58 protein-coding genes and 1 tRNA gene (1 of these 59 only partly in view) are annotated in these 57,671 nt (G+C 34.1%); 6 read left to right on the plus strand and 53 right to left on the minus strand.

The genetic code is table 11. From position 1 onward, the window contains the following. Together COC46_RS10705 and COC46_RS10710 are read right to left on the minus strand one after the other, a co-directional pair. Nucleotides 1-589: the 5' portion of an alpha/beta fold hydrolase gene (locus COC46_RS10705; protein WP_098809702.1), read on the minus strand. 341 nt of this gene lie to the left of the window's left edge; 589 of the gene's 930 nt are visible here — the first part of the coding sequence; its start codon is at nucleotides 587-589; the stop codon falls past the left edge of the window. Next, on the minus strand, nucleotides 582-803 hold the full coding sequence (locus COC46_RS10710; protein ID WP_098809703.1) for a hypothetical protein: 222 nt from the start codon (nucleotides 801-803) through the stop codon (nucleotides 582-584). The genes COC46_RS10705 and COC46_RS10710 overlap by 8 nt, the downstream gene beginning before the upstream one ends. A gap of 183 nt (nucleotides 804-986) precedes the next feature. Between COC46_RS10710 and COC46_RS10715 the strand changes: the two genes are divergently transcribed. Beyond that, nucleotides 987-1,553, plus strand: a complete 567-nt coding sequence (locus COC46_RS10715) for a DUF2238 domain-containing protein (RefSeq protein ID WP_255294872.1) — start codon at nucleotides 987-989, stop codon at nucleotides 1,551-1,553. A 131-nt stretch (nucleotides 1,554-1,684) separates the two neighbouring features. Here the strand turns inward: COC46_RS10715 and COC46_RS10720 are convergent, their stop codons facing one another. The 3 genes from COC46_RS10720 to COC46_RS10730 all read right to left on the minus strand — a co-directional run bounded on the left by COC46_RS10720 (nucleotide 1,685) and on the right by COC46_RS10730 (nucleotide 3,563). Next, nucleotides 1,685-2,299 carry a TasA family protein gene (locus tag COC46_RS10720; protein ID WP_098809705.1) on the minus strand — a complete coding sequence of 205 codons (615 nt, stop codon included), beginning with the start codon at nucleotides 2,297-2,299 and terminating at the stop codon, nucleotides 1,685-1,687. 84 nt (nucleotides 2,300-2,383) lie between these two features. Continuing rightward, on the minus strand, nucleotides 2,384-2,926 hold the full coding sequence (sipW, locus tag COC46_RS10725) for a signal peptidase I SipW (RefSeq protein WP_176545127.1): 543 nt from the start codon (nucleotides 2,924-2,926) through the stop codon (nucleotides 2,384-2,386). Beyond that, the gene (locus COC46_RS10730) at nucleotides 2,898-3,563 is read right to left on the minus strand and encodes a DUF4047 domain-containing protein (protein ID WP_176545124.1); all 666 of its coding nucleotides are present in this window, start codon (nucleotides 3,561-3,563) and stop codon (nucleotides 2,898-2,900) included. The genes sipW and COC46_RS10730 overlap by 29 nt, the downstream gene beginning before the upstream one ends. 305 nt (nucleotides 3,564-3,868) lie before the next feature. On the opposite strand from COC46_RS10730, the gene COC46_RS10735 reads away from it, so the two are divergent. Together COC46_RS10735 and COC46_RS10740 are read left to right on the plus strand one after the other, a co-directional pair. Continuing rightward, a complete protein-coding gene (locus tag COC46_RS10735; RefSeq protein ID WP_098809755.1) occupies nucleotides 3,869-5,533 on the plus strand; it encodes a M4 family metallopeptidase in 1,665 nt (554 codons plus the stop codon). Nucleotides 5,534-5,970: 437 nt separating this feature from the next. Beyond that, nucleotides 5,971-7,212: a helix-turn-helix domain-containing protein gene (locus COC46_RS10740; RefSeq protein WP_098809708.1), complete on the plus strand. Its 1,242-nt coding sequence runs from the start codon at nucleotides 5,971-5,973 to the stop codon at nucleotides 7,210-7,212. Between the two features lie 80 nt (nucleotides 7,213-7,292). Here COC46_RS10740 and COC46_RS10745 read toward each other — a convergent pair whose 3' ends face one another. From COC46_RS10745 to rpoN, 9 genes are all read right to left on the minus strand, one after another. Continuing rightward, the gene (locus COC46_RS10745) at nucleotides 7,293-8,543 is read right to left on the minus strand and encodes an MFS transporter (protein ID WP_098809709.1); all 1,251 of its coding nucleotides are present in this window, start codon (nucleotides 8,541-8,543) and stop codon (nucleotides 7,293-7,295) included. 297 nt (nucleotides 8,544-8,840) lie between these two features. Beyond that, nucleotides 8,841-10,136 (minus strand): phosphopyruvate hydratase, encoded by a 1,296-nt coding sequence (gene eno, locus COC46_RS10750; RefSeq protein ID WP_098809710.1) that lies wholly within the window; start codon nucleotides 10,134-10,136, stop codon nucleotides 8,841-8,843. A gap of 65 nt (nucleotides 10,137-10,201) precedes the next feature. Beyond that, nucleotides 10,202-11,734: a 2,3-bisphosphoglycerate-independent phosphoglycerate mutase gene (gene gpmI, locus COC46_RS10755; protein WP_098809711.1), complete on the minus strand. Its 1,533-nt coding sequence runs from the start codon at nucleotides 11,732-11,734 to the stop codon at nucleotides 10,202-10,204. After that, nucleotides 11,734-12,489, minus strand: coding sequence for a triose-phosphate isomerase (gene tpiA / locus COC46_RS10760; protein ID WP_098809712.1), 756 nt, complete (start codon nucleotides 12,487-12,489; stop codon nucleotides 11,734-11,736). The genes gpmI and tpiA overlap by 1 nt, the downstream gene beginning before the upstream one ends. 79 nt (nucleotides 12,490-12,568) lie before the next feature. After that, nucleotides 12,569-13,750 (minus strand): phosphoglycerate kinase, encoded by a 1,182-nt coding sequence (locus COC46_RS10765; RefSeq protein WP_098809713.1) that lies wholly within the window; start codon nucleotides 13,748-13,750, stop codon nucleotides 12,569-12,571. Between the two features lie 244 nt (nucleotides 13,751-13,994). Beyond that, entirely contained in the window at nucleotides 13,995-15,002 is a 1,008-nt protein-coding gene (gene gap / locus COC46_RS10770; RefSeq protein ID WP_098809714.1) for a type I glyceraldehyde-3-phosphate dehydrogenase, read from the minus strand. 41 nt (nucleotides 15,003-15,043) lie between these two features. Further along, nucleotides 15,044-16,072, minus strand: a complete 1,029-nt coding sequence (locus COC46_RS10775) for a sugar-binding transcriptional regulator (protein ID WP_098809715.1) — start codon at nucleotides 16,070-16,072, stop codon at nucleotides 15,044-15,046. Nucleotides 16,073-16,264: 192 nt separating this feature from the next. Then, nucleotides 16,265-16,498, minus strand: a complete 234-nt coding sequence (locus tag COC46_RS10780; protein WP_098809756.1) for a glutaredoxin family protein — start codon at nucleotides 16,496-16,498, stop codon at nucleotides 16,265-16,267. A gap of 18 nt (nucleotides 16,499-16,516) precedes the next feature. Then, entirely contained in the window at nucleotides 16,517-17,818 is a 1,302-nt protein-coding gene (rpoN, locus tag COC46_RS10785; protein WP_098809716.1) for an RNA polymerase factor sigma-54, read from the minus strand. A gap of 148 nt (nucleotides 17,819-17,966) precedes the next feature. Here rpoN and COC46_RS10790 point away from each other — a divergent pair, with 148 nt between their 5' ends. After that, nucleotides 17,967-20,690: a sigma-54-dependent transcriptional regulator gene (locus COC46_RS10790; protein WP_098809717.1), complete on the plus strand. Its 2,724-nt coding sequence runs from the start codon at nucleotides 17,967-17,969 to the stop codon at nucleotides 20,688-20,690. Between the two features lie 58 nt (nucleotides 20,691-20,748). Here COC46_RS10790 and chbG read toward each other — a convergent pair whose 3' ends face one another. The 12 genes from chbG to COC46_RS10845 all read right to left on the minus strand — a co-directional run bounded on the left by chbG (nucleotide 20,749) and on the right by COC46_RS10845 (nucleotide 31,255). Next, nucleotides 20,749-21,465, minus strand: coding sequence for a chitin disaccharide deacetylase (gene chbG / locus COC46_RS10795; RefSeq protein WP_098809757.1), 717 nt, complete (start codon nucleotides 21,463-21,465; stop codon nucleotides 20,749-20,751). Nucleotides 21,466-21,553: 88 nt separating this feature from the next. Next, nucleotides 21,554-22,891 (minus strand): 6-phospho-beta-glucosidase, encoded by a 1,338-nt coding sequence (locus COC46_RS10800; RefSeq protein ID WP_098809718.1) that lies wholly within the window; start codon nucleotides 22,889-22,891, stop codon nucleotides 21,554-21,556. Between the two features lie 71 nt (nucleotides 22,892-22,962). Beyond that, nucleotides 22,963-23,271, minus strand: a complete 309-nt coding sequence (locus COC46_RS10805) for a PTS lactose/cellobiose transporter subunit IIA (protein ID WP_098809758.1) — start codon at nucleotides 23,269-23,271, stop codon at nucleotides 22,963-22,965. A 34-nt stretch (nucleotides 23,272-23,305) separates the two neighbouring features. Then, on the minus strand, nucleotides 23,306-24,661 hold the full coding sequence (locus COC46_RS10810) for a PTS sugar transporter subunit IIC (RefSeq protein WP_098809719.1): 1,356 nt from the start codon (nucleotides 24,659-24,661) through the stop codon (nucleotides 23,306-23,308). A 39-nt stretch (nucleotides 24,662-24,700) separates the two neighbouring features. Further along, nucleotides 24,701-25,003 carry a PTS sugar transporter subunit IIB gene (locus COC46_RS10815; protein WP_098809720.1) on the minus strand — a complete coding sequence of 101 codons (303 nt, stop codon included), beginning with the start codon at nucleotides 25,001-25,003 and terminating at the stop codon, nucleotides 24,701-24,703. A 713-nt stretch (nucleotides 25,004-25,716) separates the two neighbouring features. After that, nucleotides 25,717-26,037 carry a PTS lactose/cellobiose transporter subunit IIA gene (locus COC46_RS10820; protein WP_098809721.1) on the minus strand — a complete coding sequence of 107 codons (321 nt, stop codon included), beginning with the start codon at nucleotides 26,035-26,037 and terminating at the stop codon, nucleotides 25,717-25,719. A gap of 25 nt (nucleotides 26,038-26,062) precedes the next feature. After that, complete coding sequence (locus COC46_RS10825) at nucleotides 26,063-27,418, minus strand: PTS sugar transporter subunit IIC (protein WP_098809722.1); 1,356 nt, start codon at nucleotides 27,416-27,418, stop codon at nucleotides 26,063-26,065. 43 nt (nucleotides 27,419-27,461) lie between these two features. After that, the gene (locus COC46_RS10830; RefSeq protein ID WP_098809723.1) at nucleotides 27,462-27,764 is read right to left on the minus strand and encodes a PTS sugar transporter subunit IIB; all 303 of its coding nucleotides are present in this window, start codon (nucleotides 27,762-27,764) and stop codon (nucleotides 27,462-27,464) included. 336 nt (nucleotides 27,765-28,100) lie between these two features. Beyond that, complete coding sequence (locus tag COC46_RS10835; protein WP_098809724.1) at nucleotides 28,101-28,397, minus strand: DUF6509 family protein; 297 nt, start codon at nucleotides 28,395-28,397, stop codon at nucleotides 28,101-28,103. Nucleotides 28,398-28,718: 321 nt separating this feature from the next. Then, on the minus strand, nucleotides 28,719-28,874 hold the full coding sequence (locus tag COC46_RS22170) for a hypothetical protein (protein WP_176545126.1): 156 nt from the start codon (nucleotides 28,872-28,874) through the stop codon (nucleotides 28,719-28,721). Nucleotides 28,875-29,060: 186 nt separating this feature from the next. Further along, nucleotides 29,061-29,133 (minus strand) — tRNA-Arg (locus tag COC46_RS10840). Nucleotides 29,134-29,815: 682 nt separating this feature from the next. Continuing rightward, on the minus strand, nucleotides 29,816-31,255 hold the full coding sequence (locus COC46_RS10845; RefSeq protein WP_098809725.1) for a 6-phospho-beta-glucosidase: 1,440 nt from the start codon (nucleotides 31,253-31,255) through the stop codon (nucleotides 29,816-29,818). Between the two features lie 409 nt (nucleotides 31,256-31,664). On the opposite strand from COC46_RS10845, the gene clpP reads away from it, so the two are divergent. Further along, nucleotides 31,665-32,258 carry an ATP-dependent Clp endopeptidase proteolytic subunit ClpP gene (gene clpP / locus COC46_RS10850; protein ID WP_098809726.1) on the plus strand — a complete coding sequence of 198 codons (594 nt, stop codon included), beginning with the start codon at nucleotides 31,665-31,667 and terminating at the stop codon, nucleotides 32,256-32,258. Between the two features lie 81 nt (nucleotides 32,259-32,339). Here clpP and COC46_RS10855 read toward each other — a convergent pair whose 3' ends face one another. The 27 genes from COC46_RS10855 to COC46_RS10990 form a co-directional block, all read right to left on the minus strand. Then, on the minus strand, nucleotides 32,340-32,597 hold the full coding sequence (locus COC46_RS10855; protein ID WP_098809727.1) for an HPr family phosphocarrier protein: 258 nt from the start codon (nucleotides 32,595-32,597) through the stop codon (nucleotides 32,340-32,342). A gap of 21 nt (nucleotides 32,598-32,618) precedes the next feature. Further along, complete coding sequence (whiA, locus tag COC46_RS10860; protein ID WP_098809728.1) at nucleotides 32,619-33,569, minus strand: DNA-binding protein WhiA; 951 nt, start codon at nucleotides 33,567-33,569, stop codon at nucleotides 32,619-32,621. Nucleotides 33,570-33,608: 39 nt separating this feature from the next. Beyond that, nucleotides 33,609-34,577 (minus strand): gluconeogenesis factor YvcK family protein, encoded by a 969-nt coding sequence (locus tag COC46_RS10865; RefSeq protein WP_098809729.1) that lies wholly within the window; start codon nucleotides 34,575-34,577, stop codon nucleotides 33,609-33,611. After that, nucleotides 34,577-35,461, minus strand: coding sequence for an RNase adapter RapZ (gene rapZ / locus COC46_RS10870; RefSeq protein WP_098809730.1), 885 nt, complete (start codon nucleotides 35,459-35,461; stop codon nucleotides 34,577-34,579). Before rapZ ends, COC46_RS10865 begins: the two co-directional genes overlap by 1 nt. Nucleotides 35,462-35,489: 28 nt before the next feature. Continuing rightward, on the minus strand, nucleotides 35,490-35,948 hold the full coding sequence (locus tag COC46_RS10875) for an NUDIX hydrolase (protein ID WP_098809731.1): 459 nt from the start codon (nucleotides 35,946-35,948) through the stop codon (nucleotides 35,490-35,492). A gap of 386 nt (nucleotides 35,949-36,334) precedes the next feature. Continuing rightward, on the minus strand, nucleotides 36,335-37,282 hold the full coding sequence (gene trxB / locus COC46_RS10885) for a thioredoxin-disulfide reductase (protein ID WP_098809733.1): 948 nt from the start codon (nucleotides 37,280-37,282) through the stop codon (nucleotides 36,335-36,337). A gap of 228 nt (nucleotides 37,283-37,510) precedes the next feature. Then, on the minus strand, nucleotides 37,511-39,010 hold the full coding sequence (locus tag COC46_RS10890) for a tetratricopeptide repeat protein (protein ID WP_098809734.1): 1,500 nt from the start codon (nucleotides 39,008-39,010) through the stop codon (nucleotides 37,511-37,513). 173 nt (nucleotides 39,011-39,183) lie between these two features. Further along, entirely contained in the window at nucleotides 39,184-39,684 is a 501-nt protein-coding gene (locus tag COC46_RS10895) for an acyltransferase (protein ID WP_098809735.1), read from the minus strand. Further along, nucleotides 39,681-40,328, minus strand: coding sequence for a pyrophosphatase PpaX (gene ppaX, locus COC46_RS10900; RefSeq protein WP_098809736.1), 648 nt, complete (start codon nucleotides 40,326-40,328; stop codon nucleotides 39,681-39,683). The genes COC46_RS10895 and ppaX overlap by 4 nt, the downstream gene beginning before the upstream one ends. 12 nt (nucleotides 40,329-40,340) lie before the next feature. Then, complete coding sequence (locus tag COC46_RS10905) at nucleotides 40,341-41,282, minus strand: nucleoside recognition domain-containing protein (RefSeq protein WP_098809737.1); 942 nt, start codon at nucleotides 41,280-41,282, stop codon at nucleotides 40,341-40,343. Between the two features lie 27 nt (nucleotides 41,283-41,309). After that, nucleotides 41,310-42,122 (minus strand): prolipoprotein diacylglyceryl transferase, encoded by an 813-nt coding sequence (lgt, locus tag COC46_RS10910; RefSeq protein WP_098809738.1) that lies wholly within the window; start codon nucleotides 42,120-42,122, stop codon nucleotides 41,310-41,312. Nucleotides 42,123-42,143: 21 nt separating this feature from the next. Then, nucleotides 42,144-43,085, minus strand: a complete 942-nt coding sequence (gene hprK / locus COC46_RS10915) for an HPr(Ser) kinase/phosphatase (RefSeq protein WP_098809739.1) — start codon at nucleotides 43,083-43,085, stop codon at nucleotides 42,144-42,146. A 313-nt stretch (nucleotides 43,086-43,398) separates the two neighbouring features. Then, nucleotides 43,399-43,773: a phage holin family protein gene (locus COC46_RS10920; RefSeq protein WP_098809740.1), complete on the minus strand. Its 375-nt coding sequence runs from the start codon at nucleotides 43,771-43,773 to the stop codon at nucleotides 43,399-43,401. Further along, entirely contained in the window at nucleotides 43,774-43,968 is a 195-nt protein-coding gene (locus tag COC46_RS22175; protein WP_098809741.1) for a PspC domain-containing protein, read from the minus strand. It lies immediately after the preceding gene. A 213-nt stretch (nucleotides 43,969-44,181) separates the two neighbouring features. Then, nucleotides 44,182-47,040 (minus strand): excinuclease ABC subunit UvrA, encoded by a 2,859-nt coding sequence (uvrA, locus tag COC46_RS10930; protein WP_098809759.1) that lies wholly within the window; start codon nucleotides 47,038-47,040, stop codon nucleotides 44,182-44,184. Nucleotides 47,041-47,054: 14 nt separating this feature from the next. Continuing rightward, nucleotides 47,055-49,040 (minus strand): excinuclease ABC subunit UvrB, encoded by a 1,986-nt coding sequence (gene uvrB, locus COC46_RS10935; RefSeq protein WP_098809742.1) that lies wholly within the window; start codon nucleotides 49,038-49,040, stop codon nucleotides 47,055-47,057. Between the two features lie 233 nt (nucleotides 49,041-49,273). Next, nucleotides 49,274-50,545 carry a hypothetical protein gene (locus tag COC46_RS10940; protein ID WP_098809743.1) on the minus strand — a complete coding sequence of 424 codons (1,272 nt, stop codon included), beginning with the start codon at nucleotides 50,543-50,545 and terminating at the stop codon, nucleotides 49,274-49,276. Nucleotides 50,546-50,557: 12 nt separating this feature from the next. Then, nucleotides 50,558-51,400 (minus strand): hypothetical protein, encoded by an 843-nt coding sequence (locus COC46_RS10945; RefSeq protein ID WP_098809744.1) that lies wholly within the window; start codon nucleotides 51,398-51,400, stop codon nucleotides 50,558-50,560. Then, complete coding sequence (locus COC46_RS10950; protein WP_098118728.1) at nucleotides 51,397-52,086, minus strand: ABC transporter ATP-binding protein; 690 nt, start codon at nucleotides 52,084-52,086, stop codon at nucleotides 51,397-51,399. The genes COC46_RS10945 and COC46_RS10950 overlap by 4 nt, the downstream gene beginning before the upstream one ends. Continuing rightward, complete coding sequence (locus tag COC46_RS10955) at nucleotides 52,087-52,479, minus strand: GntR family transcriptional regulator (RefSeq protein WP_098809745.1); 393 nt, start codon at nucleotides 52,477-52,479, stop codon at nucleotides 52,087-52,089. It abuts the gene before it with no gap. Nucleotides 52,480-52,823: 344 nt separating this feature from the next. Then, nucleotides 52,824-53,027, minus strand: coding sequence for a transcriptional regulator (locus COC46_RS10960; protein WP_098809746.1), 204 nt, complete (start codon nucleotides 53,025-53,027; stop codon nucleotides 52,824-52,826). Between the two features lies 1 nt (nucleotide 53,028). Next, on the minus strand, nucleotides 53,029-53,325 hold the full coding sequence (locus COC46_RS10965; RefSeq protein WP_098809747.1) for a DUF5345 family protein: 297 nt from the start codon (nucleotides 53,323-53,325) through the stop codon (nucleotides 53,029-53,031). Then, the gene (gene sigY, locus COC46_RS10970; RefSeq protein WP_098809748.1) at nucleotides 53,318-53,857 is read right to left on the minus strand and encodes an RNA polymerase sigma factor SigY; all 540 of its coding nucleotides are present in this window, start codon (nucleotides 53,855-53,857) and stop codon (nucleotides 53,318-53,320) included. Before sigY ends, COC46_RS10965 begins: the two co-directional genes overlap by 8 nt. Before the next feature lie 192 nt (nucleotides 53,858-54,049). Then, the gene (locus tag COC46_RS10975) at nucleotides 54,050-54,655 is read right to left on the minus strand and encodes a flavin reductase family protein (protein ID WP_098809760.1); all 606 of its coding nucleotides are present in this window, start codon (nucleotides 54,653-54,655) and stop codon (nucleotides 54,050-54,052) included. 16 nt (nucleotides 54,656-54,671) lie between these two features. Further along, entirely contained in the window at nucleotides 54,672-55,277 is a 606-nt protein-coding gene (locus tag COC46_RS10980; protein WP_098809749.1) for an alpha/beta hydrolase, read from the minus strand. Nucleotides 55,278-55,279: 2 nt separating this feature from the next. Then, nucleotides 55,280-56,221, minus strand: a complete 942-nt coding sequence (locus COC46_RS10985) for a ring-cleaving dioxygenase (protein ID WP_098809750.1) — start codon at nucleotides 56,219-56,221, stop codon at nucleotides 55,280-55,282. Nucleotides 56,222-56,241: 20 nt separating this feature from the next. After that, nucleotides 56,242-56,682: a MarR family winged helix-turn-helix transcriptional regulator gene (locus tag COC46_RS10990; RefSeq protein ID WP_098809751.1), complete on the minus strand. Its 441-nt coding sequence runs from the start codon at nucleotides 56,680-56,682 to the stop codon at nucleotides 56,242-56,244. Between the two features lie 255 nt (nucleotides 56,683-56,937). Between COC46_RS10990 and COC46_RS10995 the strand changes: the two genes are divergently transcribed. Further along, nucleotides 56,938-57,645: a polysaccharide deacetylase family protein gene (locus COC46_RS10995; protein ID WP_098809752.1), complete on the plus strand. Its 708-nt coding sequence runs from the start codon at nucleotides 56,938-56,940 to the stop codon at nucleotides 57,643-57,645. Nucleotides 57,646-57,671: the final 26 nt, after the last annotated feature.

Genomic DNA, 57,671 nt, shown 5'->3' on the forward strand with positions numbered 1-57,671 from the left:
CAGCTTCATCTCTTGTTAACCAATCATATTTTGTTTTAGGAAACTTAAAATGATTATTGAAGTTCCCAAAAGTTAAAAAGTCTAAAATTTTACTTCTCTTATTGGCACCAATCAAGAATGCCTCTGCACTTGAAATAAAGACCCCTAATTTTCTTAGTATTCCTGGATCATATCCGGTTCCAGAAATTATTAGCCCATCGTATAGTACCCCATTTAATTGAACTACTCGTCTACTCAAATAAGACCCCATACTATGTCCAAATAAAATTAACGGGATATCATTTAGTTCATTTCGTATCATCTTACTAATAAAGATGATATCTTTAGCAACTTCATCCCAACCGACTTCTTCCCCAAAAAAACCAAGATCATCTTCGATCGCTGCTGTTTTACCATGACCTCTTTGATCATGAATATAGACTGCAAACTGATTATGAACTAAATATTCAATAAATTTCTCGTAAGCCCCACCATGCTCTGCCATTCCATGTACAATTTGAATCACAGCAATTGGTTTTGCAGGAATATATTTTCGCAAATAGATTTTTGTTCGATCCTTCGCCGAAATTAATCCTTCCCAATTATTCATTTTTATGCCCCTTCATCTCATATGTTGTAAAAGATACTACTAAGAAAAAACAAGTGAAATAGATTATTTCTAATCGTATGTTTCGTATTGAAAATTCATCACCTAATAGTCCCCAAAATACAATTGCTATTGAAAGAATAACAATAATTAATGGAAGTAAATATGTTTTAATAGTATACCAAATATAATCTTTTAAGTATGCGAAAAAGTTCATAATTATCCTCCCAACTATTTGCGACTCATACCCATAATTTAATACTAATTCAAATCTTCTTACTTCTTACGGCTACTTTCTAACAATTTATCATCAATATGATGAACTTTTTATGTCATTTAATTGAAATTTTGCTTTGATAATTTGAATTGAGACAAAAAAAGAATGAATGGGGGATTCGAAATGAAAAGGGGCATACAAACATTTTTATCTATAGTCTTTGCAATTGTAATGCTTGTCTTATTCGTCATTTTCTTCACGAAAGACGATTCTTATCGATATCCAATCGCACTAGGTGGCTTCGTTTGTGCACTCGTTCCACTCATATTAGATAAGTTTTTCAAAATTCGATTTACATTAGGGTTTATTACCTCTTATTTTACTTTTTTAATTGGGTCCTTGTGTCTTGGTTCTATGCTTAGATTTTATAATTTAGGCTGGTGGGATACGCTCTTACATTTTCTAAGTGGCACGCTAGTCGCTTTTTTAGCAATTGATTTAATGGGAAAATTGACAACGAGACAGTCTCGGAGTGAAATGTCCGCTGGTTTCATTTTTCTATTTGTACTTTCTTTTGGCGTATTTTGTGGAGCCATATGGGAAATTTGGGAATTTAATATGGACCAATTCTTTGGAACCAGGACTCAAGGTGGTGGGAATTTTGATACAATGACAGATCTAATTGCAGACTCAATTGGAGCGCTCATTATCGCGTTTGGGTTTGCAAGAAGGACGAGAAGGAATAAATAAGCTAGGTCAGTTTATAATGAACTCAAACTTCAGAAATAATTGATTAAATATAAAAATAAAGAGCTTTAAAGAACCCACAAGAATCTCCTTGTGGGCCTTTTCAAAACTTCCTATTCCCTTAAAATTGAATCTTAATTGTTATCTGGGTCTGTATCATCATGGTAAGTTGAACCTTCTGTCTGTGCATTAAATTTCCAGTTAACTAGTAACTTATCACCTTGGAATTCGTTTTGGTCATCTCCATTATCAACAAACTCAAATAATACGAAGATTTTTTCTTTATCACCAGGAACAATGCCATCTGCCTTGTAACCAACTGATGTACCAGTATCTATAGCAGTAATATCTGGTTGTTGGTTTTGAAGGTCATACAATGTTGTTTCAACAACTGTGTTCGTCGCACTACTTGTGTTGTACATAATTGTAACTTTAATATTTTTCGCCAAGTCCTCATTATTGTCTGATTTGACATCTTCTACAGTGTATTTTGTATCAAGTAAGACCTTACTAATTTGCAATGTACCATTGTTTTCCAGTGTAAATTCACGGTAGATTTGGTCACCTGGTTTAATATTGCTAATGTTAACTACTGCATTTGGATTCATCCCTAAATCTAATGTACCCGCTGCAAATGTATTTTGTGTATCAACTACGTCACTAAAATATGCAAATGTTCCTCCACCGATTAATGACATCCCTAGCGCTGCAGTCATAACACCTTTCGTAATCTTTTGTGTAAATCCCATTATAAAATCCTCCTCTATTATGTAAAAAATATATTAAACTCGTGCGCATCTCGTAAGGTTACACACGAGATTTAACCAGTATTATTACGCTTCTTTTATCTCCAACTCTTTTTTTGCACTAATGATTGAACGCATTGCAGATATGACCATTATTATGCCAGGTACAATCAATAAAAGAGCACCCGCCTCTTTGGATTTAGTAAAATCCAATGCATAGCCTATATATGGCATTGTAAAGCCCGTATACTGACCAACTATATCCTCAGTGGAAACCTCCCATAAATCAGGAGCATTATTATGATCCCCTTTTGTTTTATATAGGACTTTTCCACTCTCTTTTTGTATGTCAATAATTCTATGAGTAATTAACTCCTTATCTTTGCGAAATGTAATAACGTCTCCTTTTTGATAAGTAGAATGGTTATTTCGTAACTTAATAGAAATGATAGATCCTGTTTGGAATGTTGGTTCCATCGATCCGGATAACACTACTTTGACTTGGTATCCTAAAATCGTCGGTTCTCCTCCAGCAATTCTAGAAGAAAGGACAACAAATGCTAATATACATACAATAACTAGGAAAATACTTCCTACTAGACTACTTACTATTCGCAATGGTTTCTTTATCAATTTCTTTCACCTGCTTTTTCATATTTGAGTCCATTTTAGCTACTTGATTGCTTGCTGGATTCGCAGCTTCATCAGTGTCATGTAGATGATTCCCAAAGCCTTTTTCCTTTTCTTCTAGCTCCTTTATATGCAACGTAACAGAAGAACGAATATCGGATATTTTTTGAAAGTCAATCTCATCTTGCACCTCTTTTATAATGCGTTCTACTTTTTGAAACCCTTCAAGCACGTAACTGAACGTTTGATTTCCTGTTGTTTTTTGGTCCTGCAACCTATTGTGATAAGAAGACATTTCATCATACACAAGCTGTAAACTATTCGATTGTTGGTGTAACTTTCGTTCAATCACAGTTATTTCAGTAAGTCTGTCATGCAATTTTTGTAATGATTGTTCTGGTGCATTTGCAACAATCAATTCATAATTACCAAGCATCTGATTTTCAAGATCCACAGCTCGCTTATTCAGCATTTCGATGGTTGCTGGAAAAACAAACGCTGCGGCTACTGTTATAGGTTTTGGAGAAATTTGACTTGAAAATGACGCTTTTGTTTCTCCTACTAATTGAGACCCTACATAAAAGGACATGCAGCATAAACTAGGAAACAGGATGACTTTATGAAATGCTCTCCTCATTTTTATTCCTCTCTTCGAAACAAATCTATTTGCATTCATTATTACCGAATAATCAGAAAATTGATATCGAGATATTTCCCTTAAAAAATGGTGTAAAATTTTGACGATTTTGCTCGAAACCTTAAAAAAAGCTTAAATAACTGGCCAAAATTATCTCAAATTGAAGTTTCTTAAAAACGATTGATTTTATTTGGAATTTTCCCAATAATTTAAATTGTTTCAACAATACTTTCACATAAGGAGTGAGTTTTTTGAAAAAGAAACAACAGAAAAGACTAAGTAAAAAAGCGGCTATTCCAGCTGTAATGGCTTTAACGGTGGCTTTTGGAGGGCTGTCAACTTTACCTTCATTTGTAAATGTAAAAGCAAGTGCAGCAACAGTTAATCAAGCTTTAAGTAAGGAAGAGGCTGTAAAAGCATATCTAAATTCAAAAGTTGTTGATCTTATGAAATCGGGATCTGCATGGGAACAATTTAAGATTGTAAGTGAACAAGCTGACAACGAAACGAATACTTACCATGTAAGAACAATTGAACAGTACAAAGGAATTCCAATCTATGGATCAGGACAAACTGTTGCTCTAGATGCAAATAACAATGTATATGCTTCATTTGGTAATGTCACACAAAAGTTAGCTCGAACAGTTATTCCAACAGAAGCGACTATTTCCGAGGAAGATGCTATTGCAACAGCTAAAGAGGGTATTGAAAAAGAAATTGGCACAGTAAATAATTATGATAAAATCGATACGCAATTAATGGTCTACCCATTTAAAGGGAAGCATTACTTGGCATATGTAGTTAAGGCTTCAACATCTAATCCAGCACCAGGATACTTCCATTACTTTGTAGATGCTACAAATGGCGAAATTATTAATAACTTTAATGCGATTGATAATTTAGTAGATCCAGCGACACTATCACCAGTAATGGGTAAAGGGCTGGATGCACATGGAAAAATGCAAACATTCCCTATTGGAAAGGATCTTAATACAGGTACAAGCTATTTATATGGTGCTTCTGTAACTGGAACTAGCGCTGCTCCTACGATTGTTCCAATTGCTACTTTTGACGCACATCGTACGGATGAAACACTATTTAACCTCTTCTCAGCTCTTTTCGGATTTACAGGTTGGGAAGTGACAACAACCAGAACAGACAACATGTTCCTTAATCCTGCAGCTGTCTCAGCTCACGTAAACTCTGATAAAGTAAGCAAATACTATCAAAACATACACAAACGTCATAGCTTAGATGATAAAGGGATGCCATTAATTAGTTCAGTTCACGTTGGCTCAAAATGGAATAACGCTGGTTGGAACGGTGTAGAAATGCTATACGGAGATGGTGATGGAATTAGATACGGATCAATGTCTGGTGGATTAGATGTAACTGGTCATGAGATGACACATGGTGTTGTCGAACATACGGCAGACTTAACTTATGAAAATGAATCTGGGGCCATAAATGAGTCATTAGCTGATATTTTCGGTGAATTTACTCAACAATACACTACAGGTGTGACAGAATGGGAACTAGGAGAAGATATAACAACTCCTAACACTCCTAATGACGGAGGACTTCGTTCGATGAGTGATCCTGCTTCTAAAAAAGTTAGTACAAGCTATATGCCATCAGGTCATTATCCTGATACATACCAAGACCGTTACATAGGTGAATTAGATAATGGTGGCGTTCATATAAATAGCGGTATTAACAATAAAGCAGCTTACTTAATAACAAATGGTGGCACAAATAACGGATATACAATTACGAAATTAGGTAGAGGTACTGCTGAAAAAATCTATTACCGTGCATTAACAAATTACTTAACTGCATCTTCTGGATTTAAAGAAATGCGCGAAGCTGCTATTCAAGCTTCACGTGACTTGTATCCCGATAAAAATGGCGTACCATCAAACCAAACAAAGGCTGTAATGGACGCATACTCTTCTGTAGGAGTCTACTAATCTTCTATACTATTTAAACCATGAGTGCATTCTATTCATTCATGGTTTTTCCATTTTCCAAAAGGATAACCATTAGAAAATAAGGGTTATCAACAATACAACCTTTTTGCGTATTTTTAAGAATATTTTTTATCCTACTTTTGATTCATCAAACACCTATTCCCTCACTCATTTTAGCTTCCGACTAGTAATATAGTTACAGGAATTATCATTTTCAAAAAAAATAATTGGGACATTTCTTTTAAAAAAATCAATAAAATTTTATCTAAAAAAGAAAAATCCTTAATTAAGTGCTATCGATTAACCCAATTGTAATATATTTCAAAATTCGTAATAATCAAACTATAGAGTAAGAAATTTCTACTCAACTTCTTACTTCATTGTTACAATTTTAAACTTATATCATCGGTTTTATAAAGGAACAAGGAGCGAGTTAAATGCTAGAGGGAGAAATCATTAAATTTTATCGCCAAAAAGCCGGCCTTACGCAGGAACAATTAGGTAAAGGTATTTGCACCCTCTCTTACGTAAGTAAAATTGAACGAGGTCAAACGGCCTGCTCTTCGGAAATTATCGAATTATTATCAGAACGCTTACACATAAATATAAAAGAAGAAATCGGCCGTCTTGAAAACATGGAAAATCACCTTCATCGTTGGCATAAGGCGATTATTATGAAAAAGATAAAAGAAATAGAGGAAACTTATAACGATCTAGAAAATATCCCGATGATTGTTTTTTCTAAATACGCTGTCTTATATAAGCTGCTTCAGGCAAGATACTTTATTATAAAGGAATATTTTGAAAAAACATTTACCATTTTACAGCATGTCCAAAAAGATTATCCGACTCTTAGTCCTTTCGAAAAAAACTTACTGTATCATGTATGGGGCATTTATTATTTATGCAATTGCATTACCTCAAAGAACGAAAATCATCAAAAAGCTATAAAAATCTTGCGTAAAATCAATAAGGATGAGTATGGCAATCTCGAATATCAGTATGACTTGGCATTAGCATATTATTGTATCGATTCTAAAGTAATGGCCTATGCGTATGCAGAAAAAGCACTTCGGCATTTTAGGGAAACAAATAACTCGTTAATGGCAATCGCAACTGAAGCACTATTGCTTTTACAAATTGGAAACGATTTGCACTTAGATCTAGAAGAGTTGACGGAGTCCTACCAAAATCTAATTTATCAAAGCGAATTACTTCATGCTCCTGAAAAAAAAGGAATGCTTTTAAACAACTTAGGCTTTGAACATTTTAAAAGAAAGAATTACACAAGTGCGTATAAATACTATAAAGAAGCACTTCGAATGTCAGAAAAGGCTTCACTTTCCTATCTTAATCGCCTATTTAATTGCGTGGAAAGTAGCTTCGAAGGAAAGCTACAGCCAAAAAAAGGATTGCTGAAAAAGGCACAAGAAGGTGCTTTATTAGCAAAGCAATTGAAAAATCACTTTTATCAACTAGTTTTCAAACTTCTGATCCTCCGTATAGAGAATAAATCCGAACAGTATTATAGCTTCCTAGAAAAGGACGTTCTACCATACTTTCAATTAACTGAACATACGCGTTATATAAACAAATACGCTAAAGAATTATATGATTACTATTCAAGGTTAGAACATCATGAGAAAGTCGCACAAATTTCTAAACTCCTTATAAAATAGAAAACTAACACAAAATTGAATGGACTTTTACATAAAAAAACCTGATTGTATAAATAATCAGGTTTTTAAAATTTAAAACATTATGACTTAGCTTCAGCTACGACATTTTTCATAATTTTAAACATTGGAACCATAACAAGTATTCCTATGATAAACAATAAGGCTGAAACTTGATAGATAGAGAATAAAGAAAATTGCTCCTTTAAAACCCCTGCCAAACTCATTGTGATCACCATAGCACCCATAAATAATGGTGTTAATATTCCATTTACTCTTCCTACAAACTTTTCTTCAGTATTTTTCAAAATAATTGTATTAATACCAATGTGGAGTGCAGGCATAAATAATCCGATAAAGAATTCAGTTACTAGTGTTAGCCAAAACATTTCAGACCAACCTATTATGAAAATACCAATAGCATTTACAGCCATACCAATTAGTAATAAAACATGTGGCGCCATCTTATTAGAAATTACCATAATAAGACCACCACCTATAATCATTGCTGCTCCATTAGCAGCAAATATCCACTGTAAATATTCTTTATCCAGTCCCAGTCGCTCAGTTACTAAAAAAATCGTTAGTGGGTGGATAAGACCAATACCTAGTCCTGCAGCTGCAAATACTCCACCTAAATAAACAAGAATTTTTCGCGACCAAACGTATTGAAATCCTACCTTCATCTCTTCCCATAATGATGTTGTATGTTCCACTTTTTCTTCGTCTGGATCTTTTGGTAACTTTGTTAAAATTAGTGCTGACATAAGAAAAGCAATACCTACTATTCCCATTGAAACAACCATTCCGGCTTGTTGAAAAACAAAAGTACCGATCACCGGTCCTAAAATCATAAAAATCGCCATCATCGTTTGAAAGATAGACATACCGGCTTGCATCTGTTCAGCAGGTACATGCACTTTAAATAATTTCATATTGGATGGCTGAGAAAACTGTGACAAAATTGCTGAAACTAATGTTGCAAAAAAGACAAACTTCCAAGAGCCAAATAATAGCGCGATTAGTATAACGAATATTGATATTGCACTTAAAATATCACACCAAATCATAGTTCGTTTTGGTTTCCAACGATCTGCAAAAGTTCCGCCAATAAATGAAAAAATAAAAATCGGCGCAAATTCAGCAACCGAAATAAGTGATACGGCTGTAGCATTACCTTTCGTCTTTTCAACAACAAATAATAAAATTGCAAAATTACGAATCCAAATTCCTAATTGTATAAACAAACCCGCTGAAAGTATCGTCTGGATAAAAGGATTTTTTAACAAAGAAGCCATTGAGGGATTTGAAGTTGTTGTAGTAGTTGTAGTCATTTTTTCTCCTCTCTATTTTTAAAATTTCTTTAGTTCGTAATCTAACTAAGGTACTTCAACACCATAATTAGAACTAACGTTCCTAAGAACATATATTCCTATATTAGCATTAAAATCCTTAAATAATCAATCCCTTATTTATTTTATACCTTTTTCTGAATCATTAATCAACTTATGAAAATTTCAATTACGATGTGGATACAAAAAGAAACAAAAAAGAGAAGGTGACGATCCTTCTCTTTTTAAATGTCTATAATGGATTATGTTTTTTTGTTATTGCACTTAGTTTTGATTAAATTATTTTCTTAAGTTGTAGAAAGATTTTAATCCTTGGTATACTGCGCTTTCGCCTAACTCGTCTTCAATACGTAATAATTGGTTGTATTTAGCGATACGGTCTGTACGAGATGCAGAACCAGTTTTAATTTGACCAGCGTTTGTAGCAACTGCGATATCAGCAATTGTACTATCTTCAGTTTCACCTGAACGGTGAGAAACTACAGCTGTATAACCAGCGCGTTTTGCCATTTCGATTGCATCGAAAGTTTCTGTTAATGTACCGATTTGGTTAACTTTGATAAGGATTGAGTTAGCGATACCTTTTTCGATACCTTCAGATAATTTTTTAGTGTTTGTAACGAATAAATCGTCACCTACTAATTGTACTCGGTTACCTAAACGTTCTGTTAATAATTTGTGGCCATCCCAGTCATTTTCATCTAAACCATCTTCAATTGAAAGGATTGGGAAATCATTGCAAAGTTGCTCATAGAAATCAACCATTTCAGCTGAAGATACGCCAGTGCGTCCTTCGCCTGCAAGATCGTATTTACCAGTTTCTTTGTTGAAGAATTCTGAAGAAGCAACGTCCATTCCTAAGAATACTTGCTCTCCAGCTTTGTATCCAGCTTTATCAATTGCTTCCATGATTACTTCTAAAGCTTCACGGTTTGAACCAAGGTTTGGAGCAAATCCACCTTCGTCACCTACAGCAGTATTTAAACCTTTGTCGTGTAATACAGCTTTAAGGTTGTGGAAGATTTCAGTACCCATACGGATTGCTTCTTTAAAGCTGCTAGCACCTACAGGTAAGATCATGAATTCTTGGAAGTCTACGTTATTATCAGCATGAGAACCACCATTGATGATGTTCATCATTGGAACTGGTAATTGTTTTGCGTTGAATCCACCAAGGTATTGGTATAATGGTAAACCTAATTCATCAGCTGCTGCACGAGCTACTGCCATAGATACACCTAGGATTGCGTTAGCACCTAATTTACCTTTGTTTTCTGTACCATCTACTTCAATCATACGACGGTCGATTGAAACTTGATCAGTTACTTCGTATCCTACGATTTCTTCTGCTAAAATATCATTAACGTTAGCTACAGCTTTCTCAACACCTTTACCAAGGTAACGAGATTTGTCTCCATCACGTAATTCAACAGCTTCGTATTCACCAGTTGAAGCTCCACTTGGTACTAATGCACGGCCAAAACCGCCATCTTCTGTATAGACTTCTACTTCTACAGTAGGGTTACCACGAGAATCTAATACTTCGCGAGCATAAATATCAATAATCATTGACATAATAAAATCTCTCCTTTTGTTGCGTTATACGCATATTTAAAAACTTTTTATAATTAACTGTTCACTTATTTAATAAGTGATTTACCAGTCATTTCTTTTGGTTGTTCTACTTTTAATAGAGCAAGAACAGTTGGTGATAAATCACCTAAAATACCATCTTCACGTAACGTAATACCTTCATCAGTTACAATAACTGGTACCGGGTTAGTCGTGTGAGCTGTCATTGGTTCACCCTCAGGTGTAATTTCCTCATCAGCATTTCCGTGGTCAGCAGTAATGATTGCTTTTCCGCCTTTTGCAAGAATTGCATCAACTACTTCTCCTAAACATTCGTCAACTGCCTCAATTGCTTTAATTGTCGGCTCAAGTTTCCCTGAATGTCCAACCATATCAGGATTTGCAAAGTTTAAGATGATTACATCATGCTTGTCAGCAGCAATTTCTTTAAGTAATGCATCTTTTACCTCATAAGCACTCATTTCAGGTTTTAAATCGTATGTCGCAACTTTTGGTGAGTTGATTAAAATACGTTCTTCACCCGGGAACTCGGCTTCACGACCACCACTAAAGAAAAATGTGACATGTGGATATTTTTCCGTTTCAGCAATTCGTAATTGAGTTAAATTATTTTGAGCAAGAACCTCACCTAAAGTGTTATCAAGGTTAGTTGGTTTAAATGCAACATAGCCTTGTACTGTTTCACTAAAATGTGTTAAACAAACGAAATGAACATTTTTCGGGAACTTACTTCCTCGATCAAAGTCACGGAAATCCTCGTTTGTAAATACATTTGAGATTTGAATTGCACGGTCAGGTCTGAAGTTGTAGAAAATAATTGAATCATCATCACTTATTGTTGCAACTGGTGTCCCATCTTCTTTTACCATTACTGAAGGTAAGACGAACTCATCATGGATTCCATTCGCATACGAATCTTCAATTAATTCATAAGGATTTTTATAAGTTGGACCTTCTCCATATACCATTGCACAATAGCATTTTTCTACACGGTCCCAACGCTTGTCGCGGTCCATGGAATAATAACGACCAGAAATTGTTGCAAATTCACCTACACCATATTCTTTAAATTTTGCTTCTGTTTGATCGATATATTTTTTAGCTGTAGTTGGACCGACATCTCTTCCATCAAGGAAAGCATGTAGATATACTTTCTTCATACCTTCTTCAGCAGCTAATTTTAATAAAGCAAACATGTGATTAATATGGCTGTGAATACCGCCATCAGACAATAGACCAAAAATATGTAAAGCTTTATCTTTTTCTTTTGCGCTCTTTATTGCATCCATGAAAGTATCATTTTTTTCAAATTCACCTTCACGAATTGCCTTATTTACACGAGTTAAGCTTTGATATACAATTCGTCCAGCTCCGATATTTAAATGACCTACTTCAGAATTACCCATTTGTCCTTCAGGTAAACCTACTGCTTCACCGCAAGCAGTTAATTGCGCATGAGGATATTTATTCCAATATCTATCATAATTTGGTTTCTTCGCTTGTGCAACAGCATTTCCAAATGTTTCGTCGCGTAAACCAAATCCATCTAGGATAATTAACGCTACTGGTTGTTTACTCATTACTTAACAGCCTCCAATAATGCAAGGAAAGAAGCTGGTTCTAAACTTGCTCCACCTACTAAAGCACCGTCAATATCAGGTTGAGCCATATATTCTTTAATGTTTTCAGGTTTTACACTTCCGCCGTATTGTACACGCACTGACTCAGCAACAGTCTCATCATAAAGACTTGCTACTACATCACGAACAAATTTACATGAATCTTGTGCATCTTTTTCTGTAGCAGATTTACCTGTGCCAATTGCCCAAATCGGTTCATAAGCGATAACTAAGTTTTTCACTTGCTCATCTGTAAGACCTGCAAGATCAGCTGTTAATTGAGTACGAATAACTTCCTCAAATTTACCGCCTTCACGCTCTTCAAGTGTTTCACCACAGCAAAGGATTGGTGTAAGACCGTGTTCGAAAGCTTTTTTTGTTTTACTATTAATAAACTCATCTGTTTCGCCATAATATTCACGACGTTCAGAGTGTCCGATAATAGCATAAGTTACTCCTAGGTCTTTAAGTGCTACTGGGCTAATTTCTCCAGTATAAGCACCACTATCTTTATCACTTACATTTTGAGAACCAATTTTTAATTCAGTTCCTTTTGTACCGTATAACATTGGTGCAATAAATAGTGCAGGTGCACAAACAGCAGAATCTACTTTATCAGATGATGGAATGCTAGTTTTTACTTCTTCAACAAATGTCATCGCTTCGCTAAGCGTCTTATTCATTTTCCAGTTACCCGCGATAATTGGTTTACGCATGAGAAACACCTTCCTAACAATTGGTAAGACATAACATCTTACTCTATTTCAATTACTTAATATTGTAAAGCTACTAGACTTATTTATCGTTTAATAATGCAACTCCAGGAAGCTCTTTACCTTCCATAAATTCTAATGAAGCTCCACCACCAGTAGAAATATGGCTCATTTTATCTGCTAAACCGAATTTTTCAGCAGCCGCAGCTGAGTCTCCTCCACCGATAATTGAGTATGCATCTGATTCTGCTAATGCTTGTGCTACTCCTTTAGTACCCCCGGCAAATTTGTCGATTTCAAACACACCCATAGGTCCATTCCAAATAACTAATTTAGAGCTTTTAATTACATCTGCATAAAGAGCAGTTGTTTTCGGCCCAATATCAAGAGCTTCCCAGTCTGCAGGAATGCTATCAATATCAACTTCCCTGGTATTTGCATCTTCACCGAACTTATCAGCAATGATTGCGTCTATTGGCATGTAGAATTTAACACCTTTAGCTTCAGCTTTTTGCATAAACTCATTTGCTAAATCAATTTTATCCTCTTCTAAAAGAGATTTCCCAATTTCATAGCCTTTAGCTTTTAGGAACGTATAAGCTAGTCCGCCACCAATTATTAAGTTATCTACTTTTTCTAATAAGTTTTCAATTACACCAATTTTATCTCGAACTTTCGCTCCACCGATAATAGCTGTAAATGGGCGTTCTGGATTAGATAATGCTTTACCTAAAACATTAATTTCTTTTTCCATTAAGAAGCCTGCTACAGCAGGGATATGCTTAGCGATACCAGCAGTTGTAGCATGTGCACGGTGTGCAGCACCAAATGCATCATTTACATAAACATCAGCTAATAAAGCAAATTCTTTTGCTAATGCTTCGTCGTTTTTCTCTTCGCCTGGATAGAAACGAACATTTTCTAATAATAAAACATCGCCTTCATTCATTTTGCTAATTTCTTCTTGAACTTTAGGGCCATATGCTTCATCAGATTTTATAACGTTTTTACCTAATTTTTCACTTAAACGTTTAGCAACAGCATTTAAACGTAGATCTTCATTTACTTGTCCTTTTGGACGTCCTAAGTGAGATGCTAAAACAACTTTAGCTCCGTTTTCTATTAAATACTGAATCGTAGGAAGTGCAGCACGAATACGAGTATCATCTGTTACTTCACCGTTTGCCATAGGTACGTTAAAATCCACACGGCAAAATACGCGTTTCCCTTTTACATCAATGTCATGTAATGACTTCTTGTTCATTTTAGGTGCCTCCAGTACTGTTTTTATTCATCCATGTTCAATCCCACTGTTGATCCGTCTCATATTCAAAGTCGTATCCATTCTGTGATATTGTCACCGCAATTTTAACAGATTATGTACATCAATTGGAATTTATTTCTAGAGTATTTTTAAAAATTGTGATGGATTAGTGACTAAAGAGGATTTTTATCAAACAAAAGAGGGGAGGAAATTCCCCTCGCCCTCATATTAATTTCAATTAAAATTATAGACCTTTTGAAGCGATGTGAGCTACTAAGTCAACTACACGAGTTGAGTAACCAGTTTCATTATCGTACCAAGAAAGGATCTTAACCATGTTACCTTCCATAGTCATTGTAGATAATGCATCGATTGTAGAAGAGTTTGTGCAACCGTTGTAATCGATTGATACTAATGGCTCTTCAGAATATCCTAAGATACCTTTTAATTCACCTTCAGAAGCAGCTTTAAATGCAGCATTTACTTCTTCAGCAGTAACTTCAGCGTTTAATTCTACTACTAAGTCAACTAAAGATACGTTAGCAGTTGGTACACGTACAGCACCACCATTTAATTTACCTTTTAATTGAGGTAATACTAATGAAACTGCTTTAGCAGCACCAGTAGTTGTTGGGATCATGCTCATTGCAGCAGCACGTGCACGACGTAAATCTTTATGTGGTAAATCTAGAATTTGTTGGTCATTTGTGTAAGAGTGAACAGTAGTCATCATACCACGTTTGATACCAAATTTTTCGTCTAATACTTTAGCAAATGGAGCTAAACAGTTAGTTGTACAAGATGCATTTGAAATTACATTGTGGCTAACTGCATCGTATTTGTCATCATTTACACCCATTACGATCGTGATATCTTCATTAGAAGCTGGTGCAGAGATGATTACTTTCTTAACTGATCCACCTAAGTGTTTTTCAGCATCTTTTTTATCTGTGAAACGACCAGTAGATTCTACAACAACCTCTACTCCGTAATCGCTCCAAGGTAAAACTGCTGGGTCACGCTCAGCAATTACTTTAATTTCGCTTCCGTTTACAACGATTGAATCGCCATTTACTGCTACTTCTGCATTTACAGAACCGTGAACTGAATCATATTTTAATAAGTGAGCTAAAGTTTTAGCGTCTGTTAAGTCATTAATTGCTACAACCTCTACGTTTGGGTTGTTTAATGCTGCGCGGAAAACCATACGTCCGATACGTCCAAATCCATTAATACCAATTTTAGTTGCCATTTTTAATTTCCTCCTTTTAATAGGTAGAATCTCTTTTTATTTTAAAGGGAACATCCTTTAATTAACTCTTTTGCAGCTCCTTCGTCTGTGACGAGGATATTTACATGACCTTTCTTTAAGAAAGAAGCCATTGCTTTAGCTTTAGAAGATCCTCCAGATACTGCAAGTACATATGGTATATTCTCCAATTCGTTCAGTTGTAAACCAATTGTTCTTACTCTGTAAACAACTTCACCATTTTCATTAAAGTAATATCCAAATGCCTCTCCTACAGCTTCAGATTCAGTTAAGATTTCTAACTGTTCCGATGAAGACTGTCTTCGTTTAGCCATTGTAAATGCATCTCCAATGCCGTGTACGACAATTGAAGAAGATCGAATTAAATTTAGAACCTCTTTTACTCTTGGTTCTTCCATCATAGTGAGATATGCTTCTTCACTAAGTTCATCTGGTAAATGCAGTAAACGATAATTACCTTTTGCCATTTCAGCCATTTTTGCACAAATCGTATTCGCTTGGTTTCTTACTTCTTCGCCTAAGCCGCCTCGTGCTGGTACAAATAAGGTATTTAAATCTTTAGATTCATCATTCATCATTTCAGCTACGGCAGCTAAAGTGGAACCACCGGTAACAGCAACAATATTATTTGTTTCTAGCCTTTGGTTTATACAACCGACAGCAGCACGACCCATCTCCTTTTTTACCCAGTCCAGTTCGTCACTATCACCTGAAACAACAATGACTTCCTTCAGATTAAATGTATCTTTAAGCAAGTCTTCGATGTTTTTCAAACCGAATAGTTCACGCATTGGTTCTTCTAGGTCTAGAAGTAAACTTAGGCCTTCATCCGTTAATGTCATACCCGAAGATGCAACATTAATCAATCTTTGCTCTTTTAATAAAGCAACTTCTGATCTAAGTACTCTTTCTGTTAACCCTACACTTGCAGACAAGTTTCTTCGACCAATCGGCTGCATAATTCGTATATACTGTAAGATTTGAAATCTCTTTTGGATAACAGGTATTAGATCAGGTAATAATTTTTGTTGTAGCTTTAAAATATGGTTCATTTTCATCTCCTCTTTCACAGAGTATTCACTTGGGTCTAAATGTGTCCCACTATGACATATTATGTCCCACTTGTTTTAAAAAAATTACAGCGTTTTTCAACGTTGTTTTTTTGAACAAGATTTACTCCTGAAGTGAAATAACCCTGCTACATTTACATTGTAACAGGGTCGTTCATTTCTTTCAACTGATAACTACCTATTAATTGCATTTAATATGTCAATCTTATGAATTTTTCCGTATGCAACGGTTTCCCCATTCATTTGAATAACAGGGATCATTAGTTGATATTCCTCTAATAATGCATCATCAGAATAAATATCAATTTCATTTACTTCGATTTCATAATCCGATTGAACCGAACGAATTGCTTCTTTTGCCTCTTCACATAATCCACAATTCTCTTTTGTAAATAATGTTAATTTAATCGACATCCAATTCTCCTTTTAACTAAAGCGCTTTCGTTTTGATGAACCTGGAATTCTAAGTATATCTCTATATTTGGCAACAGTTCTTCTAGAAATTTCCACTCCATGTTTTGCCGCTAATAATTCTACAAGCTTTTGATCCGATAATGGTTTTTCTTTGTTTTCTTCATCTACTAGTTGCTTGATAAATACTTGCACACTTGTTGATGCAAGCTCTTCACCATCAACATTGACGCCTTGATGGAAAAATTTCTTCATTTCAAATAATCCAAACGGTGTCTGTACATATTTATTTTTACAAGTACGACTAATTGTCGACTCATGTAATGAAAGCTCTTCAGCAATCTCTTTTAATGTAAGAGTTTTTAAATTGGCAGGGCCTTTTTCAAAAAAAGCTATTTGCTTTCGAAGAATACAATTCATAACTGATAACATCGTTGATTTACGTTCTTCTAAGCTCTTCATTAACCAATTAACTTGTGTATTTTTATCCTTTAAATACGTTGATACTTCCTTCTCATGTTGGCCATTTAAAATGGAAGAATATTCATTAAGTACTTTTAAACGAGGCATAATTTTATCATTAATAAGTACAACAAATTCTCCACCTATTTTTTCAACCGATAAATCAGGAGCCACATAATTTACTTGGTCTTGGAAATAATTTAAACCAGGTCTAGGCTGAAGCGTTAAAATTAAATCAATTTCTTTTTGCAAATCGGGCAAGCTAATCTTAAGCTTCTTTGCAATTTCTTTCCAGTTCTTATTTACAAAAAGGTCAAAATAATCATTAATCACCTGTTTGGCAATTGTTGTATCAGTCTCCAGGCCATTTAGTTGGATTAATAAGCATTCTTTAACGGATCTTGCCCCGACTCCTGCGGGTTCAAAACGTTGAAGTATTTCAATGCAGATTTGTAACAGAACATAAGATATATTTAATTCTTGTATTAGCTCCTCATCTGACTCCATCAAAAATCCATTTTTATCTAAGTTATAAATCAAATATTTAATAATTCTATATTCCTCATTATCAATTTTCAACTCATTTAACTGACTAACAAGTTCCTCTTGTAATGTCTCTGTCCTTCGAGTATATAACTCCATTCCTTGTCCGCTGGAAGTAGTTTGTTGTTTGATTTTTGAAGAAGAGTATTCGGTATAAGGAGTTTCGACTTCAATTAAGGGATTTTCTAATGATTGCTCAAATAAAAAATCAGTAAGTTCTTGGGCATTGAATTGAAGCATTGTAATGGCTTGTCGTAGTTCCTGAGTCATCGCAAGTTTCAATGATTGTTTTTGCATTAAATTCATTTCCATACTACTTCACTCCCTTATTACTATTTTACTCGATATTTAACTTTTTCATAGTACTTGACGAATTGTTATACTAATTAAAATATAGTGAAAACGTTTACTTTTTCCTGTATAGTAAAAGTATACAACTCTTTATTATGGGTGGGCCATTATGAATAGAAAAAACCAGATTTACAAAGTTTTTCTTCAAAGTAAGGAGCAAGGTTTTACTGCGATTGAAATCGCTCAAAAGCTAAGTTTAGACAGAGCAAACGTTAGCAGTGATTTAAATAAATTAGTCAAAGAAGGACTATTAATTAAAACAAATTCTAGACCGGTCGTATTTAAACTCCAATCTAATACTATACAACAAACGAATAAATCTCAAATCAGTCCTGCAAGTTCGGAGTATAAACATGAATATTTTTATGAAGAAAATATTAGTTTAAGACCTGTGATTGAAAAAGCAAGATCAGCTATTCTTTATCCACCAAATGGGATGCATACATTAATTCTAGGTGAGACGGGTGTTGGTAAATCTGCTTTTGCTAAAAGAATGCATGATTTCGCAATTCGGTCAAATATTCTAGAAAAGGATTCTCCATTCATTATTTTTAACTGTGCAGACTATGCGAATAATCCACAACTATTACTAGGTCAGCTTTTTGGTGTAAGAAAAGGTGCTTATACAGGTGCAACTGAGCAAAAGGGTTTACTAGAAAAAGCAAATAATGGAATTTTATTTTTAGATGAGGTCCATCGTCTTACTCCTGAAGGTCAAGAAATGTTATTTACATTTATAGATTACAAGTTGTATAGAAGACTAGGCGAGACCGAGAACGAGAGAACGTCGAATGTTCTTATTATTTCAGCCACAACAGAAGATCCAAAATCAACTTTATTATCAACATTTACAAGACGAATTCCTATGGTCATTACATTGCCAGCACTGCGTGATCGAACATACGAAGAAAGATTTACACTCATTAAGCGATTTTTCACTGAAGAAAGTCTTCGTCTTGGAAAAGAAATAGTAGTCAGTGCAAATACAATCCGCTCTTTTCTTTTTTACCCGTGTCAAAACAATATCGGTCAACTTAAAGCCGACATTCAATTAGCTTGTGCAAAAGCCTATGCAGATTTTATTACGCATAAACATGACAAAGTACGTATTTATAGTACAGATTTGAACTGGTATGTGAAGGAAGGCTTATTCATCGAAAAAAAGGTGAAGCATACTATTACACTGTTAAATGAGCATTTCGAATTTTCACCAACAAAAGGGATCACAAGCAATTCACAAATGGATCGTTCTTCAGATACAATTTATGATCGAATTGACACAAAATATGAAGAACTGAAACAACGCGGCGTTGCACAGGACGAGTTATCTTTACTAATGGAGAACGATATTGAAAGTTATTTTACACATTATTTAACTTCTATTAATCGCAAACTATCTAGTAAAGAAAATGTCCAAAAAATAATAAAGCCTGAAATTGTTACACTAACTGAAAAGGTATTAAAACTAGCAGAAGAAAAGCTAAATAAGAGATTTAACGAAAAAATACTTGTGGCACTTAGCCTACACATCCAAACGCTATTACAACGAATTCAGTCAAACAAGAAGATTTACCATCCAAATATAACGCAAATTCGAGATCAATATAAAAACGAGTTTTCCGTTTCAATCGAATGTGTAAAAATGATTGAAGATTTCTCAAATGTTTCAATTCCATTTGATGAAGTAGCATTTATTACGATGTTTTTTGTATATGGAAACGAAGATTTTAAAGTGTTGAGTTCAAACGTAAAAGTAATTGTATTGGCTCACGGTAATGGAATTGCTAGAGAAATGGCGAATGTAACAAACGAACTGCTAGAAAATGAAGAAGTTATCGGGATTGATATGCCATTAAGTGAACCTCCACAGGATTTTTTAATTCGTGTAAAAGACTATATTAAATCTTTAGGTAAATTAAATGGTATTCTACTTTGCATCGATATGGGATCATTGGCGTATATCGGTGACATAATTGAAGCTGAGTTTACAATTCCTGTACGTGTGATTCAAATGGTAAGTACTGCACATGTTATAGAAGCTTCTAGAAAAGCAACGCTAGGTTATAATTTAGATGAGCTTTATCAAGATGTGCGGAATTTAACAACTTTCTTCATCAATTCTCATGCGAATAAAGCGAAACAACCAGAATTTAATCGTTCTGTGATTTTAACGGCGTGTCTGACTGGTCAGGGAAGTGCAATAGCCATTAAAAATATACTAGCGAATAACTTGGTCTATGATAAAGAGATGCTAGAAATCGTACCAATTAGCCTTTTAAATAAAGATGAATTACAAAAAATGTTAAATGATATATCTAAAGAACGAAGCATCGTTTGTATTGTTTCAAATTTTGATATAAATGTTCCATTCAATACATTCCATTTACAAGATGTATTAAATATGAAAGCGACAAAGACGATACAAGAATTGATAACTTACGAAGAAACGTATTTAAAAATGGCAGAAACATTACAGGATACGATTTCTTTAAAGGATGCTAAAAAAGTCATCAGTGTGATTAGGCGTGCTTTAAATGATATACAAATCCAAACAAATAAGTTTTTCAAAAATGAGGATTTGATGGGAATTGTTATTCATATGAGCTGCATGATTGATCGAATTCAAAACTCACAGCCTTTAATTCCATTTAAAGACAAAGAAGATAAAATAAATAGTGACTATCTGCTATATTTAAAAATTAAAAAAATACTGCAACAAATTGAGGAATCTTGTGACATTATCATACCTGATGATGAAATATGTTATTTGATGGAATTTTATTCTAGAAATGACAAAGAACAACAGGAGCAGAAAAAGAAAAATATCTATTAAAATAGACGATAAAAGCCAGTTACTTCACTTAGAAGAAACTGGCTTTTTACATTCTATATTAATATTTTACTAGCTCTACTCCCTCTGGAAGATTTGCATTCGTTAAAATATCAAGTTCTGTTAATCGTTCAAAACAATATGAAGTACCATTTTTCAAATGATTATCTACTAAAGCAGGATGCACCATAACTTCTACAGAATCTACGCCTTTATTGATTTTTTCTTTTATCGTCTCGAAATAGGTTACTGGAATTTCATTTCCATAAAAATCTGTTAAAAATTGGTCCGTAAATGGTTTAATTCCATCAATCTGACTGTTTGGAGAAACACGGACTGGAAGATCATACTTTTGAGATAGATTCGCAATAACTGGGTGTAAAAGAGGGATCATGTGTACATGGTGATGACTATCGAGATGCGTCGGTTTCAAGCCATAAGAAAGGAATTTTTGAATTTGTGCATCCCATTCCTTTTCTACCTCTTCTACATGAACATCTGGATTATCATACCAATAACTGTTCTTAAGAAATGCGCCATTTTGGTCTACAATTGTTTGTATATCAGTTAATAAAGGTTTTCCCGCTGTTAAGACAAGATGTACACCAAGTCCTAATGTAGGATGTAATTTTGCTAATTCAATTCCATGCTCTACAGCAAACATATTCATCATCATCGTTGCAGAATTCACTATGCCATTCAAGTGAGCTTCAATAATGCCATAATTTACACCTTTTGAATATCCGAAATCATCTGCATTTACAATCAGTTTTGTCATCTTTCCTTCCCCTTTTTCTTTTAGTATCATCAAAAAGGGATGTACTCTTTTGTTCGAGCTACATCCCTCCTTTAAATCAATTAAAACGTTAATTTGCTGCTACTTTTTCGTTTTTGAAAAATTGAGGTAAATGCTCTTTATGAGCTTCTAGCATTTCATCAAGAATTTCTTTAGCTAAATTATCAGATCCAACTAGTGGATTAATACACATTGCAAGTAACGCTGTTTTATAGTCACCAGTTACACCTGCTTCTGCGGCAACACGTTCAAATGATTTAATTTGTTGAACTAAACCGCGTACGGCAACTGGTAAATCACCCATTGTAAGTGGTTTTGGACCGTCTTTTGTAATAACAGCACTTACTTCAACAGCACAATCATCAGGAATTGATGCAATTGCACCATTATTCATTGTGTTTACAGGTTGAATATCACCTTTATTATTATATAAAGAAGAAATTAATCGACATGCAGCATCACTATAGTACGCTCCTCCGCGTTTTTCTAATTGTGGTGGCTTAATAGTAAGATTAGGGTCTTTATATAATTCAAATAATGATTCTTCTAATTTTTTTACAACTTCAGCACGAGTACCATCTTTTTTCGCTGCTTCAAGTTCTTCTTCAAGCATTACTTTAGATTGATAGTAGTAGCGATGATATGGACAAGGAATTGCTCCCAGTGCTTCGATAAAATCTGGATTCCAATCCATTGCTTTAATATTTTGCATTGTCATACTTTCAGTAGGACGTGCAAACTCACTTACAACGCGACTTGTTACATCTTCACCATCTAATAATACTTTTGTACCATAAACCATGTGATTTAATCCCATAAAATCAATGTGAACACGTTCAGACTCTACGCCAAGCGCTTTTGCGATATTCATATGAATATGAATTGGCACATTACATAAACCTACCACTTTACGGAAGTTTGTGTATCTTAAAATCGCTTCTGTTAAAATACCTGTAGGATTCGTAAAGTTTACTAACCACGCATTTGGACAAAGTTCTTCGATGTCTTTAACGATGTCTAAAATAACTGGAATTGTACGGAGTGCCTTAAACAGTCCACCAGGACCATTTGTTTCTTGACCAATTACTCCATATTTTAAAGGAATACGCTCATCCTTCATACGAGCTTCTAATAATCCTACACGGAATTGAGTCGTGACAAAATCAGCGTCTTTTAGAGCAGCACGTCGATCTAGTGTTAAATGAATCTCCATAGGAACCCCTGCTTTTTCTACCATTCTTTTAGCAAGATTTCCAACGATTTCAAGTTTCTCTCTACCTTCTTCAATATCAACTAACCATAACTCTCTTACAGGTAGTTCATCATAACGTTTAATAAATCCTTCAATTAATTCTGGAGTATAACTAGAACCGCCACCAATTGTTGCTATTTTAATACCGTTTCTCATTTTCTTCACTCCTTCTATATGATAGAAGAAAAGTAGTTTTTCATTCTCCAAAACTACTTTTCTATATTCTTTTATTTATTTAATTTTTCATGTAAGAAAAGAATTTCTAATACTAAATCTCTCATCGTTAGAGCATTCATTAAATGATCCTGAGCATGGATTAATAAAATACTTAATTGAACATTCTCTCCACGTGCTTCACCTTGAATTAATGAAGTTTGCGCATGATGAGCATGATTTAGTTCTATCTTTGCCTCTTCAATCTTACTATTTGCTTCTTCTATATTACCCGCTCGGGCGGCTTGCATTGCTTCCATTAATGAGCTTTTTGCGTTACCTGCGTGTAAGATTAATTGAAATGCTGTTTGCTCGATCGTCATTACAGTACTCATTTCGTATCCTCCTCAAACTGCATTACATCGCAGCACTTTGATTATTTGCTGCTTCTCTCATTTTTTTAGCTTCCATACGTCCTTGTAGTGCAACGAATGGTAAATAGATGATTATTGAAATAATTAGGTTAAATGCTGCTAAAGCTGCACCTGTCCAATGTCCTCCTGTAATCAGCCAACCACCTAAAACTGGTGGAGTTACCCACGGTATACTTGTTGTTACAGGGTGAACCATTCCTAATGAAATAGCTAAATATGAAATAACTGTTAAGATAATTGGTGTACCTATAAATGGAATTAACCACATTGGATTTAATACGATTGGCAATCCGAAAAGAACTGGTTCATTAATTTGGAATAAACCTGGTGCTCCCCCTAATGCAATCATTTGTTTATTGCGTTTTCTATTAATTAATATCATTGAAATGATTAATCCTAAGGTAGCACCTGATCCACCTAAGAAAACAAATGCATCAAAGAATTGGCCAGCCATTACATTGTATTCACTCCACTTTGTAACACCTTTTGCTGCTAAATCAATATTTTCATTTCCTAAAGCTGTAAATAATGGTGTTGTAATTCCACCCAGAATATTAGGTCCATGTAATCCAAGAATCCAGAAGAAGTGAATAAAGAATGCGATACCCATTGCAAATGGTAATGAGTCTGCAGCATTTGTTAATGGCTTAACAAGTACTGAACTTAACCAATCATTGAAATATACGCCATCAGATAAATATAATCTGAACAACAATCCAATAATTGCGATAATAAAGATCGTTAACATACCTGGTAATAGTTTCGCAAAAGCTTTTGAAACTGCTGGTGGTACACCATCTGGTAATTTAATGACTAATCGTTTTACCTTTGATAAGCGAACAAAAATTTCTGTTGCGATAATTGCAACGATTATTCCAGTAAAAAGTGCAGTTGAATTAGTATAAGTAGAGTTTACTAATCCCCAAACACTACCTGTTGCCGTTTCTCCATCTTCTAAAGTAACTGATACAGCATTTAGCGATTGTGGTACTAATACGAAATATGACGCTAACGCTACAAGCATTGCTTCAAATCCCTCATCACCGTATGAACGAGCTAATTTATAAGCAATCCCTACAACCGCAAAAACAGTCATAAATGCGAATGTTCCCCACCAGATATCTCCGCCTAATGTCTTCCAATTCAATCCAAAAAGTGCTTCCATCATTTTGTCGTAGCCTTTGATTGCTCCGCCTAAATTATTAAATAAAACTGCAAACGAACCTACCATTGTAATGGCAATCATACCGATCAAAGCATCACGTATTGCTAATAAATGACGTTGGTTACCGAACTTTGCTGCAGTTGGCATTATATATCTTTCTACAAAATTCATCATTTTTTAAGACTCCTTTTTGTTAAAATTTATGCAACATGACTATTTTTTTAAGCTAAGTGCTAATTCTAAAACAGCTTCACCATTCATAAGTCCGTAGTGTACTGGATTAATCACGTCAACCGGGATCCCTTTTGGTTCGGCAACTTTTTTCATTTCTGAAGCTAAATAACGTACTTGTGGTCCTAATAAAAGAACATCAGCTTTATCTAAATTTTCTTTTGCAGCATCACCTGATACAGCCCAAATTCTCACTTCAATTCCTTTTGCTTTTGCTGCATCCTCCATTTTCGTTACTAGTAAACTAGTTGACATTCCTGCTGAACAAGCTAATAAAATATTCATTGTTATTCCTCCAGTATTAGATGTAGTGTAGCGCTTACAAGTTGTTGTTTTTTGTTCTTAAGCAACTACCAATTAATTTATTTTGTACACTCTTTTATATTGCAAATGGCGTGCCAACTTTTTATAAATCATAAAAAAATATTTATTTTAATCCGAGAAAGCTTGTCCTATAAGGTTTTACAGTCATGATATTTTTTTCTTTACTCTAAAAGGAAAATGACCTAACTCTTTTAGTGTGTTATCTATTTTCGGTAAATCTTATGAAAATGATTTAGTGTGTCGTGTCTTTGTTAGTGTGTCGTAAAAATCCCCAGTAATCTATTAGTGTTTTAAAACTATTTTCCCTTCTTAAATTATACATTTAAGAGTGTGTTATATAAGAAAAAAACAACTCTAATTGTTTATTTTTTGATTATGTAATTGTTATTTTTCTCTAAGTAAAGAATCGAAAATTAGATTTTTAATGTATCCTTGTTCAGTTGAATAAGTGAATTGAAACAAAAGGGGGCTCGGGCCCCTATGGGAAATGCGGGAAGCCTAAGACCCAGGAGGCATGCTGAGGAGGCGCAGGTCTCGCCCTATGGAAAGCGAGAATCCTGTAGTGGAAATCAACCTCACAGGGTACTATTTAAAAAATTTGGTGATTAATATTATTTTTCAACAGCGTAAAAAAGTGGTGTAGACTAACTCTACACCACCACTTCTTTTATCAATTATTTAATTATTTTTTCATGCAAATATATAATTTCTTCTACTAAATCTCTTGTTGTAAGTGTGTTCATTAAATGATCCTGGGCATGTACTAAAAGAATATTAATTTTATATTGTTGCCCGCCTGCTTCACTTTGTATGAGCGAAGTTTGAGAGTGATGGGCCAGCCTAAGTTCCGCATTCGCTTCAATTACTTTCTCACGAGCTTCCTCGAACTCTCCATCACGAGCTTTATACATTGCTTCCATTAATAAACTCTTGGCATTTCCAGAATGTAAAATTAACTGAAATGCAATTTGTTCATTATTCGTGTCGGTTGGCATTTACACTCTTCTCCTTCACATTTAATTAAACATTTAATGAGTTACTACTAGTAGTTTCAGTTGATTTTCTAGCTTCCATTCGTTCGGCTACCGCTACGAATGGCAAGTAAATCAAGATTGAAATAACAACGTTAATAGCCGATAAAGCAGCACCGCTCCAGTGACCACCCGTTGCTAAATAACCACCAATGATTGGAGGAGTCACCCAAGGTATTGTTGTAACTACTGGGAAAACAATATGTGTAGAAACTGCTATATAAGAAATAATTGTTAACACGATTGGTGTAAGGATAAATGGAACTAACCAAACTGGATTTAAAACAATTGGTAAACCGAAAATAATTGGTTCATTAATATTAAATAATCCAGGAGGTGTACCCAATGCAATCATTTGCTTATTCCGTTTACGATTAACAATAAACATTGCAATAATCAATCCAATCGTAGTACCTGATCCACCCATGAATACGAAGGCATCATAGAATGGGCCTGCTAATACCGCGTACTTGTCTAGATTAGTAACACCTTTAGCATATAAATCGATATTTTGGTTTCCTAATGAAGTGAATAAAGGGGTTGTTATACCACCTAAAATGTTTGGTCCATGTAAACCCATTGCCCAGAAAAAATGAATAAAAAATGCAATTGCTACTGCAAATCCTAATGAATCAGCCGCATCTGTTAATGGTTTTACAAGAACTGAATTTAACCACTCATTAAAGAATACACCATTTGAAATGTATAATCTGAATAATAGTCCAACTAAAGCTACAATAAAAATTGTTAACATACCTGGTAATAACTTTGCAAATGCTTTGGATACAGCTGGTGGAACACCATCAGGTAATTTAATAACTAATTGTTTTACTCTAGCTAATCTTACAAAGATTTCAGTTGCAATAATCGCAACGATAATCCCTGTAAATAATGCCGTTGAGTTTAATGAATTCCAATTAACAAATCCCCAAGTTCCACCTGTAGCTGTCTTACCATCTTGTAATGTAACAGATACTGCAGCTAATGATTGTGGAACAAGTACAAAGTAACATGCTAATGCAACAAGCATCGCTTCAAACCCTTCGTCACCATAAGAACGCGCTAATCTATGCGCAATACCTACAACGGCAAATACTGTCATAAATGCAAAAGTTCCCCACCAAATATCTCCACCCAGTGTTTTCCAGTTTGCACCAAAGACAGTTTCCATCATTTTATCGTAGCCATGGATTGCGCCACCTAAGTTATTAATAAGTACAGCAAAAGCTCCAATCATCGTAATTGCAATCATTCCGATTAACGCATCACGGATCGCTAACAAGTGACGTTGATTTCCAAATTTCGCTGCAGCAGGCATGATATACTTTTCAGCAAAACGCATCATTCTGATACACCTTCTTTTCTCTCTAAATTTTTAATACCCCGTTTTATTTTTTCAAATTTAAAGCCATTTCTAAGACTGCCTCACCATTCATCAATCCATAATGAACTTGGTTAATAGTATCTACTGGTATCCCTTTTGGTTCGGCTAGCTTCTTCATTTCTAAGGCTAGATAACGAACCTGTGGTCCAAGTAGTAATACATCCGCCTTGGCTAAATTTTCTTTTGCCTCATCACCAGCAACTGCCCATATTGTTGCTTGAATTCCTTTTGCCTTAGCTGCTTGTTCCATTTTTGTAACTAGCAAACTAGTCGACATTCCTGCAGAACATACCAATAAGATATTCATTTTCCACCTCCTACTAAATTTATCCCGTCAGTGTAGCGCTTACATATTTACAAATAATGACAAAAGAATTACGCGGTACAAGGACAAGTAGTGAACTCAATTTAAGTATTGCAAAATGTGTGCCAATTTTCTAAAAAGTCAATTTATTCAAAAGCACAAATAAAAAAACCTTGAAAAATCAAGGTTTTTAAATCAAATTGTTTTTTATGAAATTTTAGTGTTTTAAAAGTGTGTAATCTTATGTTGAACTGTGTTTATTAAAATACAGTAGTGTGTCGCCAAATTAACGAAATTGGCTATTTTTAAAAATAATGTGTGTCATTTAACAACACAATATCATTCTTCTTCCACTGTTAAATGCGTTTTACAAAATTCAAATACTTCTTTTTCCTCATCTTCTTCCAAATCAAAGTCTAAATATGTATTTGATTCAGCTTCATACAAGTCATACTTAATTAATTTCGACTCAGCACCATTTACTCCAAAAAGCAATTTTATGTAAATACCTTTTTCATTATATAACTCATCATCCTCTGGCACATCGATATATAAAATAAATTCATATCGTTCACCTTCAATGATACCAAATGGATCTTTTATTTCTTCTACAGTATATTCTGCAATTGTTAACACAAAAACATTCCCTTCAATATTAATATGTACTATTATACACAAAGGAATGAACAAAAAGAAAGACGCCTGCCGCAGCAGACGTCTTGATGCGTTTGAGGCGAGAGACCGGGCGGCCACATCCGCGCGTTTAGCTTGCGCATATCTCTCGTCTTACTCAAATTAGCTCATCGCAAATAGTAATATAACATATATCCAGGAAAAATGATAGAGGAAAAAAATACAAAAAGCAAAAAGAACCATATAATTAAAGAAATGATAATGATCTACATCACGCAGTTCTTTTTGTTATGAATATTAAATTGATTATAAGCATTCTCTATTTTAGAAACAGAATTTAATGATTATTAGATCTATGCAGTATTTTTTCTTTTTAGATGTTGAATACAGTTTATAGGTTTCTTTGAATTTTAGTTCTCTTTCCATTTCTTCTTTATTAAATTTTGAGATTTCCTTTAAAACGAAAGAATTTATATCCATGTTAACGACCTCCCTTTTCTTACTTTAAATATATGACTTTATGTTTAAGGAACCCATTATTGATTGGATGGAGTTTTGATACATCTTTGGTTGTAGGTTAAAGGGAGTATTATCAGTAAAAAAATAAAAAACGAGTGATAATACTTCTGTTTTTTAACAGAATATATCACTCGTTTTTTTGTTTAGCGCGCTCGACAGGATTCGAACCTGCGACACACGGTACCGGAAACCGTTGCTCTATCCTCTGAGCTACGAACGCATATTATATATAAGAGAAAATAAGTATTTTGTATTGTCGCCCCAATCTCAGAAAGTTTATGCAAGGAGCGGCTCGATTGGTGCGCTGATGTTTCGCTTTGTAGCTTATTCGGACGTGCTCTATCCTCTGAGCTACGAACGCATATTATAAAGGAAATAAGTATTTTGTAATGTCGCCCCAATCTCAGGAAGCTTATGCAAGGAGCGACTCGATTGGTTTCACCATATTATGTTTACTCTGGTCCACCCTTGCCTCAGATTGTTATTGCAAGGAGCGGCTCGGCAAGTGCGCTCGGAGTAATTTCATGGAGGCTTATTCATCCGTGCTTTATCCACTGAGCTACGAACGCGTGTTAATATAAAGTTTAAAATAAGGTTATTGTATTGGTCGCCCCAATCTCAGAAGGCTTTTGCAAGGAGCGGCTCGATTGGTGCGCTGATGTTTTGCTACGCAGCTTATTCGGACGTGCTTTACAACTGAGCTATGTAAGAAGAAAAGCAAGTTATCTTCTATCAGGGGCTATATTTGTTTAATTTAAGAATTTCGTTTATTTAATTATATCGTTTGAAAGTTCTGACCGCAATAATTTAGGTTTTTTCGGAGTGAAATTATTCTGTGAATGTGAAAAAGAAGAAGATGCATGTAGGGAATGGGCGTTAGCGTCTTCTTCATCGTTTTTGTTTTATAGGTTTTTTCCGTTTGATTTGATGACTTGTTGATAGAAGTAAAAGCTTTTTTTCTTTAGTCTTTTTAGTGTGCCTTTTCCTTCGTTGTCTTTGTCTACGTATATATATCCGTAGCGTTTTTTCATTTCACCGGTTCCTGCACTTACTAGATCGATTGGTCCCCAGCTTGTGTAGCCAATGATCTCGACGCCGTCATGGATTGCTTCGGACATTTCTTTAAAGTGTGAGTTTAAATATTCGATTCGGTATTCATCATTAATTGTGTCGTTATCTTCAATTACATCAATTGCTCCTAGGCCATTTTCCACGATAAATAATGGTTTTTGGTAACGGTCGTATAATTGATTACATGTTATTCGTAATCCTTTAGGGTCGATTTGCCATCCCCACTCGGAGGCTTTTAAGTATGGATTTTTTATGGAGGCAAAGATATTTCCTTCAGTTAATTGACTTAGTACTTCCGGGTCAGTACAAGTGCAACGACTTGCATAATAACTGAAACCGATATAGTCCACCGTATTATTTTTTAATAGCTCTTCATCGTCTTTTTCCATTACTATATGTAAATCATTTTCTCTGAAATATCGTTTAGCATATCCAGGGTATTCACCTCTTGATTGAACATCAATGAAAAAGTATGATTCTCGATCTTTATCGATTGCTTCCCATACATCGTTTGGATGACATGTGTATGGATAGGTCGTGCCTGCTGCCAGCATACATCCAATTTGACTATTTGGAATAATTTCGTGACATGCTTTAACTGCTAAAGCGCTGGCTACAAGTTGATGGTGTGCTGCTTGGTAAAGAATTTGGTTTTTATCTTCTCCTTCTTTAAGGATAATACCCGCTCCAATAAAAGGGGCATGTAATAGCATGTTAATTTCATTAAACGTCATCCAATACTTAACTTTATTTTTATATCTTTCAAAAATCGTTTTTGTATACCTCTCATAAAAATCAATCATTTTCCTGTTTTTCCAGCTACCGTATTTTTCTACTAAATGAACTGGTACATCAAAATGGCATGTCGTGACAACTGGTTCGATATTGTATTTTAATAACTCATCAAATACATCATCATAGAATTGAAGACCTGCTTCATTTGGTAATTCGTCATCACCGCTAGGAAAAATCCTTGCCCATGCAATTGATAATCTTAGGCATTTAAATCCCATTTCTGCAAATAGTGCAATATCTTCTTTATATCGATGGTAGAAATTAATTGCTTCGTGCGAAGGATAGTAAACTCCCTCTTTTAGTTTTAAAGAGTCTATCTTCCCTAACATAATCGAAAATCGTTCTTTACCAGTCGGTAATAAATCTACTGTGGTTAATCCTTTTCCACCTTCTGAATATGCACCTTCTGCTTGATTAGCTGCAATTGCACCACCCCAAAGAAAATTTGATGGGAATGCAGAATTTAGTTTATCCAAGTTTGCTCTCCTCCTTAAAATAACTTTGTCTCCTTTACAAATCTATTGTATTTTCTAAGAAGCATTCCTGATCAAATTAAATTTTTCCTTTTAAAAAATCCTTTTCGAATCTTTTCTTTATTAAGTCCACCCTCTCCTGCTCTTCCTTATTTCCCCTTTCTACTAAACTCCTACCTCATAGTTTATATGAATTTATACTTATCAAAAGAAAAACTAAATAAAGTTACGTTTAATAATAGGAAAAGTCGTTAATGATGTTGAAGTATTAGATAATCAATATGTTATAAAAGGTCAATTATCATTAATCTAAAGAATACATAAATATAGAATCTCTTTTATTTGACCTTTTCTGACCTTAAAGGTATTATTGTATTAATCAATCTTTTGTTTTAAACAAGGAGGAGAAAAAATGAATTTAATCCCTACAGTTATTGAACAAACAAGTCGTGGTGAGCGTGCGTATGATATTTACTCTCGTCTTTTAAAAGACCGCATCATCATGTTAGGTAGTGCAATCGATGATAACGTAGCTAACTCGATCGTGTCACAACTTTTATTTTTAGCAGCAGAAGATCCAGATAAGGATATTTCATTATACATTAATAGCCCAGGAGGAAGTATTACTGCTGGTATGGCTATTTATGATACGATGAACTTCATTAAGCCTCAAGTATCTACAATTTGTATTGGTATGGCAGCTTCAATGGGTGCTTTCTTATTAGCTGCTGGGGAAAAAGGTAAGAGATATGCTCTTCCAAATGCAGAAGTTATGATTCACCAACCATTAGGTGGTGCTCAAGGTCAAGCTACTGAAATCGAAATTGCAGCTAAGCGCATCTTGTTCTTACGCGATAAATTAAACAAAATTCTTGCAGAGCGTACTGGTCAGCCATTAGATACGATTGAGCGTGATACTGAGCGTGATAACTTTATGACTGCTGATCGTGCATTAGAATACGGATTAATAGATAAAGTAATTTCTAACACTACAGCTATTAAATGATAAAAAGAAACTAGCCGTGAATTTCGGCTAGTTTTTTTGTAAAAAAAATTGGACATCCATTTATGTGAATGTCCAATTACATTAAATTTCTTCACCAATAAAGTCCATTACTGCTTCCATTGCTTCAACCTCATCGTCACCAGTAATTGTAATGATTATTTCTTCTCCGTGTGGTACGGCAAGACTCATAACGCCCATGATACTTTTGACGTTCACTTGTTTACCTTTGTATGCTAGCAATACTTCTGAACGAAATCTCGTAGCTACTTGAACGAATTGTGCAGCTGGACGAGCCTGTATTCCAGTTTCTAATAGTACTCTCCCTTTTTTCTCAATCATTTTTTTCTCCCCTCTCAACTATTATTTTATTTTAATTGATTCTCCTGCTCTTAGCTTATCAGCAATTTCATCAATTTTACGTAATCGGTGATTAATTCCTGATTTACTAATTGCACCACTAGATACCATTTCACCTAATTCTTTTAATGTTACATCCTCATACGCTACTCGAAGTTCAGCAATTTCTCGTAACTTCGGTGGTAGTATGTCTAAACCTACTGAACTCTGGATATAACGAATATTTTCAATTTGTCTAAAAGCCGCACTAATTGTTTTATTTAAGTTCGCAGTTTCACAATTTACTAGACGATTAACACTGTTTCTCATATCTCTTACAATACGGATATCTTCAAACCTTAATAAAGCTGAATGAGCACCAACAATGTTTAAAAACTCAGTGATTTTTTCTGCTTCCTTTAAATAAGTAATATAGCCTTTACGTCTTTCCAATGTTTTAGCATTTAATCCAAATTCATTCATTAAACGGCAAATTTCTTCAGTATGCTCTTTATAGAATGAAAAAATTTCTAAATGATATGAAGATGTTTCTGGATTATTCACTGAACCACCAGCTAGGAAAGCACCTCTTAAATAGGAACGTTTACAGCATTTCTTTTGAATTAACTCTTTTGCTATTTCATTAGTAAAGCTAAACCCTTCACCAGTTATATAAAGATCGTTTAAAATATGTTTTGCTTCTTCTTTAATTCGAACAATATATACATTGTTCTTTTTAAGACGCATTTTTTTTCGAACGAGCAATTCAACGTCCACATCATAAACACGTTTAATTAATACATATATTCTTCTAGCAATAGCTGCATTTTCAGTAACAACATCTACAATAAATTGGCGATTCGCTAGTGATAATGAACCATTCATTCGAATTAAAGAAGATAGCTCAGATCTTGAACAACAATCTTTAATCTCTATTGTTGTTAACTCTTTTTTCGTTTCTGATGCAAAGGACATTTGAATCACCCCCTCCTTCTAGCATATTACATTTTTTAATTATTCTTTTATTTTTGTCGGGATTAGGTCACATAATATTTCTGCTAATTTTAAAGTGTCATGCCTAATCACATTATCATCATATTTAACGATTGATTTATGAACGACTTCTAGATTTAAATGATCAAGTTCTTTCGTATCTAATATTACTTGTTGAGCATGCTCTTCTTTATATAGCTCTAAGATACTCTCAGGCATAGTACCTTCATTTACGATAATTGTATCAACAAAGTTTGTGTCTAAATGGTTGTATAAAGCTTTTACATGATCACTAGCGGTATAATGTAGAGTTTCACCCGCTTGTGTCATCACATTACATACATATACTTTTTTAGCTCTTGAGTTGACAACAGCCTTGCCTATTTTAGGAACTAAAAGATTTGGAAGAATACTCGTATATAAACTTCCTGGACCGATTACAATTAAGTCAGCACGGTTAATTTCATCAATTGCCTCTTTTAAAGGTTCAACATTTCTCGGAGCTAAAAATACTCTTTTAATTTTCTTACCAGAATACGGAATTTTTGATTCGCCTGATACAATTGTTCCATCTTCTAATTCGGCTTTTAATACGACACTTTGATTAGCCGCCGGGATCACTTTCCCTCTAACATTTAGTACTCTACGCATTTCGATAATTGCCCTATAAAAATCACCTGTAATCGCAGTCATTGCACTCAACATTAAATTTCCAAGTGAATGCCCCGACAGGTCACCAGATGTTGCAAATCGGTGTTGGAATAATTCTTCCAACATAGGTTCCACATCTGATAAAGCGGCAAGTACATTTCGTACATCTCCAGGCGGTGGAATTTTTAATTCATCACGTAATCGTCCAGAACTTCCACCATCATCTGCGACTGTTACGATAGCGGTAATATCAACGGGATGTTTTTTCAACCCACGAACTAAAACAGATAGTCCCGTTCCGCCTCCAATTATTACTATTTTCGAACGCTGGCTAACCATTACTTATGGCTCCTTTTTTCAACATCTCGATGGCTAATATTCGTATCATACTGATCCTTATAGTAGTTAGCTAAATACTCTGCTAAAGTAACAGAGCGATGCTGTCCACCTGTACAACCGATCGCAATAATTAACTGACGTTTACCCTCTCTTTTATATTGAGGTAACATGAAACTAATTAAGTCAATTAATTTCACCATAAACTCCGTCGTCTCATTAAATTTAAGAACATAAGAGGAAACCTCTTCATCTAAACCAGTTAATGGACGCATTGATTCAATATAGAATGGGTTTGGTAAAAAGCGTACATCAAATACTAAATCCGCATCAATCGGTATTCCATACTTAAAACCGAATGACTGAATATTTACAGAAAAACCTTCTTGCTCGTTTTCTCTAAACTGCTTAATTATTTTTTCTCTTAGTATTTTAGGTTTTAAATCAGAAGTATCATAAATTAATTGTGCTCGCCCTTTTACTTCAGCCAAAAGCGTACGTTCCATCTCAATCCCTTTTAGCGGAGAGGCAGTTGGAGAAAGCGGATGTGAACGACGCGTTTCTTTATAGCGAGTAACAAGAGCAGCATTCGTTGCATCTAAGAATAATATTTGAGGGATGATCGAAGGAGTAGACATTAATTGATCTAACGAATTCCCTAATTGATCAAAGAATTCTCTTCCTCGTAAATCCATTACAAGAGCAACTTTATCCGTTGTATTATGGTCTGGGTCCTTTAATAGCTCTACAAATTTTGGAAGTAGAGCAGGAGGAAGATTATCAACACAAAAATAACCGATATCTTCTAACGCTTGAACAACGACAGTCTTTCCAGCACCTGACATTCCAGTTATTATAACCATTTTCACATGTGATTTTGTAGGCATTTAACTCAACCCTTTCTATGAATTTAGGTTAACTAGGATTTAAACGATATCTTATTAATTCAAAATCCGGTGTATATACAAAGGTACCATGCAAAATTTCTGTACCTTGAAGTAGATAATCAATAATGTGATAATCTCCCTCAGCCATAGGAAGTTTCTTCACTTCATCTATTGCATGCCAGCGAAGAATTCCTTCTTCACACTCATCCTGATTTTGACCGTCAAACTCGGTAGCCAAAAATGAGAACATCATCCACTCATTCACTACCTTAGCATCTTCTTCTATGATAATTGTAAAAACACCTTTTAATTTTGGGTTTTTTAAGTAAACACCTGTTTCTTCACGATATTCACGTACAACTGCTTCTCTAATATTTTCACCTGGCTCCATCTTTCCGCCGGGTGCAACCCACCAGTTTCTTCTAGGTTTTTGTAGCAAGAGGATATTATTTTCATTTACCAAAACACAATGTGTAACTCTTTGCATTTCTTATACCTCACTTACAATTTCGAGTTGCAGTTGGTTGAAACTGCCCAATCTATATTATACCGTTAAACTAGTCAGACAACAACTTGTTAAGATAGTTTTAGGGTACACAGGATCTAGTATGGTGGAGAAAATTTTAAGAGATAGAATGGAAGTTGGGGAAGAAATAACACTCATTAAAGCTAGACAAACAAAAAAAGGGAACATGGACAAGCGCATATCCATGTTCCTATATATTAGGGGGCTCTCTGGTTATTGTCTATAATACAGTATCTATATTTCAGTAGAGTTACACCCTAATTACATGTAAGTTTCAGAATATTACAATTGTATACACAATTCTAACAAATAGTTCATTTCCGCTATCTTACTATTTTTTATCGCAATTAATTAGTTTTAGCTAACTCTTCCATTAATTCTTCGATATAATGTTGTACTGCTTGAGCAGCAATACTTCCGTCTCCTGTAGCAGTTACAACTTGACGTAAAGTTTTTTCACGAACATCACCAGCAGCAAAAATACCTGGTACTTTAGTTTCCATTACATCATTTGTTTCAATATATCCATTTTCATTTGTAATTCCTAAGCTTAAGAATGGTTTAGTTAATGGAAGCATTCCGATATAAATAAATACGCCTTCTGTTTTAAATTCAGATTCTTCACCATTTTGAGTATCAACAAGCGTCACACTACTTACTTTACCATCAGTTCCGTTAATTTCCTTGATTGTTGAATTCCAAACAAATGAAATCTTTTCATTTGCAAATGCACGGTCTTGAAGAATTTTTTGAGCACGTAATTGATCTCTACGGTGAACGATTGTCACTTTAGAAGCATACCGAGTTAAATATACGCCTTCTTCAACTGCTGAATCTCCTCCACCTACAACAACTAATTCTTTATCTTTAAAGAATGCACCATCACAAACAGCACAGTAAGATACACCACGTCCTCCAAGCTCTTGCTCACCTGGTACACCAATTTTCTTGTATTCTGCACCCGTTGTAATAATAACTGCACGTGCTTTGTATTCTTTTTTACCAGCCACTATTGTTTTATATTCTTTGCCGTCGATTATTTCTTTGATGTCTCCATAAGCGTACTCTGCACCAAATTTTTTCGCATGATCAAACATTTTATTTGATAAATCAGGACCTAAAATGCTATCAAAGCCTGGGTAGTTTTCAATTTCTTCCGTATTTGCCATCTGTCCACCAGGAATACCACGTTCCATCATTAATGTAGAAAGATTTGCACGAGATGTATATACAGCTGCAGTCATCCCTGCAGGACCAGCTCCAATGATAATAACATCATAAATTTTTTCTTCCATTTCTTAATCACTCCTTGTACTTATCTGGCTAATTGCCCTAGTTCTTCATCTATCACTATCCTAATACGCGACAACCTAAAACAACAAATCATATGCTCAAGATAAGAAAAACTCGCTGACTGACGAGCCTTTTAGGCGAAGTCAGAGGCGCACTTTCACTTATTCCTCGCTGCCAATTTATACTTTCTTTATGTAAAAAAAAGAAAGCTTGCTTAACACCATCTGGTATTAATACAAGCTTCGAATGGCGTTAATGCCTTTATTTAATAAATAGGTAGAGATATTATAGTTTGCTGCAATTTTCTTTTGTGATACACGTTTCACTTCATTTTCTACAAGATAATGTGTAGCAGCTAATAAAACATCTTCATTCACAGGTAATTCTTTATACTTTAATGTAAGTTCACAAATTGAGAAAAACCATAATTGAAGATGATTACGCAGAATGATATATTCCTCTTCCCAAGTTGCCTGAACCTTTTTTGCTCCATTTAGCGCAATATTTAATGATGGATGAGGCTCTATATAGCACATATTGCTAAGAAGAACTTGTTCTAACTGTTCGTCAAGACCAACATTAACGATTGGATCTAAGTCCTGAAGGATTGAACTAAACTTTTGTTCATAATAATATTCCTTCATAAAATAGATTAATCCCCATCTTTCACTATTCGAATTGGAGAATTTTGCTTGGTACTCGGTCTCAGCCATTAATTGTTCGATTTCATTAGATGAGTGCTTTTTTTCAGCCCATGGTGCTAATTCTTCATGATCCTCGAATTCATTTGTCATTTCAAAATTCCAAATGCGTTCCGCAGTTTCGATTCGTCCCGAACGGTAAGCTGCATCACAGAACATATAATAAAACTGTATTTCGCGATCTGGTCGCTCCATGTAAAGTAAATTAAATAACTTATATGCTTCCTCATATCTTTTGAATTGATAGAAAAGCACACCAAGTTTATGACGGTGCTCTTCAGATATTGGAACAATATTTGATAAGCTTTCAAGATATTCAAGAGCAACTTCTTGTTCATTTAATATTCTTTTTAACATCGTTAAATGAATTAAAGCCGATAAATTCCCTGGGTTTTCTGCTAAAACATATTGTAATACTCTTTCCGCTTCCTCATGATTCCCTAAATGAAGCTCTACTAAAGCTAAATTATTATATGCTGGCCAAAATTCTTGATATTTATCAACGATATTAAGTAAAGTTGATTTAGCTGATTTCCAATCATGATTTGCTAAATAGCTTGTAACTCGCTCTTGAAGCACTAATAAATCATCATTGATATTTAAATCATCATCTTCTTCACTATGAATTATATCTAAATAGTCTTCTAGCTCTTCTAATTGCTCTTCATCTGTACCAATTTCTAAATATTTTTGAGCATACAAATTGGCCTTTTGGAACAATCCTAGTTCAAAAAATGCAAATGCTAATAAATAATATACATCTTCATTTGATGGGTATTTATCTAAAATGTATTCTAAAATAGTAATTGTAGTTTGATATTGATGTAATGATAAAAGCTTTCTAGAAATATCGATAAGAACAGTTTGATTCTCTTCATTTTCAGCAGCTTTTTTCAAATAATAAATCGCTTGCTCAGAATCGTTACTATTATAAGCTTTCATACCTTTTTCGTAGAAATAATCTTTCGGTAACGAGAACGAAACGACATTATGAAATTGATTTGTTTGATTCCCCAAATTTTCAGACATTCGATCCTCCAGTTTTTCCAGCTTAGCACAGTATATCACACAAAAAGAGGAAATAGTCGCCGTCCAAATTATTAGAAATTTAAACGAACGTACAATTTCCACATTTTCTAAATAGTTATCAAAGTATTATTTTAACCGAAACAAATAATATTGAAAACTACTTTTTTTAGAGGTTAAGTTGTCGTTTCAGGTTGAGGCAATGAAATGATAACCATTGGATTGCCTCCAACAAATGCACCAGCTGGAACGTCCTTATTAACTAATGTTGCAGCTGAAATCTTCGCACCGTCACCAATCGTGACCCCGGGCAAAATCGTCGTATTTGCACCAACTAACACATTATTTCCAATAATAACTTCTCCTAATCGATATTCATTAATTAAATATTCATGCGCCAAGATTGTTGTATTATAGCCAATTATCGAATTCTTACCTACTGAAATTAATTCTGGAAACATTAAATCAGGAGTTACTTTAAAAGCAAAGGATGTAAAATCTCCCACTTTCATTCCAATGAGATTCCTATACATCCAGTTTTTTAGTCTAAAGAAAGGGATATAGCGAGCTATTTCAATTACAATAACATTTCGAAATGTCTTCCAAAATGAAACGGTCTTATACACTTGCCAAAGTGAGTTTTCACCTTCAATAAGATAGCGTTTAGTCTTTCTCAATTCTCATCAATCCCTAGAATAGGTAAGATATCGCTCATCTTCTCCAGCATGAAATCAGGGTTAAATGTAGCTAAAAATTCTGTTCCCTTTAGTGACCAAGCAACTCCTGCTGTTTTCGTTCCAGCATTTTTACCACCTTCTATATCATGGTAATTATCGCCCACCATTATACTTTCTTCAGGAACTGAATTTAATTTTTTTAAAGCTAATTGAATCGGTTCTGGATGTGGCTTTGCATTCTTCACATCATCAATCGTAATCACAGTGTCAAAAAATTGCTTTAAACGACTATAATTCAAGCCCATTTCAACAACATTTCGAGCTTTTGTTGTTACAATTCCAATTTTATAACCTAATTTGTGTAATGTTTCAATTGTCTCATAAACTGTTTCATACTCTTCAACAAATTCGTCATGCATCTCCATATTAAAACGGCGATATTCTGCAATCAACTCTTCAACTCGATCTTTGTCTACCGTAGAAAAAGATTCAGTTAAAGTTGGTCCCATAAAAGGAATAACCTGTCCACGTTTAAATTGCCCAGGATAAAATTTATTCAAAGTATGCAAAAATGAAGCAATTATTAATTCATTTGTATTGATTAATGTACCATCTAAATCAAATAATATCGTATTTATTTTCATAGTATTTCCTTTCTATTTCACATCAACGTTTAAACTTGATTCAGCTTTTCTTCCTACTTTGCCTATTACTCTTGCAACTATACAAGTAACAATTAGAGCGACAAAGAAACGGATTAAGAATAAATATAAAACTGGAATACCTAAAGGAATAAAGATAAGTGTATCTTCTACCACAGCATGACAAGCTACTAAAAACAAGAAAACGAGATATAAATCACGTTTCGAAACCCCATCTTCTTTTACAGCTTGAATCATAACACCCGCGCCAAAAGCTAATCCAAAAAACAATCCTGCAGCTAAAGTAACTCCGGCTTTTGCTTCAACACCAATAAGTTTAGTAAAAGGCGATAATGCTTTTGTTATATAATTCATCCATCCAAAATCTTTTGCAACTTGAATACCTAACATTAATGGAATAACTATTTTAACAAGGTTTAAAAAACCCATTAATGACGAAACGAATGCAGTATATATTAGATCCCATCCTGATTGATTAGCACTTTCTGCAACTTCAATACCTTTATGAACAATTTCTGTTCCACCAGTCCAAAAGAAATGAATACAAATAGCCGATAAAATCGCAAATCCTAACCTTACTAAAACAACAAATGATGCTCTCACTCCTACGGCAGTTGCAACACTCGTTTCAACAAATAAATTATGAGAAAAACTTAACATAACTGCAAGAATCAATGCCTCTTTAGCAGTTAAATCCATAGGTAACATAGCCCCAAGTGCAGCATATAAGTTTAAAACATTTCCTAAAACTAATACTAATGCTGCATCTCCCTTTAAACCAATAAAGCTCATTAAAGGTTCAAGCAAATTAACAAACCAGTCCATTAGTGCTGTTTCTTTAATAATCGTTAAAATGAAAGAAATAGGGAAAATGATTTTCCCTATTTTCCAAGAAGTTTGTAAACCAACTAGTAACCCTCTCTTTAAAGTTTCCACCTTGTTCCCCACTCCTGTTTTACAAACTTATTCGTCTAAATATCGCTTATTCGATAATCCTTTGGCTCTACGATAAAAAAGAATGATAATAGATAGTACGATTATTACGACTGAGATAAACTGTGCCATTCTAATTGTACTAGTTAACATTAAACTATCTGTTCTTAATCCTTCAATAAAGAATCGACCAACTGAATACCAGATTAAATATGTTAAAAACATTTCACCACGTCTTAAATTCACTCTTCTTAAAGCTAGTAAGAAGATAATACCTAATAAACTCCACATTGATTCATATAAAAAAGTTGGATGATAATATGTTCCATCAATATACATTTGATTGATAATCCATGTAGGTAAATGAAGACTTTCTAAAAATGATCTAGTAACTGGTCCACCATGAGCCTCTTGGTTCATGAAATTCCCCCAGCGTCCTAGCATTTGCCCTACTAAAATACTTGGAGCTGCAATATCAGCAAGCTTCCAAAATGAAATGCCTCTTTTCTTCGCAAAGAAGTAGCTAGCAATAAACGCTCCAATTAAACCACCATGAATTGCCAGTCCACCATGCCATATGGCTGGTATTTCACTAATATGCTTAGAATAATAGTCTAATTCAAAGAGTACGTAATAAATTCTAGCTCCAATAATTGCAGATGGTAGAGCAACTAAAATCAGATCCAAAAATGTATCATCAGGTATTCCACGTCGTTTACTTTCACGAATTGCCATCCATAAACCTAGGACAACACCTAATCCAATCAATACACCATACCATTTTATTGAAAGAGGACCTAAGTGTAAAAAAACTTTATCTAATGGCTGAATATTTGATTCCATTACAATTTCCCCACTTTTTCATTAAATTAAATCACTAACATTATTACCGCCTTGAATTACTTTCTCTAATCGATCTGCAAATTGCTGGGCTGCATTTACACCCATATTTTTTAAACGGAAATTCATCGCTGCTACCTCAATAATAACAGCTAAATTTCGTCCTGGACGAACAGGCAATGTGATCTTCGAAATATCAGTTTCTAATATTTTTAGTTTTTCATCATCTAGACCAACTCGATCATATACCTTTTGAGAGTCCCAAGTCTCTAAATCAATGTTTAATGTAATACGCTTGTAATTACGTACAGACCCTGCCCCAAAAAGCGTCATTACATTAATGATTCCTAATCCACGAATCTCCAATAAATGCTCGATCAATTCTGGTGATGAACCGATCAACGTGTCTTCATCAGTTTGACGAATCTCTACCGAATCATCAGCTACTAGTCGATGTCCACGCTTCACTAACTCTAGAGCCGTCTCACTTTTACCAACTCCACTTTTTCCTGTAATTAAAACACCTACACCATAAATATCAACAAGTACACCGTGTAATGCTGTAGTCGGAGCAAGTTTAGCCTCTAAATAACTCGTAAGTCTACTATACATTTTAGTTGTTTTACTATTTGATAGTAAGATAGGTACTCCAGTTTCTTCCCCAGCTTCGATTAACTCAGATGGAATTTCTAAACCTCGTGTTACGATTATACACGGTGTATCATCTGCACAAAGCTTTCTTAATCGATTATGTTTTTCTTCGTCTGTTAAACTATGATAAAAAGTTAATTCTGTTTTCCCTAATATTTGAACTCGATCAGACGGATAGTATGTAAAAAAACCTGCAACCTCTATACCAGGGCGAGATAAATCAGTCGTGTTAATCGATTTGTTTAATCCCGCGCTACCACTAATAACCTCTAATTTAAAATATTCAACTAAATTCTTTGTACGTAATTTAGCCATACAAGCCTCCTAAGGATTAATAATTATGTACTATCTTTCATATTGTACCATTTTTAAACTTTGTGGGAAAATGTCGATAAGCTATTAACTGCACTTAAATGATTAAAAATTATTAATTTAAAAGTGAAATTTATCAATGAGATTTTGTAATATATCAACCGTACTTAGTATTATATCTACGGAAATAAGTAGTATATCAACGGAGTTCACAACTTTATCCATATTGTTCACATAGTGTTTCCACTTCCCGCTATTTCTTTTAAAACAAAAAAAAGACTCTCAAAAGTACTTTCAACTTATGAGACTCCCTTTTTTACTTATGATTATTCTTTTTTTTATCCTTAGACCCAAACACAAAATATTGAATTAACATACTGAATGTACTAATTAGAATCGATGCGATAACTGCAGTTAGAAAACCGTTTACACGCAAAGCATCACCTAATATATAATCAGTAATTTCAAGTGTAAATGCATTAATAATAAATAGGAATAATCCCATTGTAAAAATGGTTACGGGTAAAGTTATTAAAATTAAGATTGGGCGGATGATTGTATTTAAAACTGATAGTACTAGCGCAGCAATGATAGCCGTTGCAACATTCTTTACATAAAAATCTGGTTGTAGAAATCCAGCCACTACAATAAAAACTAAGCTATTAATAGCTAATGAAAATAACCATCTCATTTATTTCACGTCACCTTCTTCTGGAACAACAAAAATCCAAATTAAATATACAAATAGAATTGCTCCAAATCCTACAAAAAACAATATAACAAAAAGTAACCTTATTAATGTACTGTCTAAATTAAAATAATTTCCTAATCCGCCACATACTCCAGCAAGCATAGAATCTTTAGAAGATCGATATAGTTTTTTCACGGGAAATCTCCTCTCTATCGATAAGCCCTCATTTTTTTTATATTCACATGTTTTTCTATTTCACTATTTATTCTATGTTAAAACATTAAAGAAATGTGGACTACTTTTCAAGTAAAAGGAACTCCCCATAAAAAAAACGGGCTAAAAACAAATACAAAGAAAAAGGAGTTTCCTCCCATTCTTTGTATCACATTTTCACTTTAATTTCTGACTTCAGGATTCCATCAATGCCATTCGTTTTTCCATCCTAGCTTTGTCACGATCTAATACAACCTTTAAATACTTACCTGTATGAGACGCTTCGACTTTACATAGTTGTTCAGGTGTACCGGTTGCAACGATCGTACCACCTTTATCTCCACCTTCTGGCCCTAAATCAATAAGATGGTCTGCTGCTTTAATAACATCTAAATTATGTTCGATTACAAGAACGGTATCACCATTATCTACAAGTCTTTGTAAAACAACTAATAATCGTGCAATATCATCAACATGAAGACCAGTAGTAGGTTCATCTAATATATATAAAGTTCTTCCGTTTGTACGTTTATGAAGTTCTGAAGCTAGTTTTACACGCTGTGCTTCCCCACCTGATAAAGTCGTAGCAGGTTGACCTAATGTAATATAACCTAAACCTACATCAAATAGTGTTTGAAGTTTACGTTTGATCTTTGGAATATTTTCAAAGAATGAAACTGCATCTTCTACAGTCATATTTAAAACTTCTGAGATCGATTTATCCTTATATTTAACTTCTAACGTTTCTCTATTATATCGTTTACCATGACACACTTCACATGGTACATATACATCAGGTAAGAAATGCATTTCTATTTTAATAATCCCATCGCCACGACAAGCTTCACATCTACCGCCTTTAACGTTGAAGCTAAAACGGCCTTTCTTATAACCACGTACCTTTGATTCATTTGTAGCAGCATAAACGTCTCGAATATCATCAAATACACCAGTATAAGTGGCAGGGTTTGAACGAGGCGTACGACCGATTGGCGATTGATCAATATCTATAACCTTCTCTAACTCTTCAATCCCTTTAATTTCTTTATGCTCCCCTGGACGAACTTTCGAACCATTTAATTTTTGAGCTAATGATTTATATAAAATTTCATTAATTAATGTACTTTTTCCTGAGCCTGATACACCCGTTACTGCAACGAACGTTCCTAATGGGAAAGAAGTCGAGACATTTTTTAAATTGTTTTCTTTTGCTCCAACAATCTTTATTTGACGTCCGTCACCTTTTCTACGTTCTAGCGGAACTGGAATAAACTTCTCTCCGGATAAGTATTTACCCGTTAATGAATTTTTATCATTCATTACTTCATTTGGCGTTCCTTGTGAAATAACCTGACCACCGTGAATACCTGCTCCTGGACCGATATCAATTAAATAATCAGCTGCTAGCATTGTATCTTCATCATGTTCAACAACAATTAACGTATTCCCGATATCTCTCATATTTAATAATGTCGAAATTAATCGATCATTATCACGTTGGTGTAATCCGATTGATGGTTCATCCAAAATATATAATACGCCGGTCAATCTTGAACCAATTTGAGTCGCCAAACGAATTCGTTGAGCTTCTCCACCCGATAAAGTACCAGCCGCTCGGTTCAGTGTTAAATAGTCTAAACCTACATTAACTAAAAAGCCAATACGCTCTCTAATTTCTCGAAGAATTAGATTTGCTATTTTTTCCTGCTTTGGAGTTAATCCAAGTGTGCCAAAGAAGTCGAACGCTTCCTTAACTGACATTCTAGTTACTTCACCGACATGTAAACCACCGATAAAGACTGCAAGTGCCTCTTGTCTTAAACGATGACCTTTACAAGTTGGACAATTTTGTTGTGCCATGTATTTTTCCATTTGCTCACGAATAAAATCTGAAGATGTTTCCTTATAACGTCTTTCAACATTTGAAATAACACCTTCAAATTGAATCATCGCTTCACGCACATGACCTTGTTCATTATCATATTTAAAATAAATTTGTTCTCCATTACTGCCATAAAGAATTTTATCTCTTTGATCATTTGGGATGTCTTTAAATGGAATATCCATATTAATCCCGTAATGATTACATACACTTTCAAGCAACTGTGGATAATACATTGAACTAATGGATTCCCACGGTGCTATCGCATTCTCTTTAAGAGTTAATTCTTCATTTGGAATGACTAAACTTAAATCGACTTCTAACTTAGTCCCTAAACCATCACATGAATGACAAGCACCGAATGGGCTATTAAACGAAAACATTCGTGGTTCTAATTCTCCAATTGAGAAACCACAAATTGGACATGCATGATGTTCACTAAAAAGTAGCTCTTCTTCACCCATTACATCAATAATTACTCGACCTTCTCCTAGCTTTAATGCAGTCTCAAGAGAATCAGCTAGTCGAGAAGCTACACCTTCTTTTACGACAATACGGTCAATCACAACTTCAATCGAATGCTTCTTATTTTTCTCTAATTCAATCTCATCAGACACATCGTATAGCTCATCATCAACTCGAACACGTACGAATCCTTGCTTTTTAATCTCTTCAAACACTTTTACATGAGTACCTTTACGACCAGAGATAACTGGCGCAAGTACTTGAATTTTTGTTCTTTCAGGATACTCCATCACACGATCTACCATTTGTTCAACTGTTTGAGAAGTAATTTCGATGCCATGATTTGGGCAAATAGGAGTACCAATTCGAGCATATAAAAGTCGTAAATAGTCGTAAATCTCTGTTACCGTACCAACTGTCGAACGAGGATTTCGACTAGTCGTTTTCTGGTCAATTGAGATTGCAGGTGATAGTCCTTCAATTGAATCAACATCGGGCTTATCCATTTGACCTAAAAATTGACGAGCATATGCTGATAATGATTCTACATATCTGCGCTGACCTTCTGCATAAATCGTATCAAATGCTAGAGAGGACTTACCTGATCCCGATAAACCAGTTACAACAACTAACTGATTACGCGGGATTGTCACATCAATATTTTTTAAGTTATGCGCTCTAGCCCCTTTTATAATTATTTCATTCATACTTTTCAAGTTCTTCACCTCTCAGACTTCAATTCTAATATTAAGTCACGAAGTTCTGTTGCTCGTTCAAAATCAAGCGCCTTCGCTGCGTCTTTCATTTCCATTTCAATTGATTGAATAAATAAATGACGTTCTTTTTTGTTCATTTTCTTATACTTAGCACTAATGCCATTTTCATAAACTTCATCTTCCTCAGCAACTGAAGTAGCTCGAATCACATCACGTACTTGTTTAATAATTGTTTTAGGCGTTATGCCATGTTTTTTGTTATATTCTTCTTGAATTTCACGACGGCGCTTTGTTTCATTAATAGCAATTCCCATCGAGTTCGTCATTTTATCAGCATACATAATAACATGACCATTCGAATTCCTCGCAGCTCGACCAATTGTTTGAATCAATGATCGTTCAGAACGTAAGAATCCCTCTTTATCTGCATCTAAAATAACGACTAAAGAAACCTCGGGAATATCAATCCCTTCACGTAAAAGGTTAATCCCAATCAATACATCATATTTCCCTAATCGTAGATCACGTATAATTTCAATTCGTTCAAGCGTTTTAATTTCAGAATGTAAGTAGTTAACTTTAATTCCAATTTCTTTTAGATAATCTGTTAAGTCTTCAGACATTTTCTTTGTAAGAGTAGTAATTAATATTCTTTCATTTTTAGCGATACGATTTCGAACTTCATCAATAAGATCATCAATTTGGCCTTCAATCGGTCGTACATCAATTGTTGGATCTAATAGACCTGTTGGACGAATAATTTGCTCTACCTTTTCTGGGCATAATTCTAGCTCATACGGTCCAGGTGTAGCAGTTACATAAATTGTTTGCTGAACTTTTTCTTCAAACTCAGCAAATTTTAACGGTCGATTATCCAAAGCTGAAGGTAAACGGAATCCATGGTCAACTAATACTTGCTTTCGAGCTTGGTCTCCGTTAAACATTCCCCGAATTTGCGGAACTGTAACATGTGACTCATCGATGACCATTAAGAAATCTTCTGGAAAATAGTCTAATAATGTATATGGCGTTGAACCTGGTGGTCTTAAAGTTAGATGACGGGAATAATTTTCAATTCCTGAACAAAATCCCATCTCGTTCATCATCTCTAAATCATATCTAGTACGTTGTTCCAGCCTTTGAGCTTCCAGTAATTTACCGTTTTCTCTCATTACCTTTAAACGCTCTTCAAGCTCAAGTTCAATATTTTTAATAGCAATTTTCATTTTTTCTTCACGCGTAACGAAGTGAGAAGCCGGGAAAATTGCAACATGTTCACGATCACCTAAAATCTCACCTGTTAATGCGTCAACTTCTCTAATTCTCTCAATTTCATCACCAAAAAACTCGACACGAATACAGTGCTCATCACGTGAAGCCGGAAAAATTTCAACAACATCTCCGCGAACGCGGAATGTACCACGCGAGAAGTCTATATCATTGCGCGCATACTGAATATCTACTAGTTTATGTAATAACTCGTCCCTACTGATTTCCATACCAATTCGAAGAGAACAAACTAACTCACGATATTCTTCTGGAGAACCTAAACCATAAATACAAGAAACACTCGCTACGATAATGACATCCTTACGTTCAAAAAGGGAGGAAGTCGCAGAGTGACGTAATTTATCGATTTCATCATTAATACTTGAATCTTTCTCTATGTATGTATCCGTTTGAGGTACATAAGCTTCTGGCTGAAAGTAATCATAATAACTAACGAAATACTCGACTGCATTATTAGGAAAAAACTCTTTTAATTCACTATATAATTGTCCAGCTAATGTTTTATTGTGTGCAAATACTAAAGTTGGCTTTCCTATTTCCTTAATTACATTTGAAATGGTAAATGTTTTTCCCGTACCTGTTGCACCTAGTAATACTTGATGCTTTTTACCATTTTTGACCCCATCTACAAGCTGCTTAATCGCATTTGGCTGGTCACCTTGAGGTGAATAATTAGAAACTACCTCGAATTTCTGCTCCATCTTCCCCGCCTCCATTTCTAAAACATACCTATCCTTTTATTTTACCACAAAATTTCAAAAACCAATCAAAAACAGAACAAACGTACTTTAAATTTTAATATTATTTCATATTATCGATATTCATATACGAAATCAAGTAAACAAACTAGAACGTACATTCCTTAGAAGAATGCAAAGAAAAAAGGAAAAGATAAAAATCTTTTCCTCTCCTTTAATTCCTTATCCCTGCCCCATTATTCTGGTGAAAAATCGAACACCTGTAATTGCTTTAATAGTTTATTAGTCTTTCCTTTTGCATTCTTTACTTCAATCTTGCCTTCATAAACAATTTGTCCACTTGTCAAATCAGCAATAATAAATTTTTTATTTATATCTTCCGGATTTTCATTAGACGTTAATGCATAAAGTTTTCCATTTAAAACTTTATAACTTGTGTTATCTAGGTTTTCCATTTGCGTTAATACTGACTGGCCATCAACTTTTTTACTACTTAAGTTATACTTTAAAACCGTAATACCCTTATCCTTATTCGTTAAGAAATACAATTCATCAATATCAAGGATTTCAATACTCTGCTTTATTTGTTCTTTTTGTGCATTTGATAAATTTAACGCCTCTTCTTTACCAGTCTCTAAATTAAATAAAATAAGTTCACTACTAATTACATCAGATGTTGTTTCTCCGTTTTCTTGAACAGTGTCCTTTAAAATTTCCTTTTTATATATCGAATATTTAGAAGGAACTGTTGGATCTGATGCTTGCATTATATTTTGAAATTCAGTGTGAGTATGATTTTTTTGTGCATTAGTTGATTTATTGATTACTGTGTGATCAACAATTTTCTTTTGATTTACATTAATTCTATACACCACATGCTCATTTTGTTCGTCATATACGCCTGAATTTGTATTCTTATCAAAATTAGTTTTATTTTGGGAGGTAGTAACAACTAATTCTTTTCCGATTAATTGCACATCATCTACAAAAATATAAGAGTATTTTTCTTCTTCAGGAATATCAAGTTTAAATGTATATCGATCCTTATTTTGAAGATCAAGACCATCTATATTCATTTTAAAATGATTATTTTTATCTGCATATGAACCATCGATTCTACCACCATTTACATTAACATGCCATGCAAAATCTTTATCGATATAAAATTGAGAAGAAGAAGAATTTTTTCCGCGCATGAAGTTTCTTTCTTCTTTTTGTAGATCATTTAATTTCTTTAGATCATAGTAGTCTGTATTCAGTTCACTAAAAATAGAATTACTATTTTTATATTCACTTCCATCTGTAGTAATACTTAATCCTCTATTTCCATCATCCTGACCATACCCGGCGTTAATAACTAAGTCTTTAACGTATTTTGAGTCTCCATTTTCAGTCTTCAAGTAAAATTTAGGTAATTTACTTTCTGAGATAGCTACTTTAGTAAAAAACGTACCGATACTAATCGTCGTTACAACAGCTATTATTGCCAAATTACGATATCGCTTCATTTGAATTCCTCCTTACACTGATACTTTGTTTTTTAATAAATATTTACTAAATAAGATTGAAACTGTAATGATAATCGTAAAAAGCCCTAATTCCATGTAAATGACTTCGCTTGGATAGAATGAAAAGTCATTTCCAATAATATAGTTTTGAATAATCGCTGGTGAAAGTAATAATACTGCAATCCCCATCGCATATAAAACTCCATATAATATGCCTTTCCAACGATAACTACGTTCTAATAAAATGAATGTGAAAAGCGTAAAAACTAGTCCCATTCCAATAAGATATCTAAAAATGAAATCTACAAGATTATTCGGTAATAGCATGACAAAAATATTAGGACTCATAAACAGGTCAACCGTACTCATTTTTCCTAAAAGTTCAGTTGGGACTATACTTTGAAATACATTTATTTCAATTGGTATAAGTATTAATTGAAATGCGAGTAAACTTAAAACCATAATTAAGATCGTAGTTGCTTTAGCAAAGTAAATTGTCATTCTTGAAGTTGGTAACATAAATAAACGGTAAATAAATGTGTTTTTTCCGAAATAATCTCTATACCAAATAAAAAACACATAAAACATCATTAACGCTATGCATATTAAGATTGGGCCAATAAATAATGCATGATTCACAACTTGGTTAAAGTTTAGTAACCCACTTTGTGCGATAAACTCTTCGGTTGCTTTTACTGAGCTTGCGTAATTTGCTTCATTAGCATGTTCCATATAGGCAGACTTTACAACGAACAAACTTACGAACTGTGAAATAGCTACTATAATTAATAAACCTATATATAATTTAAACAATCGATTCACTTCAAAGTTCACTAGTTTTAAATATCGATTCATGAATGATACACCTCTCTCATTACGTCCATCACTGACTTACCTTCTTCTAATCGTAATTCTTCAGTATAAAACTCTTTAAGAATTTCCCCGTTATCTAATAAAACGACCTTATCGATTAAGTGCTCAATATCACTAATTTCATGCGTTGTGATGATTACGCCTCGATCTTCAATTAAGTGACTCGTAAACACTTTTGCAATTTGCTCTCTACTAAACATATCGATCCCAGAAAAGGGCTCATCCATCAAAACATAATCCACATCTAACCCTAAGCCAAATAGTAAATTTGCTTTTGCAGCATTACCTTTTGAAAGCTCACCTAATTTTTCATCTTCTTTTAAACGGAAAAAGCCAAGTAATTCTTTTGCACGTTCTTCATTCCAATTCACATAAAAATCCTTCATAAACTGCATAGCTTCACCAACTGTAAAACTAGGAAGCATTGTAAGTGTATCTGGAATAAACGTGATATTCTCATACATTGAGTGATTCATTTTCTTATCATCTATTAATATTTCTCCGCGGTCGATAGGCGTAATTCCCATTATTGCCTTCATCGTTGTAGACTTACCAACACCATTAATCCCGATTAAACATGTTATTTCTCCCTTATTTGCAGTGAAAGAAATATCACGTAATACATTTTTCCGACCAAATTTTTTTGAAACATTCTTTACTTGAATCATTTAAGCCTCTCCTTTCTTTTCTTCTTGTATCTTTTGTTCATAGTTTTGTTTAACCATTGTAAGTAACTCCTCTACCGGGACATTAATTACTTTGATTGAATCGACGAATTCATTTACAGCTTCCATAATTAATTCATTTCGTACACCATTTAAAACCTTTATATCTGTCGTAATTTTACTAGGGAAATTTCGTTCAGTCGTAATCAATCCTTGTTCCTCCATTTCCTTATATGCTTTTTGTACAGTATTTGGATTTATATTAAATTGAACAGCTAATTCTCTTCTTGATGGTATTTCTTGACCAGCTTCTAACAGTCTTTTGGCAATCTGTTGTTTAAAATGCCTAACGACCTGTAAATAAACGGGTTCACGGTTATTCACTATAAATTCCATCAATCCACCTCCTCGTTCTTAATCCAATTAAATTAGTTTGTGTGTGTACCACTTGGTTCATACACTCATTACATAACTATGCGTATTACTCGATTAATACACCTTATACGTGTACTATACATGTAATACACTAAATATGTCAAACATAAATTTAATAATACTAGACCTAATTGAACCGTTCCAATTAGTCTAGTATTTTTACCTTATCTGTATTAACTTGATTTAATCACAGACATAATCAGTATACTAAATAAACAAATTACAAAACTTACCATCATAAAATATTTAATTAGTCCATTGTTCCCTTTGCAATTTGTATAAAATTTCATTTTTGTATCGCTTTCTTAACTAAGTTTTTTACGATCTTTTCGAACAACTAAAAAGTAAAAGAAGATACTAGGCCAAGGAAATTGAATTATTCCTAAAAGCCCCCATAACCACGCAGAACGATTTCTCTTTTTAGCTTTTGTAAAAAGTGTGATACTTTGAGCTATTAAAATTATAAAGACTAAAACTAAGATAATAATATTTTCCACTGTCCATTCCATTTTAAATCCACTCACTTTCGATTTTCTTTTTATCTCGTTTAAATATAAATGGTAGTACAATAAACCCTAAACCCTGAATAATTACAATACTCACTGGAGCTTTTAATGCGATCAAGAGTGTACCTATAAATAGACTGCAGGCTACACAAATGAATACGATTAGTTCTTTTAGGAAAATGGTTTTCTTTTTTTCCTGATGTAATTTTATTTTTTCTGTAATCGTATTAATTGAAGGTTCATGAATACTCGTCAATTCATCAAACTGCTTAAAGGCTGAAACAATTTCTTCTTTATCCATTTTGCATTAACTCCTTTCTTAATTCCTTCATCCCATTATGAATTCTTGATTTAACCGTCCCTTCTCGAATTCCCATCATATTTCCAATTTCCTCGTTTGTATAGCCATAGTAATGCTTTAATAAAATAGCCGCTCGCACTTCTGATTTAAGCTTTTCAAAGCCTTCCATAATATCACTCCACTCAAATCCTTTATAAGCTAGCTGCCAATTTAAGGAACGTGATAATTCCTCAGACTCATTTTTCTGCCAAAACCATTCACGCTTTTTCTTTCTTTGTTGATCTAAATAAAGTCTAGTAGCAATCGTAATAAGCCAAGTTGAAAATTTGGATTGACCGTTGTATTTCTTTATATTGTCATAACCTTTCAGCATCGTATCCTGAACTAAATCTTCTGCTATTTCTTGATTTAACGTCATCTTTAATACGTATTTATATAAAAAGGAGTAATGGGATTGAAAAAGTTTAGCGAATGCTTCTTGATCACCTTGTTGAGCTTGCTTAATAATTTCTAATTCATCTATTTCAGCCATCTCTTCCTCCTTTCAAGATTGCATTCAATATTTATTTGGTTTTCATTTGTTATACGATTAGGTTCTACAATTCGTTCATTTTTCTTTTATTTTTTACTACGTTTTTTCTTAGGATTTAATGGCTTGTACAAAAAATAAAATTTATTCAAACAAAAAGAAAGGGTAAAGCACATTCGCTTTACCCTCTCTAAATTATTTCGGACGGTCAATCGTAAACATTTCTCCAACCTTAGCATAATCATTTCCTGCTAAACGACTTACTGCTTTTAGGCCATTCGCATCTATACGTCCATTTTCATATATTTCATCTTCTATATGAAAATGGACGACTTTGCCAATTAACAAGTCACAAGCCTCGTTATCTTTTCCTAGTGGTATTGCTTGCTCTAAAACACATTCCATTCGAATCTTTGACTCTTTTATGCCTGGAACTGAGACTACAACACTTTCTACTGGTGTTAGTCCTGCTAATTCAACTTCACTCTCAGTTGGTGCCAATGCAGCTGCTGTTTTATTAATTGCTTCAACATTTGATTCATCAACTATATGAACGACGAACTCTTTTTTCCCAATAGCATTTCTTGCTGTGTCTTTTTGTTTTCCATTTTGTCGTTGAACTGATACAGAGATCATAGGTGGATTAGACGTTACAATGTTAAAATAACTAAATGGTGCTCCATTTAAAACATTCTCATTTGACTCAGTTGTAACAAAAGCAATTGGTCTTGGGATAATCCCACCAATTAAGAACTTATAATTATCACGATCACTTAAATCCGCTGGAGAAAAAGACTTCATCATTATTAGCTACCCCTTAAAAGTTATTTTTGTACCAATCAGTTGCTGCTTCAATTTCTGATCTTGTTAAGCTATGACCCATGTTTTCCCAGTGAGTAATGACTTCTGCACCAGCACCGTCTAACAATGCTGCCAATTCTTCTGTTTCTTGTGGTAAACAGATTGGATCATTTTTTCCTGCTCCAATGAAGACTGACACATCTTTCATATTAGGCAATTCTAGATCACGAATCGGTACCATTGGATGTAGCAACATTGCACCTTTAAATACATTTTCATAATGGAACAGTAAACTTCCAGCAATGTTAGCACCGTTTGAATAACCGATTGCAATCACATTATTTGAATCAAAACCATGTTCGTTGGACGCTGATTCAATAAACTCTTTTAATTCTTTTGTACGGAAAACTAAATCTTCCATATCAAATACCCCTTCAGCTAATCTCTTGAAAAAACGTGGCATTCCATTTTCACTCACATTTCCTCTAACAGATAAAACAGAGGCTTCATCATCGATCATTCCCGCAATAGGTAATAGATCATGTTCATTACCACCCGTACCATGTAGTAATAAAAATGTTGGCTTAGAAGGATTACTCCCTTTAATAAATACGTGCTTCATCATTATTCTCCTTTCACTTCTCTTATAATTATTGGTTGTAGATGATTTTCGATTATTTCACGATTTGGTTCCTGCCATTTTGGAAGCATTAACTGTTCTCCTAAATGGTCTTTTTTCTCATCAATCATAAATCCAGGTGAATCAGTTGCAATTTCAAATAACAGTCCACCATTTTCACGAAAATAGATTGCATTAAAGTAGTTTCGATCTTTTACTTCAGTGACTCCATATTGATGGTCATGTATTTTGTGCTGCCATTTTACATGCTCTTCATCATTACTAGCTCTCCATGCAATATGATGGACAGTTCCTACCCCCATAGCTCCTCTTCCAACTGCTGCTAATTCGATATCAATAATATTTCCAATATCACCAGCAGCTTTAAAGCGTAAATAGTTTCCATCCTGGCCCAAACTTTCTAATTCCATAACGTTTTCCAAAAGATCTGCTGTTTTATGAGGTGCACCAGAATATAATACTGCTCCACCAAAACCTTTAATCGCTACATCTTTTGCAACTCCATTAAATTCCCAAGTATTTCCTGGACCCGCTTCTCTTTCGACTAATTCAAGCTGTAAGCCATGAAAGTCTTCAAATTGTAGAAATGTTTCTCCAAATCGACTAACTTTTTTCGTATCAATATTAAAAGAGGCCAAACGCGTTTCCCAAAAAGCCATCGAGTTTGCTGGAATTAAGAATGTTGTTTTCCCTACTTGACCACTTCCAACTTTTCCTCTGTAAGCATTTGGCCAGGGAAAAAACGTCATAATCGTCCCTGGTTTTGCAGCCTCATTTCCAAAATAAAAATGATACGTCCCTGGATCATCAAAATTAATTGTTTTTTTCACAAAACGTAGCCCTAAAATCCCAGCATAAAAATCCATATTTTCTTGGGGATCACCAACGATAGCAGTAATATGATGGATGCCTTTCATTTTCTCCATAACCTTTCCTCCATTCTTTTCTATTTATTTAATTTCCTTAATAAGTTAAGTAATTGTAATTGTTCTTCTTCAGTCAATTTGCTGAATTGAACTTGTTGAAACTCCTCTTGTGTAGGAACGATTTCTTCATACATTTTTTGACCTATATCCGTTAAAGAGAGGTATTTGTTCTTCCATTCTACTTCTCTTTTTATCCACTGTAGCTCTTCCATTTTCTTTAATAAATGCGTTACATTTCCTTTTGTAACAACTAATTTGTCTGCTAATTCTTGCTGAGTAAGACGCTTATTTCTACCTACATGAACAATGACATCAAATTGAGAAGTCGTCAGTCCCCATTTTTTCAATTGAGAATTTGATTCTCTAACATTTTTAAGATAAAAACGAGCTAATCGAAACCAAAGTAAAACTGCTAAATTTTTTGATTTACTTGTAGAAGCTTCATTTTGACTATTTAACATTTTTGCACCTCTCTGATCGATCTTGTTATCAGTTTAATACTAAACTGATAATTTAGCAAGTAAATGGTTTAAATTGTTTTGCTCTTAGGAACGAAGAAAATTAGTCTTGGTTCAACTTCATCCCCAAAAAACGTTTTATACTCTATTTCTTCTAACTCTCTTAAATTCCCTTTAATTTCCTACTTTTATACTTTTTGTAACAATTGATGATATAATTGTGTTTAATTTCAATAACAAGAAAGACAGGTATAGTATATGAAAAAAAGACTACTTAAAATAAGTGTAAGTATTGTCATTTTGTTCCTTATTTTATTTGGATTGTATAAGCTAATGAATGCAAGATCTTTCCAGTTTTTTGGCGGATTAACAAACGAAGTACATACTAATCAAAAAGTAGTAGCTCTTACATTTGATGATGGCCCGACTAAAAATGTCGATGATGTTCTACCTCTCTTAAAACAATACAATGCAAAAGCAACTTTTTTTCTGATTGGAAATGAAATTGAAAAGAATCCCGAAGAAGCTAAAAAAATTGTGGATGCAGGATATCAGGTTGGAAACCATACTTATTCTCACAACAGAATGGTGTTAAAATCACCTTCTTATGTTAAAAGTGAAGTTGAAAAAACAGATAAATTAATTCGCAAAGCAGGCTATAAAGGTGAGATCGACTTCCGTCCACCGAATGGAAAAAAACTATTTGCATTGCCATATTACTTACATAAGCATAATCGAGATACAATTACGTGGAACTTAGAACCAGATACTTTTTACACAAATACTGAGGATAAATTAAAATATGTAAAGAAAAATATAAAACCGGGTTCAATTATTTTAATTCATCCGATGTATGATGATACTGGTAACGAATTGGCCACAATTAAAGGGATTTTAGATTTATTATCAAAAGATGGATATAAGTTTGTCACGGTGAATGAACTTCAGAAATTAAAAGACAAGTAGCATTATTATGCAACTTGTCTTCAAAG

It is taken from the genome of Bacillus sp. AFS041924 (genome assembly GCF_002577195.1).
Taxonomy (GTDB): Bacteria; Bacillota; Bacilli; order Bacillales; family Bacillaceae_G; genus Gottfriedia.

Coding starts and splice junctions, on each gene's coding strand:
- COC46_RS10710 (WP_098809703.1), bottom strand. CDS start 803: ATGAACTTTTTCGCATACTTAAAAGATTATATTTGGTATACTATTAAA.
- COC46_RS10715 (WP_255294872.1), top strand. CDS start 987: ATGAAAAGGGGCATACAAACATTTTTATCTATAGTCTTTGCAATTGTA.
- COC46_RS10720 (WP_098809705.1), bottom strand. CDS start 2,299: ATGGGATTTACACAAAAGATTACGAAAGGTGTTATGACTGCAGCGCTA.
- COC46_RS10730 (WP_176545124.1), bottom strand. CDS start 3,563: ATGAGGAGAGCATTTCATAAAGTCATCCTGTTTCCTAGTTTATGCTGC.
- COC46_RS10735 (WP_098809755.1), top strand. CDS start 3,869: ATGGCTTTAACGGTGGCTTTTGGAGGGCTGTCAACTTTACCTTCATTT.
- COC46_RS10740 (WP_098809708.1), top strand. CDS start 5,971: ATGCTAGAGGGAGAAATCATTAAATTTTATCGCCAAAAAGCCGGCCTT.
- COC46_RS10745 (WP_098809709.1), bottom strand. CDS start 8,543: ATGACTACAACTACTACAACAACTTCAAATCCCTCAATGGCTTCTTTG.
- eno (WP_098809710.1), bottom strand. CDS start 10,136: ATGTCAATGATTATTGATATTTATGCTCGCGAAGTATTAGATTCTCGT.
- gpmI (WP_098809711.1), bottom strand. CDS start 11,734: ATGAGTAAACAACCAGTAGCGTTAATTATCCTAGATGGATTTGGTTTA.
- tpiA (WP_098809712.1), bottom strand. CDS start 12,489: ATGCGTAAACCAATTATCGCGGGTAACTGGAAAATGAATAAGACGCTT.
- COC46_RS10765 (WP_098809713.1), bottom strand. CDS start 13,750: ATGAACAAGAAGTCATTACATGACATTGATGTAAAAGGGAAACGCGTA.
- gap (WP_098809714.1), bottom strand. CDS start 15,002: ATGGCAACTAAAATTGGTATTAATGGATTTGGACGTATCGGACGTATG.
- COC46_RS10775 (WP_098809715.1), bottom strand. CDS start 16,072: ATGAACCATATTTTAAAGCTACAACAAAAATTATTACCTGATCTAATA.
- rpoN (WP_098809716.1), bottom strand. CDS start 17,818: ATGGAAATGAATTTAATGCAAAAACAATCATTGAAACTTGCGATGACT.
- COC46_RS10790 (WP_098809717.1), top strand. CDS start 17,967: ATGAATAGAAAAAACCAGATTTACAAAGTTTTTCTTCAAAGTAAGGAG.
- chbG (WP_098809757.1), bottom strand. CDS start 21,465: ATGACAAAACTGATTGTAAATGCAGATGATTTCGGATATTCAAAAGGT.
- COC46_RS10800 (WP_098809718.1), bottom strand. CDS start 22,891: ATGAGAAACGGTATTAAAATAGCAACAATTGGTGGCGGTTCTAGTTAT.
- COC46_RS10805 (WP_098809758.1), bottom strand. CDS start 23,271: ATGACGATCGAGCAAACAGCATTTCAATTAATCTTACACGCAGGTAAC.
- COC46_RS10810 (WP_098809719.1), bottom strand. CDS start 24,661: ATGATGAATTTTGTAGAAAGATATATAATGCCAACTGCAGCAAAGTTC.
- COC46_RS10815 (WP_098809720.1), bottom strand. CDS start 25,003: ATGAATATTTTATTAGCTTGTTCAGCAGGAATGTCAACTAGTTTACTA.
- COC46_RS10820 (WP_098809721.1), bottom strand. CDS start 26,037: ATGCCAACCGACACGAATAATGAACAAATTGCATTTCAGTTAATTTTA.
- COC46_RS10825 (WP_098809722.1), bottom strand. CDS start 27,418: ATGATGCGTTTTGCTGAAAAGTATATCATGCCTGCTGCAGCGAAATTT.
- COC46_RS10830 (WP_098809723.1), bottom strand. CDS start 27,764: ATGAATATCTTATTGGTATGTTCTGCAGGAATGTCGACTAGTTTGCTA.
- COC46_RS22170 (WP_176545126.1), bottom strand. CDS start 28,874: ATGGATATAAATTCTTTCGTTTTAAAGGAAATCTCAAAATTTAATAAA.
- clpP (WP_098809726.1), top strand. CDS start 31,665: ATGAATTTAATCCCTACAGTTATTGAACAAACAAGTCGTGGTGAGCGT.
- COC46_RS10855 (WP_098809727.1), bottom strand. CDS start 32,597: ATGATTGAGAAAAAAGGGAGAGTACTATTAGAAACTGGAATACAGGCT.
- whiA (WP_098809728.1), bottom strand. CDS start 33,569: ATGTCCTTTGCATCAGAAACGAAAAAAGAGTTAACAACAATAGAGATT.
- COC46_RS10865 (WP_098809729.1), bottom strand. CDS start 34,577: ATGGTTAGCCAGCGTTCGAAAATAGTAATAATTGGAGGCGGAACGGGA.
- rapZ (WP_098809730.1), bottom strand. CDS start 35,461: ATGCCTACAAAATCACATGTGAAAATGGTTATAATAACTGGAATGTCA.
- COC46_RS10875 (WP_098809731.1), bottom strand. CDS start 35,948: ATGCAAAGAGTTACACATTGTGTTTTGGTAAATGAAAATAATATCCTC.
- trxB (WP_098809733.1), bottom strand. CDS start 37,282: ATGGAAGAAAAAATTTATGATGTTATTATCATTGGAGCTGGTCCTGCA.
- COC46_RS10890 (WP_098809734.1), bottom strand. CDS start 39,010: ATGTCTGAAAATTTGGGGAATCAAACAAATCAATTTCATAATGTCGTT.
- ppaX (WP_098809736.1), bottom strand. CDS start 40,328: ATGAAAATAAATACGATATTATTTGATTTAGATGGTACATTAATCAAT.
- lgt (WP_098809738.1), bottom strand. CDS start 42,122: ATGGAATCAAATATTCAGCCATTAGATAAAGTTTTTTTACACTTAGGT.
- hprK (WP_098809739.1), bottom strand. CDS start 43,085: ATGGCTAAATTACGTACAAAGAATTTAGTTGAATATTTTAAATTAGAG.
- COC46_RS10920 (WP_098809740.1), bottom strand. CDS start 43,773: ATGAGATGGTTATTTTCATTAGCTATTAATAGCTTAGTTTTTATTGTA.
- uvrA (WP_098809759.1), bottom strand. CDS start 47,040: ATGAATGAAATAATTATAAAAGGGGCTAGAGCGCATAACTTAAAAAAT.
- uvrB (WP_098809742.1), bottom strand. CDS start 49,040: ATGGAGCAGAAATTCGAGGTAGTTTCTAATTATTCACCTCAAGGTGAC.
- COC46_RS10940 (WP_098809743.1), bottom strand. CDS start 50,545: ATGAAGCGATATCGTAATTTGGCAATAATAGCTGTTGTAACGACGATT.
- COC46_RS10945 (WP_098809744.1), bottom strand. CDS start 51,400: ATGAATCGATATTTAAAACTAGTGAACTTTGAAGTGAATCGATTGTTT.
- COC46_RS10950 (WP_098118728.1), bottom strand. CDS start 52,086: ATGATTCAAGTAAAGAATGTTTCAAAAAAATTTGGTCGGAAAAATGTA.
- COC46_RS10955 (WP_098809745.1), bottom strand. CDS start 52,479: ATGGAATTTATAGTGAATAACCGTGAACCCGTTTATTTACAGGTCGTT.
- COC46_RS10960 (WP_098809746.1), bottom strand. CDS start 53,027: ATGGAATGGACAGTGGAAAATATTATTATCTTAGTTTTAGTCTTTATA.
- COC46_RS10965 (WP_098809747.1), bottom strand. CDS start 53,325: ATGGATAAAGAAGAAATTGTTTCAGCCTTTAAGCAGTTTGATGAATTG.
- sigY (WP_098809748.1), bottom strand. CDS start 53,857: ATGGCTGAAATAGATGAATTAGAAATTATTAAGCAAGCTCAACAAGGT.
- COC46_RS10975 (WP_098809760.1), bottom strand. CDS start 54,655: ATGAAGTCTTTTTCTCCAGCGGATTTAAGTGATCGTGATAATTATAAG.
- COC46_RS10980 (WP_098809749.1), bottom strand. CDS start 55,277: ATGAAGCACGTATTTATTAAAGGGAGTAATCCTTCTAAGCCAACATTT.
- COC46_RS10985 (WP_098809750.1), bottom strand. CDS start 56,221: ATGGAGAAAATGAAAGGCATCCATCATATTACTGCTATCGTTGGTGAT.
- COC46_RS10990 (WP_098809751.1), bottom strand. CDS start 56,682: ATGTTAAATAGTCAAAATGAAGCTTCTACAAGTAAATCAAAAAATTTA.
- COC46_RS10995 (WP_098809752.1), top strand. CDS start 56,938: ATGAAAAAAAGACTACTTAAAATAAGTGTAAGTATTGTCATTTTGTTC.